The following is a 57,450-nucleotide window of genomic DNA, read 5'->3' on the forward strand; positions in this document are numbered from 1 at the left end:
CTTGTCGGCCTCGAACATCAGGCCGAAGTCGTTGCTGCCCTTGACCCAGCGCGGCCTGAGGACGTAGCAGCCGCCCGCTTCGCCGGGCTGCCCATCGAGTTCACCGCCCCAGGACGCGCGCGCCTGCGCCGCGCTCACGCCCAGGCGCAGGTCGCCATAGCCGTCGTCGCGAGCCAGCTGGCGCTCGGCCGGGGCCATCTCCGGCGGCATCGCCGCCGCGGGGGCCTGCGCCGGGGGCACGTCGGTGTCGGGCTGATCCAGCGCCGGCGGCGGCAGGCCGCCGTCGTCCGCCGTGCCGGCCGCAGGGGTCGAAGTCGGTTGCGGCGGCGGCGCCTTGTCGCAGGCGCTCAGCGCGAACAGCAGCAATGCAGCGGCAGGCAGGGTCGGCTTCATCGCAGTTCCTCGCAAGAGCAGCGCATAGGCTAGCGCGCGCGCCGTGCGCATGCACTGACTGGCGTTGCGGAATCGCGATGCAGGCCCGTCATCTCATCGCCATCGCTCGCAGTGGCAGTGGCTGCGTCAGAGCCCCATCGCGTCGCGCCGTACGAACTCGCCTCCAACAGGCGACGCGCACCGCCTGTCATCAGTGTTTCACCGCCGACCGCCAAGCTTCTTCCCTTCCGGCACCACTGCCATGCACCCGCGCAAGACCGCCCTCGCCCTCGCGGCACTGCAATCCCACGCCGCGCCGCTGGACATGCGCCAGCGCCGTGTCCTGATCCTGGCCGACGGCCAACGCAGCGTCGAGGAACTGGCCGCGCTGGGCGGCAGCAATGCCGCGGCGATCGTGCAGGCGCTGTTGCAGCAGGGCTATCTGGACGACGGCCGCGTCGCCGCCCCGCCGCCGGCTGCAGCACCGCCAGCGCCAGCCGTCGCGGCGCCCGTGGATCCGCGCCGCGCGCTGCTCAACGCGCGCATGTACCTGCTGGATCTGCTGCAACTGCAGCGTCACCCCGCCTCGCGTCCGCTGCAGCAGCGGTTGCGCGAGGCGCGCGAGGATGTCGCCACGCTGCAGGCGATCGCCGACGCGCTGCGCGCGATGCCGGAGATGACCTCCGAGCGCTATGCGCAGCGCATCCGCGAGCGCCTGCTGGAAGTGCTGCCGACGCCGCTGCACGCCTCGCTGGAAGCGGCCTGAGCCCGCTGCCGTAGGTGCTGCCCCTGGGCGGCGCGGGCTGGATGCCGCGCGCCGCGGCGCTCAGGGCGCGCGGAAATTGCGCCGCAAACCCTGCCAGCACTGTTGGTAATCGCGCTGGCGATGCGCAGCCGCCAACGCCTGCGCGGTCGGGCGCAGCACCGCGCGGGTCTCGAACATGAAGGCCATGGTGTCGGCGATCACGTCCGGCCGCGACAGGTCCGCCTGCGAGGCCTTGTCGAAGGTCGCCGCGTCCGGGCCATGCCCGCTCATGCAGTTATGCAGCGAGGCGCCGCCGGGCGCGAAGCCTTCGGCCTTGGCGTCGTAGACGCCGTGCACCAGGCCCATGAATTCGCTGGCCACGTTGCGGTGGAACCACGGCGGCCGGAACGTGTGCTGCGCCACCAGCCAGCGCGGCGGGAAGATCGCAAAATCCAGGTTGGCGGTGCCCGGCGTATCGCTGGGCGCGGTGAGCACGGTGAAGATGCTCGGGTCGGGGTGATCGAAGCTGATCGAGCCGATCGTGTTGAAGCGGCGCAGATCGTACTTGTACGGCGCGTAGTTGCCGTGCCAGGCGACCACGTCCAGCGGCGAATGCGCGATCGGCGCCTGCCACAGATGGCCCTGGAACTTGGCGATCAGCGCAAAGTCGCCTTCCTCTTCCTCGTAGGCGGCCACCGGGGTGAGGAAATCGCGCGGATTGGCCAGCCCGTTGGCGCCGATCGGCCCCAGGTCGGGCAAGCGCAGCAGCGCGCCGAAGTTCTCGCACACGTAGCCGCGCGCCTCTCCGTCGAGCAGCGCGACGCGGAAGCGCACGCCGCGCGGGATCACCGCGATCTCCTGCGGTTCCAGCTCCAGCGTTCCCAGTTCGGTGCACAGCTGCAGCCGCCCGAGTTGCGGCACGATCAGCAGTTCGGCGTCGGCGTCGTAGAAGAAGCGGCCTTGCATCGACGCGTTGGCCGCGTACAGATGCACCGCCACGCCGTGCTGCGCCTCGGCCGAGCCGTTGCCGGCCATGGTGTACAGGCCATCGACGAAATCCACCGGGGTCTGTGGCAGCGGCAACGGACTCCAGCGCAGTTGGTCCGGCGACACCGGCCCGGCATTGAAGTCGTTGTGGAAATCGCCGGCCTGGGTGTACGCGGCAAAGCTGCCGTGCAGCGCCGCCGGGCGGATCCGGTACAACCAGCTGCGCCGGTTGACGCCGCGCGGCGCGGTGAACGCGGTGCCCGACAGTTGCTCGGCGTACAGGCCATGGGCCACGCGCTGCGGCGAATTCTGCCCGACCGGCAACGCGCCTGGCACGGCTTCGGTGGCGAATTCGTTGCCGAAGCCGGACATGTAGCGATCATTGTCATGCATGCACTTAGGCCTTCGAAATCAAGCCCCTCTCCCATCGGGAGAGGGGTTGGGGTGAGGGTACGGCGCCGCCGTAACGTGGCAAATTGCCTGGATCACTGCATCCGTCGACAGCAGCACATCGTTGTTCCAGAAGCGGACGACTCGCCATCCTTGCGACTCAAGCCAACGTGTTCTTGTGGCATCGCCAGGCGCGCTATGTTGCGAGCCATCAAGCGACGATCAACTTCAACGCCACACAGCAAAAATCAGCGACATAGGGAGGAATGGGATATTGGCGCCGGAACTTGAAGCCTTGCAACTGGCCGCCTCTCAGGCAACTCCACAGTTTGTGTTCGGCGTCGGTCATGGTCCGGCGCAGCAGGCGTGCGTTTTCCAGTGTTGAGGTGGGGAGCGGCGGTTTGACTCTCATTGAGCCACCGTACCCTCACCCCAACCCCTCTCCCGATGGGAGAGGGGCTCAAGCGCTTATCGGCATCCGCCGCAGTATCGCGTCAGAGCACGCCGCGCTTCATCTGGTCGCGCTCGATGCTCTCGAACAGCGCCTGGAAGTTGCCTTCGCCGAAGCCTTCGTTGCCCTTGCGCTGGATGATCTCGAAGAAGATCGGGCCGATGCAGTTCTGGGTGAAGATCTGCAGCAGCTTGCGCTGCTTGGTCTCCTGATCGGCATCGATCAGGATCTTGTTCCTGGCCAGCCGCGCCACGTCTTCGCCGTGGTCGGGAATGCGCTGGTCGATCACTTCGAAGTACGCGTCCGGGGTATCCAGGAACTCCACGCCGGCCGCGCGCATCCGCTCCACGGTTTCGTAGATGTCGTCGGTGAAGCAGGCGATGTGCTGGATGCCTTCGCCGTGGTAGGCGTCCAGGTATTCGTTGATCTGACTCTTCGGATCGGATGATTCGTTGAGCGGGATCCGCACCACGCCGTCCGGCGCGGTCATCGCCTTGGAGGTCAGCCCGGTCTTGGCGCCCTTGATGTCGAAGTAGCGGATCTCGCGGAAGTTGAACAGGCGCTCGTAGTAGTCCGACCAGCGCTGCATGTTGCCGAAGTACAGGTTGTGGGTCAGGTGGTCGATGAAGGTCAGGCCGAAGCCGGCCGGATGCGGCTCGGCGCCCGGCACCGGCTCGAACTCGGCGTAGACCGAACCCTTTTCGCCATAGCGGTCGACCAGGTACAGCATGCAGTCGCCGATGCCCTTGACCACCGGCGCCGGCACCGCGCGGGTGTCGGCCTTGTCGGCGATGGCTTCGCCGCCGTTCTCCAGCACCTTGGCGAAGACCTCGTCGGCCGGATGCCGGAAGCGGATCGCGAAACCGCAGGCGCAGGGACCATGCGCGGCGGCGAAGTCGGCGGCGAACGAATCCGGGTCCTCGTTGACCAGGAAGTTGACCCCGCCCTGCCGGTACACGGTGATCGCGCGGCTACGATGGCGCAGCACCGCGCTGAAGCCCATGCTGCGGAAATAGGCGTGCAACCGCTCGCCCTGCCCGGCTGGCGCGGCGAACTCGACGAACTCGAAGCCGTCGATGCCCATCGGGTTCTCGAAGGTGGTGACCTGCATGCCCAGGTTGGCCGGCTGGGACGGATACTGCGGTTGTGCACTCATGGCTCGTCTCCTGGAGGACGCGGGCAGCGGCCGACCGAAATTTCGGATGCGGATGGACGCCAGACTCGCGAGAATGGACAGTAGTCTCCTCCGTTATAGTTACAAATGAAACCACCAGCAAGGTGCAATGCAACATGACGTCGATCGCTTCCGCCGCCCCGCCCGCTCCCGAGCAGCCTTCGCTCGACCTGGAGCAGTTCCTGCCTTACCGCATCAGCGTGCTGTCCAACCGGATCAGCAGCAATATCGCCCGCGTCTACGGCGAGCGCTACGGCATGGCGGTGACCGAATGGCGGGTGATGGCGGTGCTGGCGCTGTACCCGGGGCTGTCGGCCGGCGAGGTATCCGAGCGCACCGCGATGGACAAGGTGGCGGTGAGCCGCGCGGTGGCACGCTTGCTGGAACGCGGCTTCATCCAGCGCGAGACCCATGGCGACGACCGCCGCCGCTCGGTGCTGCACCTGTCCGAGGCAGGGGTGGAGGTCTACCAGGTGATCGCGCCGATGGTGCTGGAATGCGAGCGCCGCCTGCTGGCGCCGTTCAGCGAGGAAGAGCAGCGCGTGCTGAACCGGCTGATCGACCGCCTGGCGGCCGAGGGGCTGCCGAGCATGACCGGCAAGTGAGGCGCAGCGCCCGTTCGCAGCGGGCGTGGCGCCGATGCGGCGCTGCCGGAATGCACCATGCGCGCCGCAAGGCCATGTCCCTGTAGGAGCGGCTTCAGCCGCGACAGGCTCTATCGGTAAAGCCTGTCGCGGCTGAAGCCGCTCCTACAGGATCGAGCGACTTTCAGCAGTCTGCCGCTGCGCTCAGGTCTTCGGCGGCGCCCACTGCTTGAGGAAGTCGAAGAACTTCTTGCGGTCGTAGCCCTTGCCCTTTTCCAGCTCGCCGGTGAACTGCGAGTGCAGCAGCTTGCCGTCGGCATCGAGCACCAGCAGGTGCGGATAGGCCTCGATCTTCGGGTACTGGGCCAGGAACGCCTCGTTCTTGTTGTCGTCGCTGTAGTTGACCTTGACCCACACGTAGTTGGCGTCGCGGAAACTGCGCACCTCGGCGTCGCCCTCGATGAACTCGTCGAGGATGTGGCACCACGAACACCACTCGCCGCCCACGTCGAGCAGGATGCGCTTGCCGCCGCGCTTGGCTTCCACTTCGGCCGTTTCCAGGTCGTTGGCCGGATCGCGGTTCGGATCGAACTGCGCGCCCAACGCCGCCGCGGCGGCCACGTCGGCAGCGGCGGGCGTGTTGCCCGAGGCCACCGGCTGGTTCGGATCGGCCACCGGCGGCTTCTGCACCGAGGTGTCCAGCGGCTTGGCCGGCACCTGTTCCGGTTCCGGCGCAGGCGCCTTGTTGCAGCCGCCCAGGGCCAGCATCAGCGCCGCCGCGCTGCCTATCGTCTTGATCGTCTTGTTCGACATTGCGATCTACCTCACGTCATTTGACACCGTGCATCAACTTGTTGATCAACGGTGCAATCAGGAACAACAACACACCCGAGCCGAGCAGGGCCCAGAAGCCGAAAGTGTAGCCCTTCAGCGCCGAGTCCACGGTCATGCCGGTCTCGCCGCTGACGCCCGCGGCGAAGATGCCGGACAGGTTGTTGCCGATCGCGGTGGACAGGAACCAGCCGCCCATCGCGAAGCCCACCACCTTGGTCGGCGCCAGCTTGGTGGTCATCGACAGGCCGATCGGCGACAGGCACAGCTCGCCCACGGTCTGGATCACGTAGACCATGAACAGGGTCCAGAACGGGATCTTGCCGGAACCGTCGACCAGCGAGGACAAGGCGAACATCAGCAGCGCGAAGGCCAGGCCGTTGAAGATCAGGCCCAGGCCGAACTTGCGCGGGATCGACGGGTTGGACGACTTCAGCGCCACCCACAGCCACACGAACACCGGGCCCAGCACCAGGATCGCCAGCGTGTTGACCGACTGGAACCAGCCGACCGGGAACATCCAGCCGCCCAGGTCGCGCTCGACGATGTTCTGCGCGAGGAAGTTGAACGAACTGCCGGCCTGCTCGAAGAACATGAAGAACATCACGTTGAACACGAACACGATCAGCATCGCGATCGAACGGTCGCGCGGCACGCGGCCCTCGCGGATGCCTTCGACCAGGATCATCGCGCACAGCGCCACGAACAGCGCGGTGAGGATCCAGCCGAGGATGCCGGCATCGATCAGCAGCAGGCCGTAGGCCACCGGGATCACCACCAGCGTCGCCAGCAGCACGCCGATGGTACGCCCCATGCCCTCGCCGCCGGCCGGCGGCCGGCCGACCGCGCCGAGCTGGCGGCGGCCGATCCAGAACCACACCAGGCTGATCAGCATGCCGATGCCGGAGGCGATGAACACGTACTTGTAGGCCGGCATCGCTTCGGTGCCGAACAGCTTGTCGGCCAGCAGGCCGGTCAGGATCGGCGCGAAGAAGCCGCCGGCGTTGATGCCCATGTAGAAGATGGTGAAGCCCGAATCGCGGCGCGGATCGTTGAGCGGATACAGCTTGCCGACCATGGTCGACACGTTCGGCTTGAACAGGCCGTTGCCGGCGATGATCGTGGCCAGGCCGATCTTGAACACCTCTTCGTTCGGCACCGCGATCAGGAACAGGCCCACCGACATGACCACCGCGCCGATCAACAGCGAGCGCTGGTAACCGATCAGCCGGTCGGCGACGAAGCCGCCGAACAGCGCCGAGGCGTAGACCAGCGCCAGGTAGGCGCCGTACAGCCGGTTGGCCGGGGCCTCGCCCGCGCCGGAGCCCTGGAAGAACTCGGCCACGATGTACAGGGTCAGCGCCCAGCGAATCCCGTAGAACGCGAAGCGCTCCCAGAATTCTGTCATGAACAGCATCCACAATGGCCGTGGATGGCCCAGCAGGGTCTTGAATTCGGGCGGTTGCGCTGGCGGCTGCGGCGGTGAGGCTGGGGGGTGCGACGCGACGTCGTCAACGCTCATGCGGTGTTCCCTTGCGTATTCAGTATGGGCTGGGGCGATTCCCGGCCGGGCCGGGGAACGGGCGAGCATCACCGACAGTTGGCGCTGGCGTCAAATTGGGTCGGGACTGGGGACCCGGGGGCTCGGGACTCGCAGGCGTTCCTCGACCTGAGCGCATCGCGTGAAAGCGGCACCCAAGCGCCTGCTAGGACAGCGGCGGCGCGCCATCGGGTCCCGAGTCCCGAGTCCCGAGTCCCGGCACGAGGTCGCGCCCGTCCGGCAGCCCCACCGAGGTGCGCACCTCGAACAATTCCGGGAAGAAGGTCAGCGCCAGCGCCTGCTGCAGGAAGCCCACGCCGCTGGAGCCGCCGGTGCCGCGCTTGAAGCCGATCACCCGCATCACCGTGCGCATGTGGCGGAAGCGCCACAGCTGGAACTGGGTCTCCAGGTCCACCAGGTCCTCGCACAGCGCATATTCGCGCCAGTAGCGGTCGGTGTTCTCGTAGATGCGCTCGAACACCGGCCGCAGCAGCGGATCGCTGACGTGCGGCTGGCGCCAGTCGCGCGCCCGGTACTGCTCGGGAATCGCATGCCCGAAGCGGGTCAGGTAGCGCAGGAATTCCTCGTACAGGCTGGGCGCTTCCAACACCGCCTGCAATGCCGCCTGGCCGTGCGGGTCGTGGCCGAACACGCGCAGCATCTGTTCGTTCTTGTTGCCGAGCAGGAATTCGATGGTGCGGTACTGCAGCGACTGGAAGCCCGAGGCCGGGCCGAGCACGTCGCGGAAGCCCATGTATTCGGACGGGGTCAGCGTCTCCAGCACCGACCATTGCTCGGTCAGCTGGCGCAGCACCTGCTTGCTGCGCGCCAGCACCTTGCGGCATTGCCAGACCTCGTCGCGCTGCAGGTGCATGATCGCCGCGCGCAGTTCGTGCGCCAGCAGCTTCAGCCACAACTCGGAGGTCTGGTGCTGGATGATGAACAGCATCTCGTCGTGGTGCGGCGGGTCCGACAGCGGCTGCTGCGCGGACAGCAGCTGATCCAGCCGCAGGTAGCCGCCGTAGGTGACGCGGCCTTCCAGGTCGGTATGGATGCCGGCTTCGAGCGGGCGCTGGTTCTGTTCGACGGGCATGGGCGGGGGACGGCGATCCGGGGCCGGCAAGGGTACCGCAGCGACGCCTGTCACATCCCGGTCAGCGGCGCGCGGCAAACTCGGGCAGAATCGAGCCGGCGCTTTGGGGAGCGTCGTCCGTCATCGCTGTCACTTGCGTCTTCAAGGATTGGGGAGAGTCTTCGTCATGCGAACCATGCTGCTTCGTGCTGCAGTGTTGTCGTGCGCGCTTGCCTGTGCCGGGACCGGCCAGGCCCAGGTCGTCATCAGCCAGATCTATGGCGGTGGCGGCAACAGCGGCGCCACCTACAAGAGCGATTTCGTCGAACTGCACAACAACGGCAACCAGGCGGTGAGCCTGGCCGGCTGGTCGGTGCAGTACGCCTCGGCCGCCGGCAGCAGCTGGCAGGTCACCACGCTGGCCGGCAGCATCCCCGCCGGCGGCTACTACCTGGTCAAGCAGGCCGACGGCAGCGGCGGCAGCACCGCCCTGCCGACCCCGGACGCCACCGGCACCACCGCGATGAGCGGCACCGCCGGCAAGATCGCGCTGAGCAACGCGGCGACCGCGCTGAGCGGCGCCTGCCCCGCCGGCAACGTCGATTTCGTCGGCTACGGCAGCAGCGCCAGCTGCGCCGAAGGCAGCGCGCCGACCGCCGCGCCGAGCAACACCCTGGCGGTGCTGCGCGGCAATGGCGGCTGCAGCGACAGCGACAACAACAACGCCGACTTCGCCACCGGCGCGCCGACCCCGCGCAATACGGCCGCGGCCGCCAACCTGTGCGGCGGCGGCAACCAGCCCGTGGCCAGCATGGCCAACATCAGCCGCGGCGAAGGCGACAGCGGCAGCACCGCGTTCGTGTTCACCATCGCCCTGAGCCAACCGGCCGGCAGCGCCGGGGTGAGCTTCCGCGTCGCCACCCGCGACGGCAGCGCCAGCGCCGGCAGCGACTACCAGGCCGTGGCCGCGACCGACGTGACCATTGCCGCCGGCGAAAGCAGCGCGCAGGTCAGCGTGCCGGTCAACGGCGACACCGCCAACGAACCCGACGAGACCTTCTACCTCGACATCACCGGCATCAGCGGCGCCCTGCCGGCCACGCTGACCGCCAGCGGGGTGATCCTCAACGACGACTTCAACCTGGTGCCGATCCACAGCATCCAGGGCAGCGGCGCGCGTTCGCCGCTGGTCGGACAGATCGTCGCCACCAGCGGCATCGTCACCGCGCGGCGCAGCGCCGGCTTCTTCCTGCAGGCGCCCGACGCCCAGGCCGACGCCGATCCGCAGACCTCCGAAGGCATCTACGTCTACACCGGCAGCGCGCCGCCGGCCGAGGCCGCGGTGGGCAATGCGGTGCGGGTGCAGGCCACCGTGCTCGAGTACGTGCCGACCGCCGACCCGACCCAGCCGCCGCTGACCGAGTTGGGCACCCCGACCGTACTGCTGCAGTCCACCGGCAATCCGCTGCCGGCCGCGGTGACGCTGACCACCAGCTTCCCCGACCCGAACGGCGCCTACGACCAACTCGAACGCCTGGAGGGCATGCGCGTCACCGTGCCCAGCCTGACCGTCAACGCGCCCACCGGCGGCAGCGTCAACGAGACCAACGCCAGCGCCAGCAGCAACGGCGTGTTCCATGCCGTGGTCACCGGCCTGCCGCGCGCCTGGCGTACCGCCGGCGTGCAGCAGCCCGACCCGCTGCCGGCCGGGTCCCCGGCCGACGTGCCGCGCTGGAACACCAACCCGCAGGTGATCGCGGTGGGCAGCGCCGGCCTCGGCGGCGAGCGCATCGACGTGGCCGGCGGCTGCGTGGTGCTCGGCGTCAGCGGCCCGCTGGACTACAGCTTCCGCCGCTACACGATCTATCCGGAAACCGCGCCGACCGTGCAATGCAACGGCGCCGACCAGCCCAAGCCGGCTCCGGCCCCGCAGGCCGACGACGTCAACGTCGCCACCTACAACATGGAGCGCTTCTTCGACGACCAGAACGACCCGGCGATCGGCGAACCGGTGCTGACCGCAGCCGCCTACCAGGCGCGGCTCAACAAGGCCTCGCTGGCGATCCGCAACTACCTCAACACGCCCGACATCCTGGGCACGGTGGAAGTGGAAAACCTGAGCGTGCTGCAGACCCTGGCCGCGCGCATCAACGCCGACGCGGTGGCCGCCGGCCAGCCCGATCCGCAGTACGTGGCGTACCTGCAGGAAGGCAACGACGTTGGCGGCATCGACGTCGGCTTCCTGGTCAAGACCGGCGCGGTCGGTGCCGGCATCGCCCGCGTCGAAGTGCTCTCGGTCAGCCAGGAAGGCAAGGCCACCACCTGGACCGAGCCGGCCGGCGGCAGCAGCCTGCTCAACGACCGCCCGCCGCTGCTGCTCAAGGCGATCGTGCATTTCGCCGACGGCCGCACGCTGCCGCTGACCGTGGTCGAGGTGCACCAGCGTTCGCTCAACGGCGCAGAGACCGACGACGCCAGCGGCCTGCGCATCCGCGCCAAGCGCCAGGCACAGGCGGTGTTCCTGGCCAACCTGCTGCAGGCGCGGCAAGCGGCCGATCCCGGCGAACAGCTGCTGGTGATGGGCGACTTCAACGCCTTCGAGTTCAACGACGGCTACGTCGATGCGATGGGCACGGTGACCGGCCTGCCGTCGGCCGACGCGCAGACCGTGGTCGACGGCGACGGCGCCGACCTGGTCACGCCGGACCTGTACAACCTGACCCTGCTGTCCACGCCGGACCAGAGCTATTCGTACGCCTACGACGGCAACGTACAGTCGCTGGATCACATCCTGGCCAACCGCGCGCTGATGAACTCGGCGCAGGTGGCGACGCTGAGCGAAGGCCACGCGCGGCTCAACGCCGACTTCCCAGCCACCGCGCGCAACGACGCCAACTCGCCGGCACGGCTGTCCGACCACGATCCGGCGGTGGTGCTGCTCAAGCTCAAGCCGCTGCAGCGCGCCGACCTGAGCGTGACCGCGAACGCGGCCAATGCCGCGGTCTACGCCGGCGACACCATCCGCTACAGCGTCGAAGCCGGTAACGCCGGCCCGGATGCGGCCCGCTTTGCCGCGGTCGCCTTCGCCCTGGACGCAGCGGTAACGCCGACCGTCACCGCCGCCCCGGGCTGGGACTGCGCCGCTCCGGACGTGGCCGCGCAGACCGTGGTGACCTGCACCACGACGCAGCTCGCCGCCGGCGCCGCGCCGCGCTTCGAGATCGCGGTGCCGGCCACGGCCGACCTGGTCGGGCGTACGCTGACCCTGGCCGCCTCGGTCGCCTCGCAGACCGAGGACCCAAATGGTGGCAATAACGGCGCCAGCGCCGCGGTGGCGGTGCAGGCCGCGCCCGCCGGCAACCTGGCGCTGCGCATCGACGGCCCGGCTACGCTGCCGTTGATCGCGTTCAGCGCCAACTACCGCATCGCCCTGGTCAACCACGGCAATGCGCCGGTCAAGCGCGCCAGCCTGAGCGTCAGCGGCAACACCCTGTCGGTGCTGTCGCTGCTGGTGCCGCCGCGCGGCTGGCAGTGCGTGCGCCAGGCCCACGGCCTGCGCAGCGCGCAATACCAGTGCAGCACCCGCGCCGACTTGGCGCCGGGCGCCAGCACCGCATTCACCCTGACCACGGCGACCCGCCCGCTGCCGGCCGACCGCAGCATCGTGATCGAAGCCAGCGCCAGCTCGGCCTCGCCCGACGCCGACCCGTCCGACAACGCCGCACGCTTCAGCACCCGCATCGGCCGCTGAGCGCAACCGCCTTCGGGCAGAACAAGGGCGCGGCCACAAAGCCGCGCCCTTTTCTTTTGCCAGCGCTCCTGCGTCCGCCATCTCCTGAGACTGCGTTAGCCCTCGAAGTCTGCGCTATCGAAGCCCCTCTCCCCCCGGGAGAGGGGTTGGGGTGAGGGTACGGCGCGAAGCGTCTCGCTGAGTTTGGGCGCACGAGGCTTCGCCCGTACCCTCATCCGCCCCTACGGGGCACCTTCCCCCGAAAAGGGGGCCATGGTCCCGATGGGAGAAGGAACAGCCGCCACCTCGCCCTCCATTCGAATGCAGCCTTCGCTCCCGCTTCGAGCCTTTCGCTGTCGCTCTTGAGCTATTGCTGTTGCTCTTGCTGTTGCCGTGAGCTGTCGCTCCTAAAACTTCCCGCCTTAAAGCGAGCCGAGCACCGCAGTGGCGAGCGGCCGAAGAGGCGCCCCTGTTTGAGCGAAGCGAGTTTGGGCGCCGTGCCGCTCGCCGCGAGGAGCGCAGGGCACCGGTGCGGCTGTATCGCACCGGCTCGTGTCGGGCGGGAGCGGTTTTGGTTACTTTTGCCAAGACAAAAGTGACTCGCGCCGACCGGCGCGAAAGCTCTTGATCTTGCTCTTGCCGTCGCCATTGCTTTTGCGCAATCGCTCGAACGCCACAGCAGCCGCCATCACGCCCAACCCCAAACGTCCACCGATGGACATCCGCAACCACCGCGCAGCCAACCACCGCAACGCAACAATCGCCCAAGTGAACGCCAGCAATGCGCAAAGCCCTCAAAGCGCAAGTTTTTGCTGCAATCCAGCAAGATACCGTGCTGCGGTGCAGGACGGCTTTTGTGCACGCCGTCCTTAACATGCCGAGTCATATCATTTGAAACTTGTTGTCGAGAGTGCCGCTGTCATGACCATCGCCGCCCAGTTCGAAATCGAATACCTGCAGTACCTCGACGCGGACGGCCAGCCGGCCCGCGACGCCCTCCCGGCCGACTCGGCCAACCCGCAGACCCTGCTGGCGCTGTTCAAGCAGATGCTCTACGTGCGCACCTTCGACAGCAAGGCCGTGGCCCTGCAACGCACCGGCAAGCTCGGCACCTACGCCTCCTGCCTGGGCCACGAAGCCACCCACATCGGCATCGGCGCCTCGATGCGCAGCGGCGACGTGCTGGCGCCCAGCTACCGCGAATACGGCGCCATGTTCATGCGCGGCGTGCGCCCGCGCGAAGTGCTGCTGTACTGGGGCGGCGACGAACGCGGCAGCGACTTCCTGCGCGATTCCGACGCCGCCAAGGACTTCCCGATCTGCGTGCCGATCTCCACCCAGTGCCTGCATGCCGCCGGCTCGGCGCTGGCGTTCAAGCTGCGCGGCGAAGGCCATGTCGCCGTCGCCACCTGCGGCGACGGCGGCTCCTCCAAGACCGATTTCTATGCCGCGCTCAATTCCGCCGGCGCCTATCAACTGCCGCTGATCCTGTGCGTGATCAACAACGGCTGGGCGATCTCGGTGCCGCGCGCGGCGCAGACCGGCGCGCAGACCCTGGCGCAGAAGGGCCTGGCCGGCGGCCTGCACTGCCTGCAGGTGGACGGCAACGACCTGATCGCGGTACTGGAAGCGATGCGCCAGGCGCGCGAGCGCGCGCTGAGCGGCCAGGGTGGCACGGTCATCGAATTCATGACCTACCGCCTGTCCGACCACACCACCGCCGACGACGCGCGCCGCTACCGCGACGAGACCGAGGTCAAGCAGGCCTGGGAGCGCGAGCCGCTGACCCGGCTGCGCACCTGGCTGACCGCGCAGGGCCTGTGGAACGAGGCCGAGGAAGCGGCGTGGAAGCAGGAATGCGCGCGCCTGGTCGACATCGAGGTCGATGCCTACCTGGCCACCCCTGTGCAGCCGGTGGAGGCGATGTTCGACTACCTGTATGCCGATCCGCCGCCGGACCTGCTCGCGCAGCGTGCCGATGCCATCGCCCTGGAGCAGCGCCATGGATGAGCTCAGCCCTCGCCTTGCCGACACGGCCGCCGCGCATGCGGCCGGCACCGCCCACAGCGCGGCCACAGCGCGCGGAGACCAGTCCATGACCAGCACCCCCATCACCCTGATCGAAGCCGTCACCCAGGCCCTGGCCTGGGAACTGCAGCACGACCCGTCGGTGCTGGTGCTGGGCGAGGACGTGGGCGTCAACGGCGGCGTGTTCCGCGCCACCGCCGGCCTGCAGCAGCGCTTCGGCGCGCAGCGCGTGCTGGACACCCCGCTGGACGAAACTACCATCGCCGGTCTGACCGTCGGCTTGGCCGCGCAGGGCATGAAGCCGGTGGCCGAGGCGCAGTTCGACGGCTTCGTCTATCCGATGGTCGATCACCTGATCTGCCACGCCGCGCGCCTGCGCAACCGCACCCGCGGCCGCCTGCACTGCCCGATGGTGCTGCGCGTGCCGTGGGGCGGTGGGATCCGCGCGCCGGAGCACCACAGCGAAGCCAACGAGGCCATCTTCACCAACGTGCCGGGCTTGCGCGTGGTGCTGCCGTCCTCGCCGCAGCGCGCCTACGGCCTGCTGCTGGCGGCGATCCGCGAGCCGGACCCGGTGATCTACATGGAACCCAAGCGCCTGTACCGCCAGTACAAGGAAGTGGTCGCCGACGACGGCGAGGCGCTGCCGCTGGACGTGTGCTTCGTGCTGCGCGAGGGCAGTGACGTGACCCTGGTCGCCTGGGGCGCGCAGGTCAAGGAAGCGCTGGAAGCGGCCGACAAGCTGGCCGCCGACGGCATCAGCGCCGAGGTCATCGACGTGGCCACGCTGCGCCCGCTGGACTTCGACACCATCGCCGAATCGGTGGCGCGCACCGGCCGCTGCGTGATCGTGCAGGAGGCCCCGCGCAGCGCCGGCTTCGGCGCCGAGATCGCCGCGCGCCTGGCCGAACAGTCGATGTACGACCTGGTCGCGCCGGTGCAGCGGGTGACCGGCTACGACACCCACATTCCCTTGTTCCGGCTGGAGATGAAATACCTGCCAAGCGTGGACAAGATCGTCGCGGCGGCCAAGCGTGCCGTCGCCGCAGGCTGACATGCAGGCGCGCCTGCTCAGCGACTACCGCGCCGCCTACCCGCACCCGATCCGCTTCGCCGCCGGCGAGCGAGTGGTGCTGGGCGTGCGCGACGAGGAATGGCCCGCGTTCGTCTGGACCACGACCGCGGCCGGCAACGCCGGCTGGGCGCCGCTGGCCTGGCTGCGCGCCACCGGCGACGGCCACGCCGAAGCGCTGCGCGACTACGACGCGCGCGAACTGGATGCCGTGCAGGGCGACACCGTGACCCTGCATTACGAATACGGCGACTGGTGGTGGGCCGAACGCGCCGATGGCGTGCAGGGCTGGCTGCCGGCGCGCGACCTGGAACTGCTGGAAGAGACCACATGAGCCAAACCAAGAATTTCAATCTGCCCGACCTGGGCGAAGGCCTGCCCGACGCCACCATCGTCGAATGGTTCGTCAAGGAAGGCGACACCATCCAGCTCGACGAGCCGCTGGTGTCGATGGAAACCGCCAAGGCGGTGGTCGAGGTGCCCTCGCCGGTGTCCGGCAAGGTGCTGAAGCTGGCCGGCGCGCCGGGCGACATCGTCGTCACCGGCAGCATGCTGGCGCAGTTCGCGCCCGACGCCAACATGCCGCAGCGCGCCGAAGGCCAGGACACCGGGCATCACCACGGTGGCGCCGCGCCGGCCAGTCCCGGCAAGGGCGCCGGCGCCGATGCGCCCGGCGACAACGACCGCGTCATCGCCTCCGACGACGGCGGCGAACTGCGCGATGCCGACGCGGCGCCAGGCGATGGCGCACGCGACGACGCCGGCACCGTGGTCGGCGCGATGCAGAGCTCCAACGCCGTGCACAGCGAGCGCAGCGTCTCGGTCGGCGGCGTGCGCGCGATGCCGGCGGTGCGCGCGCTGGCGAAAAAACTGGGCGTGGACCTGGCGCGGGTGCGCGCCAGCGGCGGCGACGGCGCAGTGACCCTGGCCGACGTAAAGCAGGCCGCCGCCGACGGTACAGCCGTTGTAGGAGCGGCTCCGGGTGGCCTCGGGCCATCAGCCGCGACCACACGCCAATCGCAAGCCGCGGCTGAAGCCTCTCCTGCACCGGCACCAACACCTGCAGCACCCTCGCGCACGCCACTGTCCACCACCGGCAAGCCGATGCGCACCCAGCCGCCCGGCACCACCGCGCACGGCCAGCCCGAGCCGCTCAAGGGCGTGCGCCGCAACATGGCGCGGGTGATGGCGCAGGCGCATCGCGAAGTGGTGCTGACCACGCTCAACGACGACGCCGACGTCCACGCCTGGGCGCCCGGCAACGACATGACCGTGCGCCTGGTGCGCGCGATCGTCGCCGCCTGCCAGGCGGTGCCGGCGCTCAATGCCTGGTTCGACGGCGACGCGCTGACCCGCACCCTGCACGCGCAGGTCGACATCGGCATCGCCGTGGACACCGACGACGGCCTGTTCGTGCCGGCGCTGCGCAATGCCGACATGCTCGACGCGCGTGGCATTCGCGAAGGCGTCAACCGCCTGCGCCAGCAGGTGGAGACGCGCAGCATCGCCGCCTCCGAACTGAGCGGCTACACCATCTCGCTGTCCAACTTCGGCATGTTCGCTGGCCGCTACGCCACGCCGATCGTGGTGCCGCCGTGCGTGGCGATCGTCGCCGCCGGCCGCGCCCGCCACCAACTGGTGCCGGTGATGGGCGGCGTGGAAACGCACAAGCTGCTGCCGCTGTCGCTGAGCTTCGACCACCGCGCCTGCACCGGCGGCGAGGCGGCGCGCTTCCTGCGCGCGATGATCGACGATCTGGCCCTGCCGGGCTGAGCGAACTGCGCCGCCGCCTCGCAACGAGGCGGCGGTGCTTGCCACCCATCAGTTGCGCTCGTCGAAGGCCTGGATCACCTGCAGCGCCACCTCGGCCACGCCGCGGGCCTGCTGCAACTGCACCAGCGCCGCATGCGCGGCGTCGACCGAGCCGTAGCCGATCACCGCGCTGCCGTCGATCGCCGAGGCGTAGACCAGGGTGCCGCCGGTCCGGTGCGCCAGCGCTTCGACCACCGCCGGCGTGGTGCCGAACAGCTTCAGCTTGGGCGCGACCAGCACGGTCTGCTCGGTCAGCTCGTTGATCGCCGCGGCCAGCCGTTCGTCCTGCCTGGACGGATCGCGCGACGCCGGCACTGCGTTGTGCGTATCGCGTCCGAGCAGGATCGCGTACGGGCCGATCTGTGCCACCACTCCGTCGGCGGCCGGCATCGTGCGCCGATCGCGTAGACCATCTTCGGCATGCAGCCGCACCACCGCGCCAGGAATCAGCCGATAGGTGGAATGGCCGAAGCTGAAACGCGCGCCGGTGGCGGCCTGCCGCAGCGCGCGGATATCCGGCGCCTGCGCCGACAGCGATGGCGCAGCCAGCACAACAACGGCGCACGCTATACCCAGCACACTGCGCGCGAGGCATCCGCGCAGACGACGGCGCGCCGCGGCGACGGGCCAACGCCGCTGCCGGTACGCGCGTACCGCCGCGGCGAACGCAGCCGAACTCGGCTGCAGGAGCGAAGAAGTCATGGCGTTGCGATCCCGGGGGAGGAAAGACACGCGTCGGCACCCAACACCGTGCCGACTAAACGCGGCCGATATATAGCAATCCGCACTCCACGACGGCAATCGCCAATCGTCCCAAAGGTGACTTGCCACGCATTTTGGATCGCTCGTGTCTACCGATTAACTGCATTCCCACCGCGAAGGCCGTACGCCAACCTTTTTACAGTACGCGAAAGTACGTAAATCAAGCTTCCGCACTGTGCGCAATTCGCCGGGAAACAGCTAATTTTCTGCAGTTTTCGCGACCTCCCAGCAACTCAGCTCGATCACACTGCAGCGCCGCTTGCGCATCTGCCGACTGAAGGCAGCCCGATTATCTTTTTCAGTGCTGTTACGCACTAACCTTTTGGTTTGTTTGGCACAGGCGCAGCCCACGCCATCGACGCCGCACGCTCGGCACGCAGCGGCAGGCGTGCCGCCCTGGCGCGCGTGGGAGCCGCACATCCGGCTCGCCATCCCAGATCGAAAGCCTGAACAAACGCTGTCTACCACGGCCCGTAACCGCATCGTTATGGTCGTTGCCAGGGGGACGGCACCGCGCCATTGGCCGCAACGCCGACGCACTTCCGCACACAACCGCAACTACCCGTGGCCGCCATGCGCAGCCGCGCCGGCACGACATTCCCTATCACTTGCGAGGAACACGAAGATGCCCCAGTCCATCCGCCACCGCCCGCTCGCGCTGCTGTCGCCGTTGCTGCTCGCCCTCGCCGCCACCTCGGCCATGGCCGCCGAGCGCGTGGACCTGCACGGCAAGGATCTCGGCACGCTCAACGTGCAGTACAAGGCCGCCACCACCAGCCTTGGCGGCGTTCCTGCCGCGGCCGCGGTGCGCCACGCCGAACTGATCGGCCTGGATGCCGAGTCCGCGCTGACCCTGCTGAGCAGCAGCACCGACGACGACGGCACCGTGCACAGCCGCTACCAGCAGACCTTCCGCGGCGTGCCGATCTGGGGCGAGCATGTCGTCGTCAGCGAGCGCAGCGACGGCAGTGTGCGCAGCCTGTTCGGGCGCTCGGTGGCGGGCCTGGCGAGCGAGCTGCCGGCCACGACCACGGCCGCCGCCAGCGCATTGCTGCCGGCCAGCCGCGCGCTGGACGTAGCCAAGCGTGCCGCGCTCGGTGATGCGCTGGCCGCGCGCCGCATCGAGCGCGCACAGGCGCCGCAGATGATCTACCTCGACGACGACGACCGCGCGCACATGGCCTACGTGGTGTCGTTCTTCGCCGACGCGCCGCAGGGCGGCGAGCCGACCCGGCCGTTCGTGATCGTCGATGCGCGCAGCGGCGCGATCCTGCGGCAATGGGACGGCCTGACCACCCGCGATGCCACCGGCCCTGGCGGCAACGCCAAGACCGGGCAGTACGAATACGGCACCAGCGGCAGCATCCACGGCTTCCTCGAGGTGGACAACAACTGCCGCATGCAGAACAGCACGGTCAAGTCGGTGAACCTCAACGGCGGCACCTCCGGCAGCACCGCCTACCAGTTCGCCTGCCCGCGCAACACCTACAAGGCCATCAACGGCGCCTATTCGCCGATCAACGACGCGCATTATTTCGGCGGCATCATCGAGAAGATGTACCGCGCCTATGCCGGGGTGGCACCGCTGAGCTTCCAACTTGTGATGCGCGTGCACTACAGCACGCGCTACGAGAACGCGTTCTGGAACGGGTCGACGATGACCTTCGGCGACGGCAACACCCGCTTCTATCCGCTGGTCAGCATCGACGTCGCCGGCCACGAGGTCTCGCACGGCTTCACCGAGCAGAATTCCGGCCTCACCTACTCCGGCCAGTCCGGCGGCATCAACGAGGCATATTCGGACATCGCCGGCGAGGCCACCGAGTACTACCTCAAGGGCAGCAACGATTTCCTGGTCGGCCCGGAGATCTTCAAATCCAACGGCGCGCTGCGCTACATGGCCAATCCGCCGCAGGACGGATCCTCGATCGACAACGCCGCCAACTACCGCAGCGGGCTGGACGTGCACTACTCCTCCGGCGTCTACAACAAGGCGTTCTACAAGCTGGCCACCACCTCCGGCTGGAACACGCGCACCGCCTTCGAGGTCTTCGCCCGCGCCAACCGCCTGTACTGGACCCCGAGCACCAGCTTCAACAGCGGCGCCTGCGGCGTGCGCACCGCGGCCAGCGACCTGGGCCGTCCGGTGGCGGCGGTGACGGCCGCGTTCAGTGCGGTCGGCGTGACCTGCCAGTAAGCGCGGCGCCGGTACTGCCTGCCGCACGGCCATCCCAGGTGGGTGACCGTGCGGTGGCATGGCAACGCGGCGTTGCAGGCGAACCCGCGCACGCGTGATCGCCGATGCGCATGGCGAGGTGCATGCGCGCCTCGCTTCCATGCACGACCGGTTCGGTAATGATCGAGGGCACGACCCCAGGTTTTCCGCGCGTCGTCTTGCCTGCGAGCGGCGGTTGGCGCGGCCATTTCCCACACGACGCCAGGGCATGCCGCAGCTGTCCGCTACCCCGGACTGACCATCTCTCGAATAGCGGCCATCGGACACCCCCAGGCGCGTGCGCCTCGCATAGGCGTCCGGCTGCGGGTAGGCTGCGCGGCTACGTCCGCCGCGGAGCATCGCGGCGACATCGGTTTCGCCGCCCACCTTCCGGACCTCGCTGCATGCCATTCACTACGCTGGGCCTCGCCCCCGAGCTGCTGCCCGCGTTCTCGCGCGCGCTCGACGCCGCCGGCTATACCGCGCCCACCGCGATCCAGGCGCAGGCGATCGCGCCGATCCTGCGCGGCGACGACCTGCTGGCCTGCGCCGCGACCGGCTCGGGCAAGACCGCGGCCTTCGCGCTGCCGCTGCTGCAGCGCGCGGCGCTGGCGCCGGCCAGCCGCCGCGTGCGCGGCCTGGTGCTGGTGCCGACCCGCGAGCTGGCCGCGCAGGTCGGCGACACCTTGCAGGCGCTGGGCCGCTTCCTGCCGCGGCGGGTCAAGGTGACCACGGTCGCCGGCGGCGCCTCGCTCAATCCGCAGATGCTGAAGCTGCGCGGCGGTGCCGACATCGTCGTGGCCACCCCGGGCCGACTGCTCGACCTGGTCGCGCACAACGCCGTGGATCTGGGCGCGGTGGGCACCTTGGTGCTGGACGAAGCCGACCGCCTGCTGGCGCTGGGCTTCGAAGCGGAACTGAGCCGTATCCTGGCACTGTTGCCGCGGCGTCGGCAGACCCTGCTGTTCTCGGCCACCTTCCCGGCCGAGGTGGAAGTGCTTGCGCAACGCCTGATGCGCGGACCGCGACGCATCGGCGAGGACGCGGCCGCCGCGGCCCCGGCGACGATCCGCCAGCGTGCGATCGAAGTGGACAGCGGGCAGCGCACTGCGCTGCTGCGGCACCTGCTGCACAGCGAGGCCTGGCCGCAGGCGCTGGTGTTCGTGGCCAGCCAGCGCGGCGCCGACAATCTGGCCGAGAAGCTGGGCAAGGCCGGCGTGCTGGCGCAGCCGTTCCATGGCGAACTGAGCCAGGGCCGCCGCAACCAGGCGCTGGCCGGCTTCCGGAGCGGCCAGGTGCAGGTCCTGGTGGCCACCGACGTGGCCGCGCGCGGCCTGGACATCGCGCAGCTGCCGGTGGTGGTCAACTACGACCTGCCGCGCGCCACCGCCGACTACACCCACCGCATCGGCCGCACCGGGCGCGCCGGTGCCGACGGCCTGGCGCTGAGCTTCGTCGATGCGGCCAGCGAGGCGCACCTGCGCCTGATCGAAAAGCGCCAGCACCTGCGCGTGCCGCGCGAGCGCATCGCCGGTTTCGAACCGACGCACACGGCCGCGCCCGCCGCCGAGGCAGCGCCGCAGACCGGCGGCATCAAGGGCAAGCGCCCCAGCAAGAAGGACAAGCTGCGCGCGGCGAACGCGCAGGGCGGCGGTGCGTTGCCTGCGAAGGAGTGAGCGCGTTCGCGGCGCTGATCGCGGCCGGCGGTCCGAGATGCGCGCGCTGTTTTGCAACGCGGCGGGCGCCAGCGATTCGATGCATTGCGCGCGCCGATCCTGTCGGTCGCGGCTGAAGCCGCTCCTACAGTCCCTTCGGCCAGCTTCTGTAGGAGCGGCTTCAGCCGCGACAGCAACCGAACGCCCCCGTATCAATCACCGCGGCCGATGACCCGAAGGCCACCCGCATCCACTCCAAACAGGAGCGGCGGCACCCACGCTCAATCGTCGAACGGATCGGCCACCGCGGCATCGCCCTGCGGCCGCGGCGTGCGCTTGCCCGGCTTGCTGCGGATTTCCACATAGAACTGGGTGCCGCCCGTGGCGACCAGCGCGTCGATCGAACGCAGCAACTCGGCCGGCGGCACCACCGCGGCGCTGGCTTCCTCGGCGCCGAACAGCGTGTCGAAGTCCCAGTAGTCGGCGCCGGCCGGCAAGGCCTTGCGGCGTTCGCGGCGGATGTACTTGCGGATGTCGTGCTTGCTGGCGTCGAGCAGGCGGTCGGGGTGCTTGCCTTCGATGCGGAGCTGGTAGGTCTTCTTCACTGCGGGGAGGATCCTGAAAAGAGGGAACGCGGCGGCCGGCATGCGCGGCGCTGGCCGCGGGCGGCGGCGCGTGGGCAGGCCCTGCGGCCGGCCGCCTGCATGCGCGGCGGGCCGCCATGGTGCCAGAACCCGGCCCCGCGCTGCGCATTGGCCGATAATCGGTGCCCGGCGCATGCCGGCGCCGCCGCAGGAGTTGCCGATGACCGACCCTTCCGCCTTCGCGGGCTGCCGCGTCCTCGTCGCCGGCGCCAGCCGCGGCATCGGCCTGGCGATCGCCGACGCCTTCGCCCGCCACGGCGCCGCGCTGGCGATCTGCGCACGCAATCCCGCCGGCCTGACCGAGGCGGCCGAGCAGTTGCTCCGCCACGGCCATCCGGTGTCGCGGCTGACCTGCGACCTGGCCGATCCGGCGCAGATCCAGCGCTGGGTGGCGCACGCGGCCGACACCCTGGGCGGCATCGACGTGGTGGTCAACAACGCCTCCGGCTACGGCCATAGCGACGACGACGCCAGCTGGCAGGCCGGGTTCGACATCGACCTGATGGCCGCGGTGCGCTGCAACCGCGCCGCGCTGCCGCTGCTGCGCGCCAGCCAACGCGCCTGCATCCTCAACATCAGCTCGATCAACGCACTGCGGCCGACGCCGCGGGTGCCGGCGTACTCGGCGGCCAAGGCCGCGCTGAATTACTACACGACCACCCTGGCCGCCGAACTGGCGCGCGAACGGATCCGGGTCAATGCGATCGCGCCCGGCTCGATCGAGTTCCCCGGCGGGCTGTGGGACCAGCGCCGCGCGCAGCAGCCGGAGCTGTACCGGCGCATCCGTGCCGCCATTCCGTTCGGCGACTTCGGCGCGCTCGAGGACGTCAGCAACGCCGCACTGTTCCTGGCCTCGCCGCAGGCGCGCTGGATCACCGGGCAGGTGCTGGCGGTGGACGGCGGGCAGTCGCTGGGCGCCTGAACCACGCTGCGACGCCCGCCGGGCAAGCGGCGCCGCGCCGCAACGCATCTCCAACAGCGGCACCGCTCGTGCGGCAGGAAGACATTGCCAGGCGGATGCGGCGGCGGGCCGACCCGGCAGGGATGACAGACGCCAGCAACCCGGCCCTGCAGCAGCCGTCGTGGAGGTACGCCACACAGCGCGCGCCATCGCGGCGGCTTCTGCGCCCATTCCGGACGCTGCGATGCAGCAAAACATGCCCCGCGCCGCCCTTCCCGAAGCGGCAGCGGCGATAAGCGAAAGTCGCAGCGCACCTCACTCGAACGCCAGAAACCCGCGCCACGCAAGGCACGACGGGGGCGGTGGACCATGCACTGGATTTGGCGATCGCTGCCAATCCTGAACAAAGAAAAACAAGAAAGTTCTAATTCGAAAAATAACGAACATCAAACGAACGTGGCGACGATATGCTCCGGTCACAGGGGTTGTATCCACGTTCACCCAGCCCAGCGCAGCGCGTCGCGATGGGCGACCGGGAGGCCATGTGTTCCATCCGTGCACCGACACCGTCATCCGTAAAGCTTCCCGCCTCCAACGGCATGCCCGCGGATCCTGTCGCCCTGCGCACCTCAGCCTCAGACCACGCACCGCCACGACCGCCGCCACCCAGGCGCCGTTCGCCACCCTGTGCCGCGCGGCAGCCGCCGCGCCGGCGTCCTTTCCATGACCGGCCGCGCGCACCCGCCGGCCCCGCACAAAGCGAGTCGCCCATGAACAAGAAGACCCCATGCCTCGTCCTGGCGGCACTGTCGGCAGCGCTGTGCTGCGCGCAGGCCGCGGCGCAGGATTTCGATCCGGCCAAGACCCTGACCGGGGATTGGGGCGGCGCGCGCACCCGGCTGGTCGACAGCGGCGTGGACCTGCGCCTGTCCTACACCGGCGAGTTCGCGCACAACAACTCCGGCGGCAGCCGCGACGATACCTACGCCTATGCCGACCAGTTCTTCCTGGCCGGCACCTTTGACCTGGACAAGCTGTGGGCCTGGCATGGCGCCACCTTCAAGGTCGAAGTGGCCAACCGCAACGGCGACTCGCTCAACGACACGGCCGGCTTTCCCACCCTGCTGGCGGTGCAGGAGATCCACGGCCGCGGCTCGGTGACGCGCCTGAGCCAGTTCTCGCTGACCCAGGACCTGTTCGACGACCGCCTCAGCATCAAGCTCGGCCGCCTCTACGCCAACGGCGATTTCTTCTCGTTCTCCTGCAAGTTCCAGAACCTCAGCTTCTGCGGCGGCCTGCCCGGCTACGTCAGCAACGGCTGGTACGTCGATCCGATCAGCCAGTACGGCGCGGTGGTCGCGTTCAAGCCCAACGACGCCTGGCGCTTCAAGCTCGGCGCCTACGACGTCAACCCGAACAACCTGGACCGCGACCAGGGCCTGAAACTGCGCACCGACGGCGACAGCAAGGGCACGCTGGTGGTGGCCGAGATCGAATACCTGCCCACCTTCGGCGACGGCCTGCAGGGCCATTACCGCGTCGGCGGCTGGCGCAACAGCGCCGACTACCGCAATACCGTCACCGTCAGCGGCCTGCCGTCGGACGTCAGCGCCGACGCCACCGCGACGATGGACAGCGAAAGCGGCTACTACGCCATGGCCGAGCAGGTGCTGTGGCGCGCGCCCGGCGGCGGCACGCTGCGCCTGTTCGGCAACTGGGTGCAGGCCGACAAGGACACCGACCGCATCGACCAGATGCTGCAGCTGGGCGCGTGGCTGGACGCGCCGTTCGCCTCGCGTCCTTACGACCGCATCGGCTTTGCCGCCGGTCGTACCCGCGTCAGCGAACGCCTCGGCGCTGCGCAGCGCCGCTACAACGCCGCGCTGCCGGCCGGCGCGACGACGGTGGGCGTGCAGGAATACGAATATCCGCTGGAACTGAACTACCAGTACGCCATCACCCCGGCGCTGTCGCTGATGCCGAACCTGCAGTACATCCGCAACGCCAACGGGATCAAGGACAACAACGGCGTGGTCGGCGGCCTGCGCGTCAGCATGAACTTCTGATCGCCGCGCGCAGCGTCGCGTCGATGGCGACGTTGCGTGGCGCCATGCAGCAGGCGCCACGCGCGCGGGCGGGAGTCGCGGGAACGCGGCGACGCTACTTGCATGGCAAGTCGCCGTCGCATCGCACTTCGGCCAGTGCGATGCGGCGGCATCGCATGCGGGTCGCAGCACAGCGCACGGCGACATGACCATCCCACTAGCGTTGACGGGCCGTAGCCCGTCACGCGCTCAGGCCAGGCGTTCGGAACCGATCACCTGGCAGCCGGCCCGCGGCCGCAACGCGCTGTCCACCAACGCGGCGGCGATGCGCGCGGCGGGATTGATCCGGTAACGCCGCGGCAGCAGCGGCCCGAGCATCCCGAGCACGACGGCGGCGGCGCGCTCGGCCGCACGCGGCTGCGCGCGCTCGCCGCCGATCAGGCCCGGGCGTACCAACGTGAGCGAGGCGAAGCCCAGCGCCTGCAGGTCGCGCTCCAGTTCGCCCTTGACCCGGTTGTAGAACAGGCGCGAGCGCGGATCGGCGCCGAATGCCGAATTCAGCGCGAACGCGGTGGCGCCGTGCTGCCGCGCCAGCCGCGCGATCGCCAGCGGATATGCGTGATCGACGCGGCGAAACGCCTCGCGCGAGCCGGCCTGCTTCATGGTGGTGCCGAGCGCGCAGATTGCGGCATCGGCCGGCCACCACGGCGCCTGCGCCGGCAATTGCGCGAAATCGACCAACGGGTTGTCCAGCTTGGCGTGCACGACATCCAGCGCGCGCCGGGTCGGCGCGACCACTGCGCTGCATTCCGGCGCGGCAAGCAACTGCGCCAGCACATGCGAGCCGACCAGGCCGGTGGCACCGGCGAGCAGGATCTTCATCGAAAGCGCCCTTGCGCGATGGGTGGATGAAGCTACGCCGATCGCGGGCACATGGGCAAGGTGCGGTCGGGGCGCGCGAGCGAGCGGCTCCCGTATCCACGAGACGCTTCGCGCCGGACCCTCACCCCAACCCCTCTCCCGGTGGGAGAGGGGCTACGGCTGCTCCCTTCTCCCCTCGGGAGAAGGTGCCCCGAAGGGGCGGATGAGGGTACGGGCGCAGCCTCGCACCCTCAAACACAAAAGCAGCATGCCTACACAAGCAGCCACCACCCCGCACCAGCGCCCATGGTCGCCGCGCCACAGCTTGTACGCCACAATAGCCGCCCATCGCGCCGCCCCGGCGCCGCTGCAGCCAACCGAGGAGCCGTTCGATGTTCGTGGTGTGTGGAGAGGCCCTGTACGACATCTTCATCGACGGCTACGCCGGCACCTCGGTCGGCATGACCGCGCGCCAGGGCGGCTCGCCGTTCAACGTGGCGATCGGCCTGGCCCGGCTCGGCACGCCGTCGGCACTGTTCACCGGCCTGTCCACCGACCCGCTCGGCCGCCAGCTGCGCAGCACCCTGGAACGCGAGGGCGTGGCGCTGCAGCACTGCATCGACAAGCGCGAGGCGACCACCCTGGTGATGGTCGCGCTGGACGCGCAGGGCGTGCCCAACTATTCGTTCTACGGCACCGGCTGCGCCGACCGCGCGCTGACCGCGGCCGACCTGCCGGCGCTCGACGCCACGGTCGGCGGCCTGCATTTCGGCTCCTACACCCTGGTCGCCGAGACCACCGCCAGCACCTTCCAGGCGCTGGCCGAGCGCGAACGCGCGCAGCGGCTGATCTCGCTGGATCCGAACGTGCGGCCGACGGTGGAGCCGGACATGGCGGTGTGGCGCGCGCGGCTGGCGCGCTGGATCGCGCTGGCGCACGTGGTCAAGGTCAGCCAGGAAGACATCGAGCTGCTGTATCCGCAGCAGGATCCGTTCGCGATCGCGCGCAGCTGGCTGCAGCAGGGTCCGTCGCTGGTGGTGATGACCCTGGGCGGCGATGGCGCAGTGGCCTGGCGCGGCGACGCCGAGGCGCGCGTGGCCGGGCGCGCGGTGCAGGTTGCAGATACCGTCGGCGCCGGCGACAGCTTCCAGGCCGCGCTGCTGCACCAGTTGCCCGACTTGGCCGCGCTCGCCGCGCTGGACCAGTCGGCGCCGGCGCTGCAGCGATTGCTGGACTTCTGCGTGGCCGCGGCGGCGATCAACTGCACCCGCGCTGGCGCCAATCCGCCCAGCCTGGACGAGGTCCGCGCCGCGCTCTAGGGCGCGTCATCGAATCCGGGCAGGTCGCGTGGGATCTGCCGGGGTGCCAACCGGTGCTGCATGCGCAGCGCCCGATCGATGGTCAGGCCGGGCCTCGCGCCTGCTGCCGCCCTGAACAGGCGCACCCGCAGGGCCACGCTTGTGCACCCGCGGCGCTACGTCATCGCCCGAGCGTAGACATTTCGCACATCCCGGTTCTCTCTTGCCTCGTGCACGCGCAGGAATGGCGCGATGGGAGATGCCTGCAGCGCTTGGCGTCTACGCGGCAAGAAAGCGAGCAAGTGGACATTCGTCCACGCCGGGACGATCGTAGGGCGCCCGCCGCCGGCTCAAGCGCACGCCGCCAGCGCCGATATCCTGTTCCTGAGTATCGCCATGGGCGCCGCGTTTGCGGCAGGGCGGTGCGTTCTATTGGAGGAAGCGTCCGCATGCCGGATCAACGCGACGAGCCGCCGACGGGCGGGCTGCGCAAGCTGTTGTCGCCGCGCCGGCGCGAACCGGCGGCACCGGCCGCTTCCGCGGTGGCGCGGCATGGCGCGCATGGTGCCGCGCCTGCGGCGGCGGGCGAGCACGCCGATCCGGCCGCGGCCACCGCGGCGCTGATCCGCCTGTTCAACCACGCCCACCAGCCGCTGGAACTGCTCGGCGCCTTCGCCGACGGCATGGCCGGCCTGCACGGCGAACTCGGCGACATGGGCCGGCGCCTGCAATCGGCGGCCGCCAGCGGCGACTGGCCCAGCTACGGCCGTGCGCTGCGCCAGCTGATCGACAAGTACATCCGCACCATCGACGTCGGTGATCCGCTGGCCGGGCCCAGCGACACCGAACGCCTGCGCGACCTGCTGCGCCAGGCGATCGCCGGCGCGCTGGCCTCGCTGCTGCACAACCTGCCGGAACTGGCCAACGAAGCGGAGGCCACCGGCGAGGCGCTGCGCCAATGGCGCCCGGGCCTGCCGCTGGAGCCGGTGGCGCAGCGCGTGCGCGAGCTGTGCCACCAGATCGCGCTGCGCGCCAGCGACAGCCAGGAGCAGCAGACGCTGCTGCTGGGCCTGTTCGACCTGCTGCTGGAAAACGTCGGCGAACTGCTCGACGACACCAGCTGGCTGCAGGGCCAGATCGCGGTGGTGCGCGACATGATCAGCGGCCCGCTGGACCGCTATTCGATCGAGGAAGCGCGCGGCAGCCTGCGCGAGGTGATCTACAAACAGGGCCTGCTGAAGCAGGGTATCGCCGAATCCAAGGAGGCGATGAAGGACATGATGGTGTCCTTCGTCGAGAACCTGGACGGCATGGCGATCAGCACCAGCGAGTTTCACGACCGCATCGCCGACTACTCGCAGACCATCCGCGACGCGCGCAGCATCGGCGACCTCAACCGCCTGCTGCAGGAAGTGCTGCAGGACACGGGCCACGTGCAGCAGCAGGCGCTACGCGCGCGCGACCACCTGATCGCCGCACGCCAGGAAGTGGACGCGGCCGAGCAGCGCATCCTGCGCCTGGAACAGGAACTGCAGGACGTCAGCGGACTGGTGCGGGTGGACCAGCTCACCGGCAGCCTCAATCGGCGCGGGCTGGACGAACTGTTCGCGCGCGAGCTGGTGCGCACCGAGCGCAGCGCCCAGCCGCTGTGCGTGGCGATGCTGGACCTGGACGATTTCCGCAAGCTCAACGAGATCTACGGCCATCCCGGCGGCGACGCCGCGTTGCGCCACGTGGTCGAAGTGGCGCGCACCACCCTGCGCGGCAGCGACGCGATCGCGCGCTTCGGCGGCGAGGAATTCCTGCTGCTGATGCCCGACTGCACCATCTTCGAAGCGTCCGCGGCGGTGACACGGGTGCAGCGCGCGCTGGCCCAGCGCGCGGTGGTGCACGAGGACCAGCGCGTGTTCGTCAGCTTCAGCGCCGGCGTGGCAATGCGCCGCCCCGGCGAGACCCAGGACGTGCTGATCAAGCGCGCCGACCGCGCCCTGTACGAGGCCAAGAAGGCGGGCAAGAACCGGGTGGTTTCCGTGGACTAGCGCCGGCGCCTTGCGCCGGCGTGGGATTGGGGATTGGGCATTCGGGATTGGCAAAAGCGCGAGCGCGCCGCTTTTGCGAATCCCCAATCCCGAATCCCTAATCCCGGATTTTCTTGAACAACAACACCGCCCCCAGCACCAGTGCCCCGGCCACGATGCCGACCAGCGCATTGCCCAGGTTGAGTACCACGCTGCCCCAGGCGCCCTGCGGCGCGATGCCTTCGAGGGCGTGGTGCAGCGGGCCGATGCTGTGCACCAGGATGCCGCCGCCGACCAGGAACATCGCCGCGGTGCCGGCGATCGACAGCACCCGCATCAGCCACGGCGCCAGCCACAGGATGCCGCGGCCGATCGCCGCGGCGGCGGCGCCCTTGCGGGTCAGGTACAGGCCCAGGTCGTCGAGCTTGACGATGCCGGCGACCAGGCCGTACACGCCGACCGTCATCGCCAGCGCGATCGCCACCAGCACCATGACCTGCTGGGAGAACGGCACCCCGGCGACTACGCCCAGCGACAGCACGATGATCTCCGCGGACAGGATGAAATCGGTGCGGATCGCGCCCTTGACCTTGTCCTTCTCCAGCGCGACCACGTCAACCTTTTCGTCGGCCAGCGCCTGCAGCTGCTGCGCGTGGCGCTGCGCATCCTCGTCCTTGGAATGCAGGAAGCGGTGCGCCAGCTTCTCCACGCCCTCGAAGCACAGGAACGCGCCGCCGATCATCATCAGCGGGGTGATCGCCCACGGCAGCCAGGCGCTGATCGCCAGCGCCGCCGGCACCAGGATCGCCTTGTTGAGCAGCGAGCCCTTGGCCACCGCCCACACCACCGGCAACTCGCGGTCGGCGTTGACCCCGGTGACCTGCTGCGCGTTCAGCGCCAGGTCGTCGCCGAGCACGCCGGCGGTCTTCTTCGCCGCCACCTTGGTCAGGATCGACACGTCGTCGAGCAGCGAGGCGATATCGTCGAGCAGGGTGAACAGGCTGGCGCCGGCCATGCGGGGATTCCATTCGGGGGTGAGTGGGGATTCTCGCCGATTCCGCGCGCCCGGTGCGTGATCGCCGCCGCCGGCCTCAGCCGCGCATAACGTCGGCTCGGCTACCGTGCGCGACAGACCCGCCGCTCCGCCAAGGACCCCCATGGACCAGTTCCTCACCGCCCCCCGCGCCATCGTCGACGACGTGCTCGACGCCGTCGCCGCGCTGCAACCGCTGCTGCGCTCCGATCCGGCCAGCGGCACCCGCATCGTGCTGCAGGCCGAGCGCGACCCCGCGCAGGTCGCGGTGCTGTCCGGCGGCGGCGCCGGCCACGAACCGGCGCATGCCGGCTTCGTCGGCCCCGGCATGCTCAGCGGTGCGATCGCCGGCGACCTGTTCGCCTCGCCCGGCGTGGAAGCGGTGCTGGCCGCGATCCGCGCCTGCGCCGACGCGCCCGGGGTGCTGCTGGTGATCAAGAACTACACCGGCGACCGGCTCAACTTCGGCCTGGCCGCCGAGCGCGCCCGCGCCGAAGGCATCGACGTGGCCAGCGTGCTGGTCGCCGACGACATCGCCCTGCCCGACGCCGCCCAGCCGCGCGGCATCGCCGGCACCGTGCTGGTGCACAAATACGTCGGCCACCTGGCCCGCGAGGGCGTGGCGCTGGCCGAGCTGGCCCGGCGCGGCCAGGCCTTCGCCGACCGCCTGCTGTCGCTGGGCATGGCCCTGTCCAGCTGCACCGTGCCCGGCCAGCACACAGGCCGCCGCGCGCCGGAGTTGGGCCTGGGCATCCACAACGAGCCGGGCACGCGCAAGGTGCAGCCGGCCTCGGTGGAAGAAGCGCTGGCGCTGGTGCTGGACCCGTTGCTTGAACAGGCCGACGCGCGCTACGGCGCCAATGCGCCGCTGTTGCTGATGCTCAACGACCTGGGCGGCTGCTCCACCCAGGAACTGGGCGTGCTGACCCGGCTGGCGGTGCAGCGCATCGGCACCGGGCGGATCGCGTTGATGACGCTGCCGGCGGCGCTGATGACCTCGATGGACATGCACGGCTTCTCGATCACCCTGGCGCCGGCCGATGCCGACGTGCTCGCCGCGCTGCGATCGCCGGTGCAGACCCTGGGCTGGCCGGGCGTGCGCGTGCCGCACGCGCCCACCCACTTCACTCCGGCGTTGTCGCGCAGCGACGCGCACCGGCACGGCGCCCGCGACCCCCAACGCGGCGCGGCCCTGGCGCGGGTGGCGCAGGCGCTGATCGGCGCACAGGCGGAGCTGGACGCGCTCGATGCGCAGACCGGCGACGGCGATGCCGGCAGCACCTTCGCCGCCGGCGCCCGCGCACTGCAGCAGGCGCTGGACGAGGACGCGTTGGCGACCGGCGAAGCCGCGCCGCTGGCGCACGGCCTGGCGGCGACGATCGAACGCAGCATGGGCGGTTCCAGCGGCGTGCTGCTGTCGATCCTGTTCACCACCGCCGCCACCGAACTGGAGGCCGGACACGGCTGGGTACCGGCGCTGCAGGCCGGCGTGGCGCGGATGCAGCACTACGGCGGCGCGCAGCGCGGCGATCGGACCATGCTCGACGCGCTGCTGCCGGCGCTGGAGGCCCTGGCGCGTAGCGGCAGCGCCGACGACGCGGCGCGCGCGGCACGTACCGGCGCCGACGCCACCGCGCAGCTGACCCAGGCCCGCGCCGGCCGCTCGGCCGCGGTGCCGGCGGACGCACTGCGCGGCGTGGTCGATCCAGGTGCAGAGGCGGTGGCGCGCGCCTTCGCGGCGTGGGGCCCGTAGCTGCCTTGCTGTTGTAGGAGCGGCTTCAGCCGCGACAGGCACTCTCCGGGAAGACCCTGTCGCGGCTGAAGCCGCTCCTACAGGGAACATCGATGCGCACTAGGAACATTGATGCGCGGCGCCCGCCTTACTGCGCCGCAGCGGCCTGTGCGGCGCTCAGTGCCTGCGCCACCGCCTGCAACGATCCATGGACCGAGCCGGGCTGCAGGGCCAGCGGCTGGGTCTTGCCGCGTACGACGACCTCCATGCGCTGCGGCACGCCCTGGGCGTCGCCGACGATGCGGTAGGTGGTGGCGTCGCGCACGAAGCTCAGCGTGTGCCGCGCTGCATCGTAGGCGAAGGTTCCGTCTCCGTCATCCGGATACAGCAAATCCACTTGCTGCTGCGCGCCGATCGCCGCGTAGTACGGCGTACGGGCCTCGTCGTCGCCCACGTTGGCGAACACCACGATGCGCTTGCCGGACGGCGCCAGGCGGAATTCGAGCAGGATCTTGCGTGCGCCCAGCGCGGTGCCGCCCTCCTCGTCCCACAGGTAGTGCTCCTCCGCCACGCGCTTGCCGCCCTGGTCCCGGTAGCGGGTTTCCGTGTCCAGTCCGGAAGAGCGGCCGGTGGCGTCGTTGACCACTTCGCTCTCCAGCAACGGCTCGCCATCGCGCACCGTGTACACCTTGAATTGATGCCAGCAGCAGCCGTCCTTGGTCATGGTGCGGATCTCGCGCGCCTTCGCATCCACCTCGAACATGCCGCAGTTGTTCTGCGCCAGGTCGGTGAACCCCGGGCTCGGCGCGAAGCCATCGGCGGTACCCAGGTACACCTGGTACGACGGGCCGTGGTAGCAGCTGTTCTGCCCGTCCATCAGCGCCAGGTCCTTGATCCCGTCGAAATTGAAATCGGCGTAGATCAGTACGCTCTGCTCGCCGTACGGCAGTTCGTGCACGTTGGCCTTGACCTTGCCGCCCTTGGCATCGGTGTCCAGCACCAACTCGGGCGAGGCCACCTCGATCAGCGGCGTGGTACCGCCGCGCGCGAACACGCGCACGATACCGGGGCGGAACACCTCCTCGTTCGCCTCCACTTCCAGCGTCGCCCGGTAGCGCTCGGAAAAATCCTGGACCTTGTAGGTGACGCGTTCGCTGCCGGCGAACGCCTGAGCATCGAACCCCTCGTCGGCATAGCGGTCCGTCTCGGCAGCCGCCGTCGCCGACAACAGCGCGCCCAGCAAGACCAGGCCGCAGCGCCACACGGCACGCGTGGGAACGGGAACGGCGCGCGCAGAGGGAAACAGCATGACGAGTCCTGGGAAGTGGCAGCCTGTGCCTGGAGGCGGAAGTCTAGAGCAGCAACTGCGCTTGCGCCGGCACACTCCCGGCTCCCCGTCCCCCAATGTCGCCGCACCGCCGGCAGATTCACCGGGCGACGACCCGGCCCCGGCCACACTGGCCTCCGCATTCCCTGCCTATCTGGAGCCTGACCTTGAGCGCGACGCCCGACGCTGCGGAGACCACCCAGGTAGTCGGCGGCCTCAGCCGCCGCACCCAGATCCTGCGCCTGCTGCTGCGCTACCGCAGCTCCGGGGTGTTCTCCGGCATGGACATGGAAAGCGCCGACGGCGTGCACGAGTTGCCGCCGGAAGGCACGCCCGAGCAGTTCGTCACCGACCTGGAAGCGCTGGGCCCGACCTTCGTCAAGCTCGGGCAGATGCTGTCCACGCGCCCGGACGTGGTGCCGCCGGAATTCGCCACCGCGCTGGAGCGGATGCAGGAAAACACCGCGCCGATCCCGGTGGAACGCATCCGCGAGATCGTCGAGTCCGAACTCGGGGTGGCGGTCAACAAGGCCTTCTCCGCGTTCGACGACACCCCCCTGGGCACCGCCTCGCTGGCACAGGTGCACCGCGCTGCGCTGCGCGACGGCACGCCGGTGGCGATCAAGGTGCAGAAGCCCGAGGTGGCCGCGCAGGTGCGCTCGGACCTGGAGGTGCTGAAGAGCTTCGCCAGCGCCGCCGACAAGCTGACCGGGCTGGGCCGGCGCATCCGCTTCGCCGACTGGCTGGCCGAGTTCGGCAAGGCGCTGCTGGCCGAGCTGAACTACGAAGCCGAAGCGGAGAACCTGGCGCGCTTCGGCGACCACCTCAAGCCGTTCCCGCAGCTGTGGGTGCCGCAGCCGATCTGGGACCTGAGCAGCCGCAAGGTGCTGACCATGCAGCTGGCCGAAGGCGTGCGCGTGGACAAGATCTCCGGGCTGCGCCGCACCGAGCAGCCGATGGACGACCTGGCCGCGGCGCTGGTGCGCGGCTACCTGGACCAGATGTTCGTGCATGGCGAGATCCATGCCGATCCGCACCCGGGCAACCTGCGCGTGCTGAGCGACGGGCGCCTGGCGATCTTCGACCTGGGCATGGTCGCGCACGTGCCGCCGAAGCTGCGCGAGCGCCTGCTCAAGCTGCTGTTCGCCGCGGTCGATGGCCGCGGCGAGGAAGTGGCCGAGGAGACCATCGCGCTGAGCACGCGGCTGGAAGATTTCGACGAGGATCACTACCAGCGCGAGACCGGGCAGATGATCGCGCGCTACGCCGCGCACGACGCCACCTCCGAAGGCCGCGTGGTGCTGGACCTGGTGCGCATCGCCACCGCCTACGGGCTGCGCACGCCGCCGGAACTGAGCCTGCTGGGCAAGACCCTGCTGAACCTGGAGGCGGTGTGCCGCACGCTGTCGCCGGGCCTGGACACGCGCAGCGTGGTCGAGGACCAGTTGCAGCACGTGATGCGCGCGCGCCTGAAGAAATCGCTGTCGGCGGCGAACCTGGCCAGCGAGGCGATGGAGATGCAGGCTCTGCTGCGCGAAGGCCCGCGCAAGTTGTCGGACATCCTGACCCTGGCTGCGGAGAACCGCCTGCAGGTGCGCGTGGCCGGGCTGGAGGAATCGCGGCTGATGGAAAGCCTGCAGAAGATCGCCAACCGCGTCGCCGCCGGCATCGTCACCGCCGCGCTGATCCTGGCCTCCACGCAGATGATGCGCATCGACACCGGCGCCAAACTGTTCGGCTATCCGGCCATCGCGATGGTGCTGTTCCTGCTCGGCGTGGCGCTGGGCCTGGGCATCGTCGCCAGCGCGGTGCTGTTCGACCGGCGCGCGCACGCCCGCGAAGAGCGCGGGCGGCGCTAGGGCCGCGGCGCCGGCCGAAGCCCGACCAGGTCGCGCCGGGTTTGACGGATAGCCAGCAAATGCGGCGCGGCTTGTCGGCTGAGACTGGCGGTCAGGTCGCGCCGCTCGGGGCCGGACCGCGGACGGCAGGCACAATCGAGGCCACGCTTGCGCATGCACGGCGCAGCATCATGGCCCGGGCATGCGCATGCCGTTGGCTTCCTTCTTGTTGCCGCATCCGCGGGCAAGCGTGGCGCGATCTGCACGCGGCTGGGTGACACACGCCACCGGAATGATGCCGCTAGACTGATGCCCGGCAGCCTTGCTGCCGGAGCGGTTTCGATCGCGACGATCGTTACGGCTTCGCGTGAATCAATGGGCAGCAGATCAACGCTCATGGACGAAGCAGTAAAGCAGCCTGTGCAGAGCGACGGGCAAAACGGCATTTCCACGCCATGCGAGGAAGCGCCAGCAATACCGCAAGGCTCACGCAGCGAAAAACGGCCCGTAGATACCAGAAACTTCGAACATGTCACTTCATCCGAAACTCGTTGTCCCTGAGCAGATCGAGATACACCGGTTGTTTGCCACGCCCCTGGCTCAGATCGCGCATCCAGCGGCCAAACGTCTCAATGAAATGCTGAAAGAGGAGATCGATCGGAACAGGGCCGAACACCCGGCCGGCGTGCGCCACAGCAATGCGGGGGGATGGCAGTCCAGTGCGGACTTCAACGAATGGGGCGGCGAAGGCGCCATGGCGCTGACCGCGTACGCCAGAGAACTGGCCTATGCGTTGACCGCTGTCTACCATCCGCAGCATGGATTGGTCGTGCCCGAGTTCGAGTGGAAGATCAATGCCTGGGCAAACGTCAACAATGCCGGGGATTCGAACGCGCAACACGCGCATCCCGGCGCATTCTGGTCGGGCGTCTACTGGGTGGACGATGGTCGCGACGCTGGCCAGGAGGTTGGCGGAGAACTGCAGTTTCTCGACCCGAGAGGGGTCATGCCCTCGCTCTACAATCCGGAACTCAAGATCCGCATCGCAGGCTGCCTGAGTGCGGGATTGACCACCTCCGTCGCTCCCGAGAGCGGCACCCTGGTCATGTTCCCTGCCTGGCTCCTGCACTCGGTCAGCGTGTTTACCGGTTCGCGGCCGCGCATCTCGGTCGCGTTCAACTTCAGCGCCTGAGCGAACACCCCCGTTCCGGTCGGCAGCGCATCGGTTGAAAACGCCGCCGCCCGCGCTCACGGCTCCTTGCGCAGCAGCCGCACTTCCTGCGGCGATTCCAGTGCGATGCCCTCGTCGGCCAGGCGCTGCAGCAGGCTGAAGAACAGATCGCTGCGGATGCCGTAGACCAGCCGCGGATTGCCGACGTAGGCGAAGCTGTTGAGGGTGACGTGGCCGCTGGCGATGGAGTCGATGAACACCGACGGCGCCGGATCCTCCAACACGCCCGGATGCGCCGCGTAGAGTTCCAGCAGCAGCGCGCGCAGCTTGACCATGTCGGTGCCCAGCGACACCGCGAACTGGATCTGCACCCGGCCCAACGGCCCGGCCAGGGTCATGTTGCGCAGGGTCTTGGTGATCAGCTCGGAGTTGGGCACGATCAGCGTGGAGCGATCGCCGACCTGGATCTCGGTGGAACGCACGCTGATCTTGCGCACGTCGCCTTCCTGGTCGCCGATCTTGACCCAATCGCCGATCTTGACCGGGCGCTCGGCCAGCAGGATCAGCCCGGACACGAAGTTCTGGATGATCGACTGCAGGCCGAAGCCGATACCCACCGACAGCGCGCTGACCACCAGCGCGATCTGCGCCACCTCGATCCCCGATGCCGCCAGCGCGCACAGCGCGGCCAGCAGGATGCCGACATAGCGGGCCACCGTGCTGACCGAATTGCGCGAACCGTCGTCCAGTTCGGTCTTCGGCAGGTAGGTCCCGGTCAGCCAGCGATGGATGTACTGCATCGCCAGCATGCCCAGGCCCAGCACCAGCAGCGCGCGCAGCACGGCGCCCGGATACAGGTGGCTCTTGCCGATCGGGATGCCCTGCGACAGCAGCGAGAACCAGTCGGTGAAGGTCGACACGTTGGTGCCGAACGGCATCAGCAGCGCGCCCAGGCCGATCAGCAGCAGCGCCACCCGCACCACTGCCGAGGTCAGCACGCCGGCCTGCTCCAGTTGACTGGGGCGCACGCCGAACGCGCCGTTGGCGGCGCGACCGATGCGGCCTTCGCTGGCGAACAGCCACAGCGCGAAATCGTCGGCGAAGGTCATCAGCAGGCGGATCGCGCCGACGATCATGGTGATCCAAATGATCTGCCGGGTGATGAACAAGCCCAGGTACAGATAGCCCAGCAGCGACGCCAGCAGCGCCACCACCACCACCACCCGCACCAGCACCCCGACCAGCGCCAGCGCGCCGCCATGCTGTCCGGGCGGCGGCGGTTGGCCGTTTTCCAGCGCCTGCGCCGCGGCCTCGGCGTACTGGCGCCGGCGCAGCCGCGACAGGCTGGTCAGGATCGCCAGGATCAGCACCGCGTAGGCCAGCGCGATCACGCCATCGGCGGCCACCGTGGCCGACGCGCTGGTGTGGCTGGCGCGGTTGATCACCAGCAGCATGCTGCTGACCCAGGCCAACGTCGCGGTGGCCCAGGTGTACTTGCGCAGGCGCCGCGCGGTGGCGTCGTCGATCGGGAACAGCCGCCATGACGGCTGGTTCGGCAGCAGCACGCTGGCGCCCAGCGAGCCCATGAACGCGGCGGCGAAGCTGTACACGACGAAGCCGCGCAGCACGCTCTCCAGCGCGGTCGGCACCGCGCCGATGCTGCGCAGGGTCTCGGCCAGCACCAGCGCGGCCAGGCCGGGGGTGAGCGTGCCCAGCAGCAGGAACCACAACGCCAGGCCGGAGCGGCGCAGGCGGCTGCCCGGCGCGCGCGACACCGCGTAACGCTTGCCCAGCCAGCGCAGCAGGTAGCGCAGCGGGAACAGCAGCACGAACGCGATGGTCAGGCCGATGCCAAGCGCGCCGCTGCCGTTTTCGACGATCGCGTCGTCCAGCGCCTTTGCGCCCAGCTGGTACAGGGCGAGCAGGCGATCGCGGTCGGCGGGGAAATCGCTGGCGATCTGCCGCCACAGCGACGGCGACAACGGCGAGGTCGAACGCAGCGACAGCTCCTGGCTGAAGTGCTCGGCCTGCACGTTTTCGATTTCCTCGCCGAGCTGCTTGGCCTCCACCGCCAGCAGCTTGCCGCGCTTGATTCCCGAATCCAGCGGTGCGCGCTGCTTGGCCAGGTCCTTGCGCTGCGCGGCGATGTCCTTCGCCTCGCCATCGGCGGCCGGGCCGAGCTGCTGCAGCCGCGCATCGACCTGGGCCAGCTGCGGGGTCAGCGCCGCGACCGCGGCCTCGGCATCGCGCTGCGCATCGGCCACCTGCCCGATCAGCTTGCGCAGCGCCTCCTGGTCGTCGGCGTTGTCCACGCTGCGCCGCGCGTCCTGCAGGGTCTGCTCGGCGCCGCTCAGCAAGGCCTGCGGGTCGGGCGCCTGCGGCTCATCCTGCGGCTGCGCGCTCGCCGCCGCGCTCAGGCACAGGAACAGCAGCAACAGCGAACGGCGCAACAACGGCAGCAGCAGGGCGGAACGGGAAGGCAGGCGCACGCGGGGGACCGGCAGGGAAGCGCGGACCACCGCGCGTGCGGCGCAATATACGGCGTGGCGCTTGAACAGGGCCAGCGGCGTGCGGCCGGTGGGCGTCTGTCGCGGCTGAAGCCGCTCCTACACAGAGCTTCCTGTAGGAGCGGCTTCAGCCGCGACAGGGTCTCACTGCCCCGCCCCGGCCTGGGTCAGCAGCACGATCTTGCCGATATGCGCGCTGGATTCCATCCGCGCATGCGCCTGCGCCGCGTCGGCCAGCGGGAAGCAGCGGTCCAGCTGCGGCTTGATCCGGCCCTGTTCCAGCAGCGGCCAGACCTGCTGCTCCAGCTCGCGCGCGATCGCCGCCTTCTCCATCACCGAACGCGCGCGCAGGGTGGAACCGGTATGGGTCAGGCGCTTGGCTAGCAGCGGCATCAGGTCCAGCTCACGGACCTTGCCCTGCTGGATGCCGATCTGCACGATGCGCCCGTCCAGCGCCGCCGCCTGATAGTTGCGCGGCAGGTAGTCGCCGCCGAGCAGGTCCACGATCACGTCGGCGCCGCGGCCGCCGGTCAGGCGCAGGGTCTCGGCGACGAAGTCCTCGTCGCGGTACAGGATCGCCGCCTGCGCGCCCAGCGCCAGGCTGGCGGCGCGCTTGTCGGCCGAGCCGACGGTGCTGATCACCCGCGCGCCGAACGCAGTACCGAGCAGCGTGGCGACGCTGCCGATGCCGGAGGTGCCGCCGTGCACCAGCATGGTCTCGCCGGCCTGCAGGCGGCCGCGCTGGAACACGTTGGCCCAGACGGTGAAGAAGGTCTCCGGCAGCGCCGCAGCCTCGGCCAGGCTCAGCGGTGCCGGCACCGGCAATGCGTTGCGTTCGTGCACCACGGCGTATTCGGCATAGCCGCCGCCGGCGACCAACGCGCACACCGCATCGCCGAGCCGGTAGCGCTCCACGCCCTCGCCCAGCGTCACCACCTCGCCGGCGAACTCCAGCCCCGGCAACGGCGACGCGCCGGGCGGCGGCGGATAGCTGCCGCGGCGCTGCATCACGTCGGGGCGGTTGACCCCGGCCGCGGCGACCCGCACCAGCAGTTCGCCGCGGCCCGGATGCGGCAGCGGCAGGCGCACCGGCACCAGCACCTCCGGCTCGCCGGGGTGGCGGATCTCGATCGCGGTCATCGAATCGGGGAGCGACGCGGCGGACATCGGGGACATGGCGGGAACCTTCAAAGACGGCGCGGCGCCACGCGGGCGCGCAGCGCGGGAACCGCGATGATCGGCCTTCGCCGCGTTGCGATCCGTGATGGCGCGCGCAGGGTGCCAGACACAGCCCCTCGAAAATCGGAGGGACATCATGCAGCTGGTTTAGGAGCGGCTTCAGCCGCGACCGGACGCTACCGGTGAGGCCCGGTCGCGGCTGAAGCCGCTCCTACAGGGGGCGCAACGCGACGAGACGATTGCGCTAGTCCCCGACCACCGCGGCCTGCACCGGCCACGGCGTCAACGCCGGCACGTCGGCCTGCACCTGCTGCGCGTCCAGCCGCGCCTGCAGCGCCGGCAACGCGACCGCCAACGGACAGCGCAGACGGCCGCCGCAACCAGGCAGCGGCCAGCGCCGCTCGCGCAGCCGGTCGCCGTCGAAGCGGTTGTCGCGCAGTGCCTGCAAGGTCGGCACCACGCTGCGCAGTTGCAGATAGTCGCGGCCGCGCTGCCGCACCAGGTCCAGCAGCAGCGCGCCGCCGGGCGGATAGGCATCGGGCTGGCCGCGCACCGGGCCGGGCACGCCGAGCAGGCCGGCCAGATGCGCCAGGTTGGTGTCGTGGCCGAGCAGCAGCAGCGCGCGGGTGTGCGCCGGTGCCAGCGGCGCCACCGCCGGGGTCTGTCCGGCCGCGGCCTGCAGCGTCGCCAGCAGGTGCGCGAGCAGGTTGGAGCCGCCGGCACGCGCCGCCGGCAGGGCGCGCTTGCTGTGGTCGAAGGAGGCGTTGTGCAGCCCGATCAGGCGTTGCAGGGCGGTCGCATCGGCGCGGCCCCACGCCACCTGCGGTAGCGCCAGGCCCTGCGCATATTCCAGCATCAGGTTCTCGGCCAGGCTGCCCGCGGTCTTCAGCAGCTTGGCCGCCTGCGCGGGATCGTGCAGCCGCTGCGGATCGTCCAGGCGCGGCGTGTCCTGGCCAGGCGCTTGCGCGGCGCAGGCGGCGCCCCGGCAGCCGGACAGGACCTGCTGCAGTTCGCCCAGCCGCTTACGCGTGGCCGCATCCGGATGCAGCGGCGCGGCCACCGCGTCGTCGTCCTTGTCGTCGTTTTTGTCCTTGCCGGCCGCGTAATGGAACAGCGGGTTGTTCTGTGCGATCGGCAGCGCCAGGTACTGGGCGCGACAGCCCGGCTGCAGCCCTTCGCCGAAGGCCGCGGCGCTGGCGTGGTTGCGCGGCGTGCTGTCGGCGATCAGCACCACCTGCGCCTGGCCGCAGTCAGGCGCCAGCACGCCCTCCTTCAGCCAGCGCTGCCGATAGCGCGCGCCCAGTGCCTGCATCCCCGCCGCGCCGTGCGCGGTGAGCATGCCCGGCGCCACCGGCCATTGCGGCCAGGGCTGCGCCGCGTACCTGGCCAGCGCTTGCGGGTCCTGGGTCGGCGCGCGCACGCCGTGGCGCATCACCACGATGCTCAGGCGCACTTGCGCTGGCGCGTTTGCGCCGGCGCGCGCCGCGGCCGCGGCCGGCAATGCCGCCGCGGCCAGCATCAACAGCGCCGCCACGCGCTGCAGGCGGCGCCGCGCAAGCGTGGCGGTCCTGGGTGCTTCGATGGAGACGTGCATGCCGCCGGCCTCAGAACTTCAGCGACAGGTCGAGGAACACGCCGCGTCCGGCCAGGCCGAAGTACAGCGGCTGGTTGTCGGAGGAGCGCGCGCCGGCATAGCCGATCAAGGCGTGCCGATCGAGCAGGTTGTTGACGTCCATGCTGATCGAATAGCCCTTCAGGCCGTAGGGGCCATGCGTGCTGCGATAGCCCAGCGCCGCATCCAGGCTGGCATAGCCGCCCAGGCGCTGGTCGTTGCCGAACACGGTTGCTCCGCTGGCGTCCGTGGTGTTGTCCACGCCGTACTGCGCGCCGACCACCTTTTCCATCAACGAGCCGAAGTAGCCGGTGCCGCTGTTGTAGAGCAGGCCCAATGCCCCGGTCACGTGCGGGGTACCGGCGACCTGGGTGCTGCTGTGCTTGTAGGTCGCCTCGTTGTAGCTGGCGTTGGCATACAGGCTCAGCGTCGGCGTCAGCGCGTAGGTGGCCTCGGCCTCGGCGCCGCGGTACACCGCGCCGCCGCCGTTGACGTAGGCGCTCTCGGTACCGCTGTCGGTGGCGACCAGGGTCTGGCTGATGTAGTTGCTGAAGTCGATGTAGTAGATGTCGGCGCCGAAGGTCAGCCCGCGCGCGGCGTAGCTGGTGCCGAGCTGGTAGTTGCTGGTCAGCTCCGGCTGCAGGCCGCGCTCGCCGTTGAGTTCGATCACGTCGATCGGCGGCGCCAGGAAGCCGCGCGCGGCCTGCACGTAGCCGCTCCAGTGGTCGCTGAAGGCGTCGTGCAGGCTCAGCGACGGCAGCGTCGCGTCGTAGCTGGCGCTGGTGTAGGACGGCGCCGGCGGGGTGCTCTTGTTGAGCTGCGCGTCGAGCTCGCGCTCCACCCGCGAATAGCGCACGCCGGGGCTGAGGGTCAGCGTGTCGCTCAGCTTCCAGTCGTACTGCACGTAAGGCTGCAGCGTGTCGGTGCGGTCGTGCAACTGGTAGTTGTACAGATAGCCGTACTTGGTGCCGCTGGCCGCGCCGGTGCTCATGTCCACCGGCAGCTGGTTGCGTTCGTCCAGACTGCGTTCCACCCACACGCCGGTCTGCAACTGGCCCGGGCCCAGATCGCGGGCAAGCCGCAGCACGTCGCCGAAGGCGTGGAAATCGTTGTCCGACAGCTTGCCGGGCACGTCGGTGGCCGACTTGGACAGCTTCTTGCCGGTGCTGGAGTAGAAGGTCACGCCGTTGTCGGCCGCGCTCTCGCTGGTAGGGATGCTGCTCTTGGCGGCGGTGTGGTCGAAGCTGTTGTAGTAGACCTTGTTATCGAGGTCCCAGTCGCCCAGGCGCGTGCTCAGGCCCAGGTAGCTGAAGCTGGAGTAGTACGCCGCGCTGTTGTAGCCGGTGTAGTTCTGCAGGGTCGGATCGTTGCCCAGGCCGTAGCGCCAGCCGTGCTGTTCGATCTGCGCGCGGGTGGCGCCCTGCACGGTGTTCTGGTGCTCCTGGTTGTAGCTGCTGACGAAGGTCAGCGTGGTCGCCTCGCCCAGCTCGGTGACGGTCTTGACGAAGGCGTGCTCGCGGCGGTCGTCGGTGCCTTTCAGGTAGGTGTCGCTGGCTTCCTTGGACAGGTCGGCGAACACGCGGGTGTTGCCGATGTGCTCGTCGGCGCTGACCCCGGTGGACCAGGTGTCCCAGCTGCCGCCGGTGGCGTACACGGTGACGCCGTCCACCGCGCTGGGATTGCGCGTGCGCAGCGCCAGGGTGCCGCCGAAGGTGGCGTTGCCGATGGTGGCGCCGCCGCCGGGGCCGCGGTCGATCTCGGCCTGGCCGAGCACGTGGTTGTTGAAGTACGCGGACGTGGTGTGGTGCAGGTCGCTGGCGTCGCCGAACGGGATGCCGTCGAAGGTGATGTTGAACTGGCCGTCCTGGAAGCCGCGGATGCTGATGCCTTCGTTCTTGCCCAGGCCCGGGCCTTCCGGCGAGGTGGTGACCACGCTCGGCGCGTACTTGATGATGTCGTCGTAGTTCGCGTTCAGGCGCAGGCCGTCGCGGATGAAGCGTTCGTCGATCACCGAGGTCGGCTGGCTTGCCTCCAGCGGCGCGGCGCTGGGCGCCAGCGTATCGACGCTGTTGGCGGTGACGTTGATCGGCGCCAGTTCGCGCGGGCCGTCGTCGCGGTCTCCCGGATCGGCGGCCGGCGTGGCCGCCGCGTGCGCCGCGCGCGGGGCGGCGGCGCTGCGGGGCGCGGCCGCGGCGCCGCGCACGATGCTGACCGTGCTCGGGGTCGGCATGCGGTAGTCCAGGCCGGTTCCGGCCAGCAGCTTCTGCAGCTGCTGCGCCGGCGCCAGGCCGGCCGGTGCGCCGTTGCTGCGTTGCCCGGCCGCCAAGGCCGGGTCGTACATCAGTTGCAGGCCGCTGTTGCGGGCGAACAGCTCCAGCGCCTGGTCCAGCGGCATCGGCGCGATCGCCGGCGCGGTGGCGGCGACGGGGGCCGACCAGGCCGGCAGCGAAGAAGTGCTGCCGAGCAGCAGGGCGATGGAAACGACGAGCGTGTTGCGCATAGGACGTGCTACCGGAGGGGAGAGGAAGGCGGCCGTGCGCATCCAGCGCGACGGCCATGCCTACCTAGGAGTGCCGCACAGCGCCGCGCGGCTACCGGTAATTGCATGAATTTTTTCTTACATCGGCGCCGGCGCGCTGCGGATCGTCACCGCCTGCGCGTCGCGGTGCACCTGCACGTTCGGCAGGCTGCCCAGGTAAGCGACGAAGGCTTCCGGATCGCGCAGGTGGAACACGCCGCTGATGCGGCGCGCGGCCAGCGCCGGATCGGCGATGCGCAGCGGCTGCGTGGTGTAGGCGTTGAACAGCCGCGCCACCTCGCCCACGCTGCGGTCGTGCACGCCGACCTGTGCCGGCAGCCAGGCGGTGGCGCCGGCGATGTCGGCATGCGCGTCCATTCCCAGCAACCGGCCGCGCGCATCCAGCCGCGCCTGCTGGCCGCCGCCCAGGTCCGCCAGCTGCGCGCCCTCGCTGGGCAGCGCGCTGCGCCGCCACCACGGATGCGCGCCGCGCAGCACGTGCACGCGCCCCTGCAGCACGGTGACGCGGGTGGCGCCGTCGTGCTGGTCGACGCCGAACACGGTGCCGATATCGCGCAGCACCAGCGTGCCGACGCTGACCCGCAGCGGCCGCGCCGGATCGTGGCCGAGGTCGAACAGCGCCTTGCCGCGCAGCAGCGCGATGTCGCGGCGCTGTGCGCCGTAGCGCACGGCGATGGCGCTGCCGCGATCCAGGCGCACCACGCTGCCGTCGGCCAGCGCCACCTCGCGCCCGGCATCGGTGCCGGCGGCATAGACCGTCGCCGCGACCGTGTCCGGCACCGCCAGTTGCGTGGCCACGCCGATCGCCGACAGCGCGAGGACGGCGGCCAGGCCCAAGGCCCAACGCCGGTTGCGCTTGCGTGGCACAGGCGCCGCTTGCGGTCGCGGTGGCGCCGTGCGGCCGAGTTCGGGCCGCAACGGCACCACCACCGCACCGCTGTGGCGCGCATGCGCGCACAGCTGTTCGCTGCTGGCCTGCTGCGAGTGCGCTGCGGCCTGCAGGTCCTGGTGCAGGTGCGCGATGCCCAGGTATTCGGCCACGTGCGTGGGCGATTGCCGCAGCCAGGCCAGGAACTCGGCCTGCTGCACCGGCGCCAGCGGCGCTTCGCGCTGTGCCAGATACCAGGCCGCGGCCGCCGCGGCGATCGGCGACTCACGCATAGCGCGCCATGCCCTGCCGGCACACCGCCAGGCCCTTGATGATGTATTTCTTGACCATGTGGCTGGAGATCTGCAACTGCTCGGCGATGTCCTGGTAGCCGAGTTCGTCGCGGTAGCGCAGCACCATCGCCGCGCGGCATTTCGGCGGCAGCCGCGCCATCAGTTCGGCCAGGCGCCGCCGGCGCTGCTCGCGATGGACGTGGGCATCGGCCTCGCACGGCACCGCCAGCCGCTCCAGCACCTCGTCCAGGCAGGTGTCGCGCTGCGTGCTGCGCTGGTTGAGCAGCGCGTGCTCGCGCATCAGGTTGGCGGCGATGGTGAACAGGTAGGCTTCCGGATTGGCGATCTCCGGCGCGTGCGCCTCGCTGCGCTGCAGGCGCAGCCACACTTCCTGCACCAGGTCCTCGGCATCCCACGCCGCAGCGCGGCGGCGCAGGAAATAACGGCTCAGCGACGGCCGCCATTGCAGGAACAGCCGCGACAGGGCCGGCAAGGGTTCGGGACGCACCAGGCGCTCGCAGGGTCGGAAAGGCCTGCGATGCTGGTCGCGGCAGATGACAGTCCAATGACGCACGGGCCGCGCATGCACGGAGGACCGGCTGCGCCCCAGCCGGCATTCAGTTGCGCGCCGATGCCGGCCTGGTTCGCTCGGGCGGCGAAGGCGCGCGGCCGGTGCCAGTGCCCGCCCCAAGGCCCTGTATGCGGCGGCGGCGCGTCCAGCGTTTCCCATGCGGGACAGGATGTCCTTCGGAGCGGCCTTCCGTTCCATCGGCATCGCCCCATATCGGAAGGGTTGCCGCCTCCGTCTCGGGCGGCGTTCGAAGGATCTCGCCATGACCGACCCTGTCGTCCAGATCAAGCCGCTTGGCTTTCCCTGGGAAACGATCGACCCGTTCCTGTTCTGCGTCTATCACGACGACGCCTACCCCGCCGGCAACGGCGCGATGGGGCCGGCGGCGTCGCTGCAAGGCCGCGCCATCGGCCAGGACTTCAGCCGCAAGGACGGCTGGAGCATGTACCACGGCGAGCAGGTCCCCGGCTTTCCCGGCCACCCGCACCGCGGCTTCGAGACCGTGACCATCGTGCGCCAGGGCCTGATCGACCATTCCGACTCGCTCGGCGCGGTGGCGCGCTTCGGCGCAGGCGACGTGCAATGGCTGACGGCCGGCGCGGGTATCGTCCATTCGGAGATGTTCCCGCTGCTCGGCACCACCGCGCCCAATCCGCTGGAACTGTTCCAGATCTGGCTCAACCTGCCGGCACGCAACAAGATGGTGGCGCCGCACTTCACCATGTTCTGGGCGCAGGACCTGCCGCGTTTCACCGCCAGCGACGACGCCGGACGCAGCACCGAGGTGGCCTGCGTGGCGGGTCGCATCGGTCCCGTCGATGCCGCGCCCGGCAGCGCCGGCGGCCCGCTGGCGCCGCCACCGGATTCGTGGGCCGCGCAGGACGATGCCGACGTGGCCATCTGGACGATCCGCATGGCGCCCGGCGCACGCTGGACCCTGCCCGCCGCGCAAGGCCGCGGCACGCGCCGCAGCCTGTACTTCTTCAAGGGCGCAGAGGTGACCGTAGGCGGACGCGAGGTGACCAGCCACGCCGCCATCGAGTTGCGCGCCGACCAGGCAGTCGAGCTGATCAACGGCGATGGCCAGGCGAGCGAGTTCCTGGTGCTGCAGGGCCGACCGATCGCCGAACCGGTGGCCCAACACGGCCCATTCGTGATGAACACCCAGGCCGAGATCGCCCAGGCGATGGCCGACTACCGCCGCACCCAATTCGGTGGCTGGCCGTGGAAAGACGAAGCGCCGGTGCACGGCAGCGATCCGACACACTTTGCGCGGCACCCGGATGGGCGCGAGGAGCGGCCGGCGTTGCAAGCGGCAGCTGCGGAGATCGCGAACGGCTAGCGGTGGTTCTTGGCGAATGGCTGCGGGCTAGCAGCTATCCCTTCTCCCCCGGGAGAAGGTGGCCCGCAGGGCCGGATGAGGGTACGGGCGCAGCCTCGTGCACCCAAACTCCGCGAGTCGCTTCGCGCCGTACCCTCACCCCAACCCCTCTCCCGGAGGGAGAGGGGCTAGTCGGCTGTCCCTTCTCCCCTCGGGAGAAGGTGCCCCGCAGGGGCGGATGAGGGTACGGACGAAGCCTCGCGCACCCAAACTCCGCGAGCCGCTTCGCGCCGTACCCTCACCCCAACCCCTCTCCCGAGGGGAGAGGGGCTACGGCTGTTCCCTTCTCCCATCGGGAGAAGGTGCCCCGCAGGGGCGGATGAGGGTACGGGCGCAGCCTCGTGCACCCAACTCCCCGAGACGCTTCGCGCCGCACCCTCACCCCAACCCCTCTCCCGGTGGGAGAGGGGCTATGTACTGCGTCGCCGCTAGCACCGCAGCCGGTTCGCGACAGACAGCAACGACAACGCAACAGACCTCCTCAGTAGCGCGCCGACGCCAGCGCCTGCGCGCGTTCCAGTTGCTCGGCGATGCGCTTGCGCGCCTGCTGCAGCTCCTGCTTGGTCGCCTCCTGCTGCGCCGCCGGCACCAGCTCGGCATCGATCACCGCCAGCGCATCGGAATAGCTGCGCACCATCGTCGCCATGTAAGCGTTCATGTACGCCGAATCGTCTTTCTCCTGTTCCAACGCCTGCAACTGCGCCTTGCCCTTGGCCGCCTGCGCGGCGATCTTCTCCGCATCGCCGGGACCGCCCTTGCCGGCGTCCGCGGCCGCGGCGCCGTGGTGCGCGGCGACCACTTCGCGGGCGAAGTCGGCGACGCTGCCGCTGACGTTGCGCGACAGCGCCTGCTGCGACAGCGCCACCGCATTGCCTTCCAGCACCTGCAGCATCGCCTTGGCCGAGGCGTCGCCGCCGATCGGCGCGCGTCCGCTTTCGCCGCCGACCGGAGCCGCGGTCGGTGCCGGCGAGGTCGCCGGTGCGGTGCGCGAGGTCTGGTCGCCCGGCTTGCCGCAGCCGCTCAGCGCCACGGCGGCCAGCGCCGCAAGAATCGAAAGCCGGGTCGTGATGCGCCTCGGGGTCATGGGGGTGCTCCTAGTTTGTCAGCCGCTACCTTGCCCAGGCAGCGCGCAAACCCGCGTGAATCGCCGCGTTTTTTCGTGACGCGGCATTGACGCGGGCGGGCGCATGCAGTGGTCTGCCGCAACCGCGGCATCGTGGAGAGCGCACATGGCGAACAACGAGAAAACCGGCGACAAGGCGGGAAAGGCCGCCTCCAAGGTGCTCAAGGACGGACGCACCGGAAAGGACAGCAAGACCGCCGCGGCATCGGCGCTGTCGCAGCGACCGGACAAGAAAGGCAAATAGCGCGTGCCGGCGGGAAACGCCGCGGCGGCGTTTCCCGCCGGCCGCTAGAATGGCCGTATCGCCAGCACCGGCTCCAGAGCGTTTCGATCCGCCGATGACCCTCGCACCCGACACCCGCGCGCCGCGCAAGCGCGTGGCGCTGTACGAAGACGTGGCCGAGCGGCTGCGGCAGAAGATCTACGACTACGTGCTGCCGCCGGGCGAGTGGATCGACGAACCGGCACTGGTCGCCGAACTGGGCATCAGCCGCACCCCGCTGCGCGAGAGCCTGAAACTGCTCGCGGCCGAAGGCCTGGTGCAGATCGAGCCGGGCCGCGGCGCGCGCGTGACCCGGCTGAACCTGGAAGACCTCAACGAGCTGTTCCCGGTAATGGCGCTGCTGGAAGGCCGCTGCGCCTACGAAGCGGTGCGCAAGGTCGACGCCGCCGGCCTGGCGCGGCTGGAAACGCTGCACGCGCGCATGGAGCAGGCCGCCGACGAAGGCGACCTGGCCGAGTACTACCGGCAGAACTACCTGATCCACGAATCGGTGCAGGAATTCGCCGGCAACCCGTGGCTGATCCGCGTCACCCACGACCTGCACCGCATCCTCAAGATGCACCGCGGCCGCCAGCTGCTGGCGCCCGGACGCATGCAGCAATCGCTGTCCGAACACCGCGAACTGATGGACTGCTTCCGCCGCGGCGACGCCGAAGGCGCCGAGCGCACGATGAACCGGCACCTGCAAAGCCAGGGCAATGCCCTGGCGATGTACGTGGCCGCCGGCGGAAAGTTGAATGTGCCGGCTCCATTGCCTAACGGCCGGGATTAGGGATTGGAGATTCGGGATTCGTAACGGCAGCATCTGCTGCGCCGATGAGCCGATGCGTTGGTTGAAACTATGCACAAAAAAGCGCCGACCCTAGGGTCGGCGCTTTTTTGTGCAAATCACGTTGGATCAGCAACCGCGATCCGCTCTAACCAATCCCGAATCCCGAATCCCCAATCCCGGCTCAAAGCCACCCCGGCACCACCAGCAGCAGCCACGCCAGCAGCGGGCCGAATATGACCACCAGGCCGCTGTAGATCAGGAAGCGCTTGTACAGCGACTCGCGTTCGTCCGGGGCGGCCGAGGCCACCACCAGCGCGCCGTTGGTCGAGAACGGGCTCACGTCCACCACCGTGGACGAGATCGCCAGGGCGCAGATCACCCCGGCCGCGCCGAGGTGGCCCTGCAGCAGGAACGGCACCGCCAGCGGGATGGTCGCGCCCAGCACCGCCGCCGACGAGGCGAACGCGGAGACGATGCCGCCGACGTAGCACACCAGCAGCGCGCCGAGCAGCGGGATGCCGATGTCGGACACGCCGTTGCCGATGTAGTCCACCGCCCCGCTCTCCTGCAGTACCGCCACGTAGGTGACCACGCCGCTGATCAGCAGCACCGTGGACCAGCTGATGCCGTCCACCGCGCCTTTCTGCGCCTTCGGCGACAGCAGCGCCAGTACCACCGCCACGGTCATCGACACCAGGCCGACGTTGAGGTTGTAGATCAGCGAGGCGATGCCCAGGCCGAGCAGGCCGAACAGGGTCAGCACCCGATCGCGGTTCAGGCTCACCGCCTCCAGCGCCGCCGGATCGGTGGACAAGGTGCCGCCGCCGGCCGCCAGCAACGCGCCATGGCCTTCGATCGCGAACTGCCGGTGCGAGGACTGATCGCCCACCGGCACGTACTCGGCCGTGGCCAGCGACGGCGCCTGCCCGCGCCGCAGCAGCGCCAGGCCGCCGAAGGCGAAGAAGCAGATCAGCGCCATCAGGAAGTTGAAGCCGAGGCTGGTCAGGAACACCGCCATCTCGGTCACGTCCAGCCCGGCCTTCTCCACCACCTTGTTGGTGATGCCGCCGTACACGCTGATCGGCGAGAAACCGCCGGCCTGCGCGCCGTGGATCACCAGCAAGCCCATCAGCAACGGATTGATCCTGTACTGCTTGGCGAAGCGCAGCGCGACTGGACCGATGATCGCCACCGCCGCAGGGCCGAGCGCGCCGAACGCGGTCAGCACAGCGGTGACCACGAACATCACCCACGGGATCGCCACGATCTTGCCGCGTACCGCGCGTACCGCCCAATGCACCAATAGATCGATGGTGCCGTTGTTGCGCGCGATCGCGAACAGGTAAGTGATGCCGACCAGGGTCAGGAACAGGTCGCCGGGAAACCCGGCCAAGACCTCCTTCCCGTCCATGCCGACCCAGACGCCACCGATGATGAAGGCCAACGCGAACGCGACCGCGCCCATGTTGACCGGCAACGCCGTGGCCACGATGAACATGACGATCAAGCCGATGATCGTCGCGATTTGTGGACTCATGCGCCCTCCCGAGCTTGCTGGATCCGTACCACTACCACTGCCGCGAATGGCCACCCGCCATCCTGGGTCGATCGCCTACTGCCAACCGCCGTTGCGACGCGACGGCTGCCGTCGCCGTCCCCCGTCGCCACTGCGGCTGCATCACTGCATGCGTTGCTCCGCCTGCCGCACCCATGCCGCTGCCGCGGCCAGGCTGCCGAACTCTTCCACCGAGCGTGCCTGGCACTCCGGCAGCAGCTCGCGCGCGATGCGCGCCAGCGCGCCGCCCGGTCCCAGTTCCAGGAACACGCGCGCGCCGCGTTCGGCGGCCTGGCGCAACGTTCCGGCCCAATCCAGCGTCGTCGCCAACTGCGCCGACAAGGCGCCGACGGCGTCGTCGCGGTCGCCGATCCGGTGTCCATCGATGCCGGCCAACACTGCGGCGCGCGGCGCCGCCAGCGGCGCGGCGCGCAGATCGGCGGCGAACGCCTGCGCCGCGCTCGCCAGCAACGGCGTGTGCGCGGCCACCGCCACCGGCAGGCGCGTGACCCGCGCGCGCTGCGCACGCGCCTGCAGCTCGCCGTGCGCCAACGCATCGGCATGGCCGCCGAGAATCAGATGGTCGTCGCCGTTGACGATGGCCAGGTGCAGGCCGGTCTGCGCGCACAGCGTCTCTGCCTGCTCGCGGAGCAGGCCCTGCACCGCGATCAGGCCGTCGCCATTGCGGCTGGCCGCATCCATGCGCTGCGCGCGCTGCACCGCCAGCGCCAGGCAGGCGGAGGCCTCCATGCCGCCGGCCAACGCATGCGCGGCCAGTTCGCCGATGCTGTAGCCGAGCAGCAACGCCGGCGTCGGCAGTTGCGGCAGCAGCGCCGCGGCATTGGCCAGCACCGCGGTGCAGACCAGCGGCTGTGCGATGGCGTTGTCGTAGCGCGCGTCGTCGCCGGCCAGCGCGCGCGGATCGGCGCCGAGCACCTGCGCCGCCGCGGCCAGCACCGCTTCGGCCGCCGGCTCGCCGACGCTATAGTCGAACATCGCCGGATGTTGCGCGCCCTGTCCCGGGCACAGCAGGGCCAGGCTCATACGTCCTCCTGGCGCTGCAGGAAGCAGGCGCAGGCGAGGAGGTCGGCGCTGCCGCCCGGGCTGAGCCGGAGCGCGACGAAGGCGTCGCCGAGGCGCGACAGCTGCTGGCGCCAATCCGGCTGCGCCGCGCCGCCGGCCTCGAGGAACGCACGCGCGCTGCGTTGCGCGAAGCGCAGCCCGTCGCGGCCGCCGCGATGCAACAGATTCAGATCGTCGGTCTGCGCGATCAGCTGCAGCAGGGTCTGCGCCAGCGCCGCCTCCTGCGCCAGGCCGGCACGCAACGCCGCGCGCAGGCTCGGCAGCGCCACCTCGCGCAGCAGCGGGAAACCGGCCGCCGCCTGTTCGCGCACGCCAGCCACGCCATGCAGGCGCCGCATGCGCTGGCCGTGGCTGTGCGGGTCCAGCGGCGCATCCAGCAGCGCCTCGCGCCAGAAGATACCGACCGCATTGCAGACCGCCACGCCATCCGGCGCCGCAGAATGCTGGCTGCGCAGCCGCGCCGCCGCGGCGACCAGCAGGCCCAGGCTGAAGATCGCGCCACGGTGCGTATTGACGCCGCCGGTGGCGCGCAGCATCGCGCGCTCGGCGCCGATGCCGAGTTCGCGCAGCGCGGGGAACGCCGCACCGGCCGCGCCGGCGGCGGCGATCGCGACGAAGTAGCCGCGCAGCGCGAACAGGCTGCGCAGGAACGTGGAGGCGTCCATGTCGTCGTGGCTACCGCGATCGAACGGCGTGACCAGGCCCGGCTTCGGCGCGCAGGCCAGCTCGGCATGCAGGCTGGCGACGGCGAGACGGCCGAGGCGATGCGGCATGGCCAGGCGGTGTGGAGCGATCGCCGCTGCCTTGGCTGCGGCCGCAGTCGCTCGCGGATGGCCGGCGAATTGCATCGTCGCTCGGGCTTCGTTCGTCGCGACTGAAGTCGCTCCCACAAGGGATGCCATGCCTGCGACAAGTCCTGTGGGAGGGGCTTTGGTCCCGACCGCTTCCGGTGTTGGCAAGACCGCGACTTCGTTCGTCGCGGCTGAAGCCGCTCCTACAGGAACTAGCGGATGGTCGGCTACCCGTACTGTGGGAGGGACTTCAGTCACGACGCGGTCGGGCCGCAGCACCTCCATTGCTTCACTCGTCGCGACTGAAGTCGCTCCCACAAGGGACTTGCGGCCTGCTCGCATGCTGCACTGTAGGAGCGGCTTCAGCCGCGACAGACAAGCAAAACCACCAGGGTTTCTAACTTCGCTCGTCGCGACTGAAGCCGCTCCTACAGGAACTTGCGGACTATTCGCCGGGCGCACTGTGGGAGGAACTTCAGTCCCGGCGGCTTCCGACATTGGAAAGATCGCCGCTCCGTTCGTCGCGGCTGAAGCCGCTCCTACAGAGGCTTGCGGACGGCCGACTACCTGCACTGTGGGAGATACTTCAGTCCCGACGGCTGCCGAAGCCGGAAGGTTTGAGGCTGCGTTAGTTGTGATCGAAGCCGCTCCTGCAGGAGCCCGCGAATGTGCTGCTGGGGCCAATGTAGGAGGGGCTTCAGCCCCGACCGCTTCTGGCGCCGGCCCGTCCACGGCTGCGGCCGCCGGCGATGCCGAGAAACAACCGTCTTCCACGCCGCGCACCGCCTGCAATTCCATCACGCCCCCCATGCCTGCAGCAGCTCGGCGCGCGGCTGCAGCCGGCAGTCGCGCAGCGCCTTGACCAGCAGTTGCGCGCTGTCGCCGGCCAGTTCGCGCCAGCTCACCGCGTTGCCGTCGGGCAGCAGCACTTCGCCATCCACGCGATGCCCGTGGCGCTGCTCCCAGCGCGTCAGGTCGGCAAGCAGTGAAGGGGCCTGCGCTGGCGACGGTACCGGCCACAGCAGATCGATGTCCGAGCCGGCCTGCACGTAGGGCAAGCCGGTCAGCGCCTGCCAGGCGAAGGCGCCGAACACGCGCGGAGTGAGGCCGTGCGCGGCGGCCAGCGCCTGCAATTCGCGCAGCGGCACTTGCCACTGCGGTACGGCCGGCACCTGCGCGCAGACCTCGTCCAGCGTCAGCGGCGAGCGCTGCCGCAGCACCGCATCACGCTCGACCGACAGCGACAGGCGCTGCTTGCCTTCGGCCGGCGGCAGCGGCACACCGAGACGCAACAGCTGCGCATCGTCGCTGCGATCGCCGCGCGCGACGATCGCCGGGTGGCCGGCAGCGAACCAGTCGAGCAGGCGCGCCTGCGCACCCGGCGTCCGCGCCTGCCGCGGCGCATCGGCCGCGAGCCAGACCAGGTCGTGCCGGGCGAGCGGCTCATGCATGGCCGGCGGCGACCTCCGCGGCGATCGGCGCGGCCAGCAGGCGGCCGTTGCGCTCGGTGCCGCGTTGCGCGCGTACATCGCCTTGCAACGGCGCCTGCAGCGCAGCGACCAGCGCTTGCGCCAGATCGCCCTGCCACACCGCTTCCACCGCACCCATCGCCACGTAGTTCTCCACGCCCGGCGCGAACACCGGCGAGCTTTTGCTCAAGGCCTGCAGCTTCTCCAGCGGCTGCTTGGTGACCCGTGCCATCGCGCGCAGGTCCATCACCCGCACCTGCGCCTCGGGCAGCGCATAGATCGCATCGGCCATCAATCCGAACGCGAGGAAGCCGCCGCTCACCGATTCGCCGTAGACCAGCGTCAGCAGCCGCGCGCCGCGCCGCCGCGCCAGGTCCAGGCATTGCGCCAGATGGCCGAAATAGCCGTTGATGCCGAGCAGTTCGTCCTTGCGCGACGGCCGTTGGCCGGCGGTATCGACCAGCATCACGATCGGCCGCTGCGGATGCGTGCGGGTGCTGTCCAGTACCGCGGCGGCCAGCGCCAGCGCATGCTCCACGCCCACTTCCAGTTTGTCGGCGCTGCCGATCACGGTGACCTCGCCCAGCGCGGTGCTGGCGCTGCCGCCGATCACGCCGTCGCGCACCTCGACCCGGTGGCCGAGCGGGAACAATTCTTCCAGCAAAGGCATCAGGTCCATCACGGGCTCCGGTCGGCGACGGCGGCAAGGAAGGCGGCGGTGTCCAGCAATGGCAGCGCTTCGGGATCGGCGATGCCCTGGCGGCGCCAGATGTCCACGCCGTCGCGGCAGTCGCCGTAGGTTTCCAGGCGTTGGCGCAGCGCGGCGTGTTCGGCGGCGATGCGTGCCAGGCCATCGTCGTCTGCGGCCGGCGGTGGCGCCGCCAGCGCGGCGATCGCCGCAGCGCGGAAGTCCTCTATGGCGTCGGCGACCAGGGCCTGCGCCTCGTCGAGCAGATAGCGGTGCTTGCCGCCGGTCACGCGCCACACCAGGGCGCGATCGCGCGAATCGAATTCCTCCACCCCGCGCACGGTCTCGATCACTTCCGGGCCCGACAGGCCCAACCGCCCTTCCTCGGACATGACGATGCGCGAGCAGCAACGGCTGACGATGCCCATGCCGCCGAAGCAGCCGTTGCCGCTGCCGATCAGCGCCAGCACCGGCACGCCGGCGGCGCGCGCGTCCAGGGTGGCGCGCATGATTTCGGAGATCGCGATCAAGCCGGCGTTGGCCTCGTGCAGGCGTACACCGCCGGTGTCGGGCAGCAGCAGCACCGCTGCAGGCCTGGTCGCCGCGGCCCGCTGCAGCAAGCCGGTGAGCTTGGCGCCGTGCACCTCGCCGACCGCACCGCCCATGAACTGGCCTTGCTGCGCGGCGATCAGCACCGTGCGCCCGTCGAGCCGGCCCTCGCCGACGACGATGCCGTCGTCGAACGCGCCGGGCTGGTCCAGCTGCGCCAGGTGCGGACTCATCGCGCGCTGGCGCGGGCCGACGAACTCGCGGAACGAGCCGGGATCGAGCAGGCCGGCGATGCGCTCGCGCGCGTCGGCTTCATAGAAACTGCGCGGACGGCGGTTGTTCGGGATCGCGCTCATGCGCAGCTCCGGTGTGGGCGGCGTACTCGCCGGATGAGTAGTGCGGGACGCTCGTTCATTGCAGCAGGCGTCTGGATCGCGGCCGGCGCCATCCAGGCGCTGCCGGAGGATCGCGTCGGGGCTGAAGCCCCTCCCACAACAGGGCTGCTCGCAGACACGACATCCCCTGTAGGAGCGGCTTCAACCGCGACGAACGGAGTCGAGCTATCGCCGGCTGCGGATACCGTCGCGGCTGAAGCCGCTCCTACAGGGAGCACGGCGATTGCAGATGTCCGGATTGAACGCATCACGCATCCTCCTGCAAGGCTTCCACCGCCTGGTCCAGGCGCAAGCCGACCACCGCCGGGGTGGCGCCGACGTCGTTGATCGAGATGCGCACGTCGCGCAGCGGATGGCGCGCGGCGAAGTCGTCGAGCACCGCCTGCCAGATCGTGCCGAAGCCGTCGGCGGCGGTGACGATCTCGATCTGCATCGCGCCATCCAGATCTTGCGGTTCGATCAGCACTTCCAGATTGCCGGAGGACACCACGCCGACCAGCACATGGTCGAGCCGGCCGTTCGGCGCCAGGCGCCCGTCGTAGCGATAGCGAAGGGTTTCCATCGACATCCCTTACCAGTTGCGGAAACGTTGCGGCGGTGCGTACAGGCCGCCGGACCAGCGCACCAGATCCTTGACGCTGCGCGCGGCCAGCAGGTCGCGGCTGGCGTCGCGCAGGCGAATGCCCAGGTCCTCGGGGCGGCGGATCACGCCGCGGTCGCGCAGGTTCTCGACCATGCGCCTGTCGCGGCCCAGGCCCACCGCGGTGTAGCCGGCCACGCCGCGGATCGCCTGTTCGCGCTCCTCCGGCGTCCGGCACAGCAGCAGGTTGGCGATGCCCTCTTCGGTCAGTACATGGCTGACGTCGTCGCCGTAGATCATCACCGGCGGCAACGGCATATTGGCGCGCTCGGCCAGTTCCCAGGCGTCGAGCCGCTCGACGAAGGCCGGCGCCATGTGTTCGCGGAAGGTCTCCGCCATCTGCACCACCAGCTTGCGCCCGCGCGGCATCTCGCCCGGGCGCGCGGCCTCGCGCCCGGCCTTGAGCCAGGCGTTGCTGCCGTGGCGGCGGCCGCGCGCATCCGAGCCCATGTTCGGCGCGCCGCCGAAGCCGGCGATGCGGTCGCGGGTGGCGGTGGAGCTGTTGCCCTGCAGGTCGATCTGCAGCGTGGAGCCGATGAACATGTCGCAGGCGTACAGGCCGGCGGTCTGCGAGAACGCGCGGTTGGAACGCATCGACCCGTCGGGGCCGGCGAAGAACACGTCGGCGCGCGCGGCGATGTACTTCTCCATGCCCAGTTCCGAGCCGAACGAGTGCACCGACTTGACGAAGCCCGACTCGATCGCCGGGATCAGCGCCGGATGCGGATTCAGCGCCCAATGCCGGCAGATCTTGCCGCGCAGGCCGAGCGACTCGGCGTAGGTCGGCAGCAGTAGTTCGATCGCCGCGGTGTCGAAGCCGATGCCGTGGTTGAGCCGGTCCACGCCGTACTCGGCGTAGATGCC

Annotated in this window: 46 protein-coding genes and 1 pseudogene (2 of these 47 running past the window's edge); 19 read left to right on the plus strand and 28 right to left on the minus strand. The window is 69.8% G+C overall.

Annotated features, from left to right (window positions below; genetic code table 11):
* Positions 1-393, minus strand: partial view of a lectin gene (locus HEP74_RS19515; RefSeq protein ID WP_185814270.1) — the 5' portion only. Its footprint begins 267 nt before the window's first position; only the first 393 of its 660 coding nucleotides appear in the window; its start codon is at positions 391-393; the stop codon falls past the left edge of the window.
* A gap of 241 nt (positions 394-634) precedes the next feature.
* Here HEP74_RS19515 and HEP74_RS19520 point away from each other — a divergent pair, with 241 nt between their 5' ends.
* Positions 635-1,138: a hypothetical protein gene (locus tag HEP74_RS19520; RefSeq protein WP_185814271.1), complete on the plus strand. Its 504-nt coding sequence runs from the start codon at positions 635-637 to the stop codon at positions 1,136-1,138.
* A gap of 60 nt (positions 1,139-1,198) precedes the next feature.
* On the opposite strand, the gene hmgA is transcribed toward HEP74_RS19520, so the two are convergent.
* The 4 genes and pseudogenes from hmgA to hppD form a co-directional block, all read right to left on the minus strand.
* The gene (gene hmgA, locus HEP74_RS19525; protein ID WP_185814272.1) at positions 1,199-2,497 is read right to left on the minus strand and encodes a homogentisate 1,2-dioxygenase; all 1,299 of its coding nucleotides are present in this window, start codon (positions 2,495-2,497) and stop codon (positions 1,199-1,201) included.
* A gap of 18 nt (positions 2,498-2,515) precedes the next feature.
* Positions 2,516-2,650, minus strand: a pseudogene (locus HEP74_RS21970) (DUF559 domain-containing protein); the annotation flags it as partial.
* Positions 2,651-2,705: 55 nt separating this feature from the next.
* Positions 2,706-2,906: an endonuclease domain-containing protein gene (locus tag HEP74_RS21975; RefSeq protein ID WP_255427802.1), complete on the minus strand. Its 201-nt coding sequence runs from the start codon at positions 2,904-2,906 to the stop codon at positions 2,706-2,708.
* Positions 2,907-2,988: 82 nt separating this feature from the next.
* Positions 2,989-4,101: a 4-hydroxyphenylpyruvate dioxygenase family protein gene (hppD, locus tag HEP74_RS19535; protein ID WP_524540753.1), complete on the minus strand. Its 1,113-nt coding sequence runs from the start codon at positions 4,099-4,101 to the stop codon at positions 2,989-2,991.
* Between the two features lie 134 nt (positions 4,102-4,235).
* Between hppD and HEP74_RS19540 the strand changes: the two genes are divergently transcribed.
* A complete protein-coding gene (locus HEP74_RS19540; RefSeq protein WP_185814273.1) occupies positions 4,236-4,724 on the plus strand; it encodes a MarR family winged helix-turn-helix transcriptional regulator in 489 nt (162 codons plus the stop codon).
* A 183-nt stretch (positions 4,725-4,907) separates the two neighbouring features.
* Here the strand turns inward: HEP74_RS19540 and HEP74_RS19545 are convergent, their stop codons facing one another.
* The 3 genes from HEP74_RS19545 to HEP74_RS19555 all read right to left on the minus strand — a co-directional run bounded on the left by HEP74_RS19545 (position 4,908) and on the right by HEP74_RS19555 (position 8,167).
* Positions 4,908-5,516 carry a thioredoxin family protein gene (locus HEP74_RS19545; protein ID WP_185814274.1) on the minus strand — a complete coding sequence of 203 codons (609 nt, stop codon included), beginning with the start codon at positions 5,514-5,516 and terminating at the stop codon, positions 4,908-4,910.
* Positions 5,517-5,532: 16 nt separating this feature from the next.
* On the minus strand, positions 5,533-7,056 hold the full coding sequence (locus HEP74_RS19550; protein WP_185814275.1) for a peptide MFS transporter: 1,524 nt from the start codon (positions 7,054-7,056) through the stop codon (positions 5,533-5,535).
* Positions 7,057-7,240: 184 nt separating this feature from the next.
* Entirely contained in the window at positions 7,241-8,167 is a 927-nt protein-coding gene (locus HEP74_RS19555) for a tryptophan 2,3-dioxygenase (RefSeq protein ID WP_185814276.1), read from the minus strand.
* A 166-nt stretch (positions 8,168-8,333) separates the two neighbouring features.
* Here HEP74_RS19555 and HEP74_RS19560 point away from each other — a divergent pair, with 166 nt between their 5' ends.
* The 5 genes from HEP74_RS19560 to HEP74_RS19580 all read left to right on the plus strand — a co-directional run bounded on the left by HEP74_RS19560 (position 8,334) and on the right by HEP74_RS19580 (position 16,749).
* Positions 8,334-11,897 (plus strand): lamin tail domain-containing protein, encoded by a 3,564-nt coding sequence (locus HEP74_RS19560; protein ID WP_185814277.1) that lies wholly within the window; start codon positions 8,334-8,336, stop codon positions 11,895-11,897.
* A gap of 900 nt (positions 11,898-12,797) precedes the next feature.
* Entirely contained in the window at positions 12,798-13,886 is a 1,089-nt protein-coding gene (gene pdhA / locus HEP74_RS19565; RefSeq protein WP_185814278.1) for a pyruvate dehydrogenase (acetyl-transferring) E1 component subunit alpha, read from the plus strand.
* Positions 13,879-14,958 (plus strand): alpha-ketoacid dehydrogenase subunit beta, encoded by a 1,080-nt coding sequence (locus HEP74_RS19570; protein ID WP_179569237.1) that lies wholly within the window; start codon positions 13,879-13,881, stop codon positions 14,956-14,958. The genes pdhA and HEP74_RS19570 overlap by 8 nt, the downstream gene beginning before the upstream one ends.
* 1 nt (position 14,959) lies before the next feature.
* Positions 14,960-15,310: an SH3 domain-containing protein gene (locus tag HEP74_RS19575; protein WP_179569239.1), complete on the plus strand. Its 351-nt coding sequence runs from the start codon at positions 14,960-14,962 to the stop codon at positions 15,308-15,310.
* On the plus strand, positions 15,307-16,749 hold the full coding sequence (locus tag HEP74_RS19580) for a dihydrolipoamide acetyltransferase family protein (protein ID WP_185814279.1): 1,443 nt from the start codon (positions 15,307-15,309) through the stop codon (positions 16,747-16,749). Before HEP74_RS19575 ends, HEP74_RS19580 begins: the two co-directional genes overlap by 4 nt.
* 48 nt (positions 16,750-16,797) lie before the next feature.
* Here HEP74_RS19580 and HEP74_RS19585 read toward each other — a convergent pair whose 3' ends face one another.
* Positions 16,798-17,340 (minus strand): hypothetical protein, encoded by a 543-nt coding sequence (locus HEP74_RS19585; protein WP_255427803.1) that lies wholly within the window; start codon positions 17,338-17,340, stop codon positions 16,798-16,800.
* 835 nt (positions 17,341-18,175) lie between these two features.
* Between HEP74_RS19585 and HEP74_RS19590 the strand changes: the two genes are divergently transcribed.
* Complete coding sequence (locus HEP74_RS19590; RefSeq protein ID WP_185814281.1) at positions 18,176-19,747, plus strand: M4 family metallopeptidase; 1,572 nt, start codon at positions 18,176-18,178, stop codon at positions 19,745-19,747.
* Positions 19,748-20,169: 422 nt separating this feature from the next.
* Complete coding sequence (locus tag HEP74_RS19595; protein ID WP_185814282.1) at positions 20,170-21,441, plus strand: DEAD/DEAH box helicase; 1,272 nt, start codon at positions 20,170-20,172, stop codon at positions 21,439-21,441.
* Between the two features lie 260 nt (positions 21,442-21,701).
* On the opposite strand, the gene HEP74_RS19600 is transcribed toward HEP74_RS19595, so the two are convergent.
* The gene (locus HEP74_RS19600) at positions 21,702-22,025 is read right to left on the minus strand and encodes a DUF6172 family protein (RefSeq protein ID WP_185814283.1); all 324 of its coding nucleotides are present in this window, start codon (positions 22,023-22,025) and stop codon (positions 21,702-21,704) included.
* Positions 22,026-22,224: 199 nt separating this feature from the next.
* On the opposite strand from HEP74_RS19600, the gene HEP74_RS19605 reads away from it, so the two are divergent.
* Both HEP74_RS19605 and HEP74_RS19610 read left to right on the plus strand, forming a co-directional pair.
* Positions 22,225-22,986 (plus strand): SDR family NAD(P)-dependent oxidoreductase, encoded by a 762-nt coding sequence (locus tag HEP74_RS19605; protein ID WP_185814284.1) that lies wholly within the window; start codon positions 22,225-22,227, stop codon positions 22,984-22,986.
* Between the two features lie 749 nt (positions 22,987-23,735).
* Positions 23,736-25,031 carry a carbohydrate porin gene (locus tag HEP74_RS19610; protein ID WP_185814285.1) on the plus strand — a complete coding sequence of 432 codons (1,296 nt, stop codon included), beginning with the start codon at positions 23,736-23,738 and terminating at the stop codon, positions 25,029-25,031.
* A 228-nt stretch (positions 25,032-25,259) separates the two neighbouring features.
* Here HEP74_RS19610 and HEP74_RS19615 read toward each other — a convergent pair whose 3' ends face one another.
* The gene (locus HEP74_RS19615; protein WP_185814286.1) at positions 25,260-25,892 is read right to left on the minus strand and encodes a Rossmann-fold NAD(P)-binding domain-containing protein; all 633 of its coding nucleotides are present in this window, start codon (positions 25,890-25,892) and stop codon (positions 25,260-25,262) included.
* 371 nt (positions 25,893-26,263) lie between these two features.
* Between HEP74_RS19615 and HEP74_RS19620 the strand changes: the two genes are divergently transcribed.
* Both HEP74_RS19620 and HEP74_RS19625 read left to right on the plus strand, forming a co-directional pair.
* Positions 26,264-27,190, plus strand: coding sequence for a carbohydrate kinase family protein (locus HEP74_RS19620; protein ID WP_185814287.1), 927 nt, complete (start codon positions 26,264-26,266; stop codon positions 27,188-27,190).
* Positions 27,191-27,618: 428 nt separating this feature from the next.
* A complete protein-coding gene (locus tag HEP74_RS19625; RefSeq protein ID WP_185814288.1) occupies positions 27,619-29,208 on the plus strand; it encodes a GGDEF domain-containing protein in 1,590 nt (529 codons plus the stop codon).
* 97 nt (positions 29,209-29,305) lie between these two features.
* Here the strand turns inward: HEP74_RS19625 and HEP74_RS19630 are convergent, their stop codons facing one another.
* Positions 29,306-30,202, minus strand: a complete 897-nt coding sequence (locus tag HEP74_RS19630; RefSeq protein ID WP_185814289.1) for a DUF808 domain-containing protein — start codon at positions 30,200-30,202, stop codon at positions 29,306-29,308.
* A 142-nt stretch (positions 30,203-30,344) separates the two neighbouring features.
* On the opposite strand from HEP74_RS19630, the gene HEP74_RS19635 reads away from it, so the two are divergent.
* Positions 30,345-31,973 (plus strand): dihydroxyacetone kinase subunit DhaK, encoded by a 1,629-nt coding sequence (locus tag HEP74_RS19635; protein ID WP_185814290.1) that lies wholly within the window; start codon positions 30,345-30,347, stop codon positions 31,971-31,973.
* A 127-nt stretch (positions 31,974-32,100) separates the two neighbouring features.
* Here HEP74_RS19635 and HEP74_RS19640 read toward each other — a convergent pair whose 3' ends face one another.
* Entirely contained in the window at positions 32,101-33,261 is a 1,161-nt protein-coding gene (locus tag HEP74_RS19640; RefSeq protein ID WP_221893140.1) for an XAC2610-related protein, read from the minus strand.
* A gap of 185 nt (positions 33,262-33,446) precedes the next feature.
* Here HEP74_RS19640 and HEP74_RS19645 point away from each other — a divergent pair, with 185 nt between their 5' ends.
* Both HEP74_RS19645 and HEP74_RS19650 read left to right on the plus strand, forming a co-directional pair.
* The gene (locus HEP74_RS19645; protein ID WP_185814291.1) at positions 33,447-35,138 is read left to right on the plus strand and encodes an ABC1 kinase family protein; all 1,692 of its coding nucleotides are present in this window, start codon (positions 33,447-33,449) and stop codon (positions 35,136-35,138) included.
* A gap of 508 nt (positions 35,139-35,646) precedes the next feature.
* On the plus strand, positions 35,647-36,309 hold the full coding sequence (locus HEP74_RS19650; protein WP_185814292.1) for a TIGR02466 family protein: 663 nt from the start codon (positions 35,647-35,649) through the stop codon (positions 36,307-36,309).
* Between the two features lie 56 nt (positions 36,310-36,365).
* On the opposite strand, the gene HEP74_RS19655 is transcribed toward HEP74_RS19650, so the two are convergent.
* The 6 genes from HEP74_RS19655 to HEP74_RS19680 all read right to left on the minus strand — a co-directional run bounded on the left by HEP74_RS19655 (position 36,366) and on the right by HEP74_RS19680 (position 45,794).
* On the minus strand, positions 36,366-38,738 hold the full coding sequence (locus HEP74_RS19655) for a mechanosensitive ion channel family protein (protein ID WP_524540805.1): 2,373 nt from the start codon (positions 38,736-38,738) through the stop codon (positions 36,366-36,368).
* 201 nt (positions 38,739-38,939) lie between these two features.
* Complete coding sequence (locus tag HEP74_RS19660; RefSeq protein WP_185814293.1) at positions 38,940-39,971, minus strand: NAD(P)H-quinone oxidoreductase; 1,032 nt, start codon at positions 39,969-39,971, stop codon at positions 38,940-38,942.
* Positions 39,972-40,218: 247 nt separating this feature from the next.
* Positions 40,219-41,493: a histidine-type phosphatase gene (locus tag HEP74_RS19665; protein WP_185816723.1), complete on the minus strand. Its 1,275-nt coding sequence runs from the start codon at positions 41,491-41,493 to the stop codon at positions 40,219-40,221.
* Positions 41,494-41,578: 85 nt separating this feature from the next.
* A complete protein-coding gene (locus tag HEP74_RS19670; RefSeq protein WP_185814294.1) occupies positions 41,579-44,086 on the minus strand; it encodes a TonB-dependent receptor in 2,508 nt (835 codons plus the stop codon).
* Between the two features lie 117 nt (positions 44,087-44,203).
* On the minus strand, positions 44,204-45,286 hold the full coding sequence (locus HEP74_RS19675) for a FecR family protein (protein ID WP_185814295.1): 1,083 nt from the start codon (positions 45,284-45,286) through the stop codon (positions 44,204-44,206).
* A complete protein-coding gene (locus HEP74_RS19680; RefSeq protein ID WP_053838954.1) occupies positions 45,279-45,794 on the minus strand; it encodes an RNA polymerase sigma factor in 516 nt (171 codons plus the stop codon). The genes HEP74_RS19675 and HEP74_RS19680 overlap by 8 nt, the downstream gene beginning before the upstream one ends.
* Before the next feature lie 325 nt (positions 45,795-46,119).
* Here HEP74_RS19680 and HEP74_RS19685 point away from each other — a divergent pair, with 325 nt between their 5' ends.
* A complete protein-coding gene (locus tag HEP74_RS19685) occupies positions 46,120-47,199 on the plus strand; it encodes a pirin family protein (RefSeq protein WP_185814296.1) in 1,080 nt (359 codons plus the stop codon).
* 520 nt (positions 47,200-47,719) lie between these two features.
* Here the strand turns inward: HEP74_RS19685 and HEP74_RS19690 are convergent.
* A complete protein-coding gene (locus tag HEP74_RS19690) occupies positions 47,720-48,322 on the minus strand; it encodes a DUF4142 domain-containing protein (protein ID WP_185814297.1) in 603 nt (200 codons plus the stop codon).
* A gap of 145 nt (positions 48,323-48,467) precedes the next feature.
* Here HEP74_RS19690 and HEP74_RS19695 point away from each other — a divergent pair, with 145 nt between their 5' ends.
* Both HEP74_RS19695 and HEP74_RS19700 read left to right on the plus strand, forming a co-directional pair.
* Positions 48,468-48,605: a hypothetical protein gene (locus HEP74_RS19695; RefSeq protein ID WP_185814298.1), complete on the plus strand. Its 138-nt coding sequence runs from the start codon at positions 48,468-48,470 to the stop codon at positions 48,603-48,605.
* A gap of 94 nt (positions 48,606-48,699) precedes the next feature.
* Positions 48,700-49,416: a GntR family transcriptional regulator gene (locus HEP74_RS19700; protein ID WP_185814299.1), complete on the plus strand. Its 717-nt coding sequence runs from the start codon at positions 48,700-48,702 to the stop codon at positions 49,414-49,416.
* 181 nt (positions 49,417-49,597) lie between these two features.
* On the opposite strand, the gene HEP74_RS19705 is transcribed toward HEP74_RS19700, so the two are convergent.
* The 8 genes from HEP74_RS19705 to mdcA form a co-directional block, all read right to left on the minus strand.
* Positions 49,598-50,953, minus strand: a complete 1,356-nt coding sequence (locus HEP74_RS19705) for an SLC13 family permease (protein WP_185814300.1) — start codon at positions 50,951-50,953, stop codon at positions 49,598-49,600.
* A gap of 141 nt (positions 50,954-51,094) precedes the next feature.
* Complete coding sequence (locus HEP74_RS19710) at positions 51,095-52,015, minus strand: acyltransferase domain-containing protein (RefSeq protein WP_185814301.1); 921 nt, start codon at positions 52,013-52,015, stop codon at positions 51,095-51,097.
* Positions 52,012-52,902 carry a triphosphoribosyl-dephospho-CoA synthase MdcB gene (mdcB, locus tag HEP74_RS19715; protein ID WP_524540754.1) on the minus strand — a complete coding sequence of 297 codons (891 nt, stop codon included), beginning with the start codon at positions 52,900-52,902 and terminating at the stop codon, positions 52,012-52,014. The genes HEP74_RS19710 and mdcB overlap by 4 nt, the downstream gene beginning before the upstream one ends.
* A gap of 740 nt (positions 52,903-53,642) precedes the next feature.
* Positions 53,643-54,296 (minus strand): malonate decarboxylase holo-[acyl-carrier-protein] synthase, encoded by a 654-nt coding sequence (gene mdcG, locus HEP74_RS19720; protein WP_185814303.1) that lies wholly within the window; start codon positions 54,294-54,296, stop codon positions 53,643-53,645.
* Entirely contained in the window at positions 54,289-54,993 is a 705-nt protein-coding gene (gene mdcE, locus HEP74_RS19725; RefSeq protein WP_185814304.1) for a biotin-independent malonate decarboxylase subunit gamma, read from the minus strand. Before mdcE ends, mdcG begins: the two co-directional genes overlap by 8 nt.
* Entirely contained in the window at positions 54,993-55,907 is a 915-nt protein-coding gene (locus tag HEP74_RS19730; protein ID WP_185814305.1) for a biotin-independent malonate decarboxylase subunit beta, read from the minus strand. The genes mdcE and HEP74_RS19730 overlap by 1 nt, the downstream gene beginning before the upstream one ends.
* 286 nt (positions 55,908-56,193) lie before the next feature.
* Entirely contained in the window at positions 56,194-56,508 is a 315-nt protein-coding gene (mdcC, locus tag HEP74_RS19735) for a malonate decarboxylase acyl carrier protein (protein ID WP_185814306.1), read from the minus strand.
* A 9-nt stretch (positions 56,509-56,517) separates the two neighbouring features.
* On the minus strand, positions 56,518-57,450 hold the 3' portion of the coding sequence (gene mdcA / locus HEP74_RS19740) for a malonate decarboxylase subunit alpha (protein WP_185814307.1). 711 nt of this gene lie beyond the right edge of the window; only the last 933 of its 1,644 coding nucleotides appear in the window; the start codon falls outside the window, past its right edge; the stop codon is at positions 56,518-56,520.

It is taken from the genome of Xanthomonas sp. SS, from assembly GCF_014236835.1.
Lineage (GTDB): Bacteria > Pseudomonadota > Gammaproteobacteria > Xanthomonadales > Xanthomonadaceae > Xanthomonas_A.

Excerpts from the sequence above, each read along its gene's own strand:
- HEP74_RS19590 (WP_185814281.1), top strand. The coding sequence starts at position 18,176 with ATGCCCCAGTCCATCCGCCACCGCCCGCTCGCGCTGCTGTCGCCGTTG.
- mdcG (WP_185814303.1), bottom strand. The coding sequence starts at position 54,296 with ATGCATGAGCCGCTCGCCCGGCACGACCTGGTCTGGCTCGCGGCCGAT.
- HEP74_RS19700 (WP_185814299.1), top strand. The coding sequence starts at position 48,700 with ATGACCCTCGCACCCGACACCCGCGCGCCGCGCAAGCGCGTGGCGCTG.
- HEP74_RS19560 (WP_185814277.1), top strand. The coding sequence starts at position 8,334 with ATGCGAACCATGCTGCTTCGTGCTGCAGTGTTGTCGTGCGCGCTTGCC.
- HEP74_RS19540 (WP_185814273.1), top strand. The coding sequence starts at position 4,236 with ATGACGTCGATCGCTTCCGCCGCCCCGCCCGCTCCCGAGCAGCCTTCG.
- mdcE (WP_185814304.1), bottom strand. The coding sequence starts at position 54,993 with ATGGACCTGATGCCTTTGCTGGAAGAATTGTTCCCGCTCGGCCACCGG.
- HEP74_RS19635 (WP_185814290.1), top strand. The coding sequence starts at position 30,345 with ATGGACCAGTTCCTCACCGCCCCCCGCGCCATCGTCGACGACGTGCTC.
- HEP74_RS19695 (WP_185814298.1), top strand. The coding sequence starts at position 48,468 with ATGGCGAACAACGAGAAAACCGGCGACAAGGCGGGAAAGGCCGCCTCC.
- HEP74_RS19575 (WP_179569239.1), top strand. The coding sequence starts at position 14,960 with ATGCAGGCGCGCCTGCTCAGCGACTACCGCGCCGCCTACCCGCACCCG.
- HEP74_RS19595 (WP_185814282.1), top strand. The coding sequence starts at position 20,170 with ATGCCATTCACTACGCTGGGCCTCGCCCCCGAGCTGCTGCCCGCGTTC.
- HEP74_RS19570 (WP_179569237.1), top strand. The coding sequence starts at position 13,879 with ATGGATGAGCTCAGCCCTCGCCTTGCCGACACGGCCGCCGCGCATGCG.
- HEP74_RS19665 (WP_185816723.1), bottom strand. The coding sequence starts at position 41,493 with ATGCTGGCCGCGGCGGCATTGCCGGCCGCGGCCGCGGCGCGCGCCGGC.
- HEP74_RS19670 (WP_185814294.1), bottom strand. The coding sequence starts at position 44,086 with ATGCGCAACACGCTCGTCGTTTCCATCGCCCTGCTGCTCGGCAGCACT.
- HEP74_RS19690 (WP_185814297.1), bottom strand. The coding sequence starts at position 48,322 with ATGACCCCGAGGCGCATCACGACCCGGCTTTCGATTCTTGCGGCGCTG.
- HEP74_RS19615 (WP_185814286.1), bottom strand. The coding sequence starts at position 25,892 with ATGAAGATCCTGCTCGCCGGTGCCACCGGCCTGGTCGGCTCGCATGTG.
- HEP74_RS21975 (WP_255427802.1), bottom strand. The coding sequence starts at position 2,906 with ATGAGAGTCAAACCGCCGCTCCCCACCTCAACACTGGAAAACGCACGC.
- HEP74_RS19630 (WP_185814289.1), bottom strand. The coding sequence starts at position 30,202 with ATGGCCGGCGCCAGCCTGTTCACCCTGCTCGACGATATCGCCTCGCTG.
- mdcB (WP_524540754.1), bottom strand. The coding sequence starts at position 52,902 with ATGCAATTCGCCGGCCATCCGCGAGCGACTGCGGCCGCAGCCAAGGCA.
- hmgA (WP_185814272.1), bottom strand. The coding sequence starts at position 2,497 with ATGCATGACAATGATCGCTACATGTCCGGCTTCGGCAACGAATTCGCC.
- HEP74_RS19675 (WP_185814295.1), bottom strand. The coding sequence starts at position 45,286 with ATGCGTGAGTCGCCGATCGCCGCGGCGGCCGCGGCCTGGTATCTGGCA.
- HEP74_RS19730 (WP_185814305.1), bottom strand. The coding sequence starts at position 55,907 with ATGAGCGCGATCCCGAACAACCGCCGTCCGCGCAGTTTCTATGAAGCC.
- HEP74_RS19650 (WP_185814292.1), top strand. The coding sequence starts at position 35,647 with ATGTCACTTCATCCGAAACTCGTTGTCCCTGAGCAGATCGAGATACAC.
- HEP74_RS19705 (WP_185814300.1), bottom strand. The coding sequence starts at position 50,953 with ATGAGTCCACAAATCGCGACGATCATCGGCTTGATCGTCATGTTCATC.
- HEP74_RS19610 (WP_185814285.1), top strand. The coding sequence starts at position 23,736 with ATGAACAAGAAGACCCCATGCCTCGTCCTGGCGGCACTGTCGGCAGCG.
- HEP74_RS19625 (WP_185814288.1), top strand. The coding sequence starts at position 27,619 with ATGCCGGATCAACGCGACGAGCCGCCGACGGGCGGGCTGCGCAAGCTG.
- pdhA (WP_185814278.1), top strand. The coding sequence starts at position 12,798 with ATGACCATCGCCGCCCAGTTCGAAATCGAATACCTGCAGTACCTCGAC.
- HEP74_RS19520 (WP_185814271.1), top strand. The coding sequence starts at position 635 with ATGCACCCGCGCAAGACCGCCCTCGCCCTCGCGGCACTGCAATCCCAC.
- HEP74_RS19710 (WP_185814301.1), bottom strand. The coding sequence starts at position 52,015 with ATGAGCCTGGCCCTGCTGTGCCCGGGACAGGGCGCGCAACATCCGGCG.
- hppD (WP_524540753.1), bottom strand. The coding sequence starts at position 4,101 with ATGAGTGCACAACCGCAGTATCCGTCCCAGCCGGCCAACCTGGGCATG.
- HEP74_RS19620 (WP_185814287.1), top strand. The coding sequence starts at position 26,264 with ATGTTCGTGGTGTGTGGAGAGGCCCTGTACGACATCTTCATCGACGGC.
- HEP74_RS19605 (WP_185814284.1), top strand. The coding sequence starts at position 22,225 with ATGACCGACCCTTCCGCCTTCGCGGGCTGCCGCGTCCTCGTCGCCGGC.
- HEP74_RS19685 (WP_185814296.1), top strand. The coding sequence starts at position 46,120 with ATGACCGACCCTGTCGTCCAGATCAAGCCGCTTGGCTTTCCCTGGGAA.
- HEP74_RS19555 (WP_185814276.1), bottom strand. The coding sequence starts at position 8,167 with ATGCCCGTCGAACAGAACCAGCGCCCGCTCGAAGCCGGCATCCATACC.
- HEP74_RS19550 (WP_185814275.1), bottom strand. The coding sequence starts at position 7,056 with ATGAGCGTTGACGACGTCGCGTCGCACCCCCCAGCCTCACCGCCGCAG.
- mdcC (WP_185814306.1), bottom strand. The coding sequence starts at position 56,508 with ATGGAAACCCTTCGCTATCGCTACGACGGGCGCCTGGCGCCGAACGGC.
- HEP74_RS19660 (WP_185814293.1), bottom strand. The coding sequence starts at position 39,971 with ATGTCCCCGATGTCCGCCGCGTCGCTCCCCGATTCGATGACCGCGATC.
- HEP74_RS19580 (WP_185814279.1), top strand. The coding sequence starts at position 15,307 with ATGAGCCAAACCAAGAATTTCAATCTGCCCGACCTGGGCGAAGGCCTG.
- HEP74_RS19545 (WP_185814274.1), bottom strand. The coding sequence starts at position 5,516 with ATGTCGAACAAGACGATCAAGACGATAGGCAGCGCGGCGGCGCTGATG.
- HEP74_RS19640 (WP_221893140.1), bottom strand. The coding sequence starts at position 33,261 with ATGCTGTTTCCCTCTGCGCGCGCCGTTCCCGTTCCCACGCGTGCCGTG.